This is a genomic window from Loktanella sp. Alg231-35 (genome assembly GCF_900143545.1).
GTDB lineage: Bacteria > Pseudomonadota > Alphaproteobacteria > Rhodobacterales > Rhodobacteraceae > Yoonia.
This window is the reverse complement of the sequence record NZ_FREV01000005.1, coordinates 170498-227102: the sequence shown is the minus strand read 5'-3', so window position 1 is coordinate 227102 and position 56605 is coordinate 170498. Positions and strand designations below refer to the sequence as shown.

Sequence of the window (56605 nt, the reverse complement as noted above, 5' to 3'; positions counted from 1 at the left end):
TCCAGCAGCCCAGCCTTTGCCAAACATGGCAGGGCTAAACCACAGCATTCCCAAGGCAAAGGCGCCAACTGTTCCAAGGGTCACAGCCGCCCAATTCATCAATGCCATATCCATCTTATGCGGCCTCCGAGGCGGCAAGACGTGCATCAAGTGCGGCCAGAATATTGCCCCACCCACCTGCGTGATTGTCACGCGATTCCACGTCGGGAAAACGCACATGGGTTAAGGTCAAATGGGTGCCGCCAGACACTGGTTTAAAGTCCAGCGTGACGGTGCTGCCATCGGTCGAAAACGGGCTTTCCCAGCCAAACACAATGCAGTTGTGCGGGTCGATCTTGTGATAGGTGCCAGCATGGGGGATCTCTTGATCGCCCGCCTGCATGACCAGCTCAAACCGTCCACCCTCGCGCGGATCGTTCGAGGCTTTGGGAACGGTCATGCCCTCGCCCGGCAACATGAATTGCTGCAACATTTCGGGGCGCAACCAGGCGTCAAACACCTTTTCGGGCGCGGCTTTGATGGTGCGTTCTACGGTCAGCGTCAGGTCAGTCATTGTCTGTGTCTCCCTCTGAGATCAAATCATCCAGCGCTTCCAATCTGAGATCCCAGATCGAGCGCAGGTCAGCAAACCAACGATCAATTTCGCGCAGCGGGCCCATTTGGACCTCAATCAGATGCTCGCGCCATTCAGTACGCCGTGCCACCAGCCCTGCCCGCTCCAGCATTTTGATGTGCTTGGAGATAGAGTTCAGGCTCATGTCAAACTGCGCATGAATATCAGTGACACGCATCGGGCCATTCTGGGCAAGATACGTCAAAATCTTGCGGCGGGTTGGGTCACTCGCCGCTTTGAGAATGTCACTCAATTGATCTGTTTCGATTCGTTCAACCATATGGGTGAATAACAACTTCTCTCCGATCAATCAACCCCATGGGTGAATGATGCATTGCGATGCCCCACGTCAGCACCCTAAACGAAAAAGGGCACCCAAACGGGTGCCCTTTCACATCGTGATTTGACGATGCTTTATTCTTCTTCCAGCTTTTCAACAGCCTTTTGCAGATCGTCTTTGGACACTGCTTTGTCCTTCATCGCGGCGCTTTCAAAGATGTGGTCAACGACTTTGTCTTCGAACATTGGCGCCTGCAACTGCTGGCGGAACTGCGCGTTCTGCTGCACGAACTCAAAGAACTGACGTTCCTGACCGGGGTACTGGCGAGCCTGGTTCATGATCGCTTGGGTCATTTCCTGATCGGTGACCTGCACTTCGGCCTTCTGACCGATGTCAGCCAGCAACAGGCCCAGTTTCACACGACGCTCGGCCAGCTTGTTGTGCTCTTTGGTCGGCTTGACGTCAGGATGATCATGGCCTTCGACGTCAGGGTTTTCCTCATGCCACAGTTGGTGGGCAATCTGGCCTGCTTCGGCTTCAACCAATGACGCGGGCAGGTCAAATTTGACCTTCTTGTCCAGCGCATCCAAAAGCGCACGCTTGGCCACCGCGCGGGACGCGCCTGTGTATTCAGCTTCCAGACGCTCTGTGATCTGGGTCTTGAGACCATCAAGATCTTCGGCGCCAAATTTCTTGGCCAGCTCGTCATCCAGCTTCGGCTTCTTGGGGCCATTCACGGATTTGATAGTGCAAGAGAAGACAGCCTTCTTACCGGCAAGGTTCTCAGCCTGATAATCCTCAGGGAAGGTTACTTCGACGTCTTTTTCGTCGCCTTCTTTAACCTTCAGCAACCCGTCTTCAAAACCAGGGATGAAGGAGTTTGAACCCAGCACCAGCGGATAATCCTCTGCGGCACCGCCTTCGAATGCTTCGCCGTCAACTTTGCCGACGAAATCCAACACAACCTGGTCGTCTTTCTTGGCTTGGGTTTTCTTTGGCTCATAAGATACCGCCTGCGGGCTCTCGGCGAGGTTATCGAGGGCTTCCTTGATGGAATCCTCGTCGGCCTTCACGACCAACCGTTCCAGCTTGATCTTAGAGAAATCGACGTCTTCAATCTCTGGCAGCTTTTCGTAGGACACGTCGACGTTGACGTCGTCGCCCTCTTTCCAATCTTCATTGGTCATCTTCATTTCAGGCTGGGCCGCAGGGCGGTCGCCGGATGTTTCCAGATGTGATGTCAGCGCCCCGTCGATGGCTTCCTGCATGCTTTCGCCTATCAGGCGTTGGCCAAACTGCTTGCGCAGCAGCGCCATTGGCACCTTACCCTTGCGGAAACCCTTCATTTCGACCGTTGGCTGCGCTTCTTTCAGCTTTTCTTCAACCTTGGCGTCCAGTTCGGCGGCGGTCACGGTGATCGCATACCCGCGCTTAAGGCCTTCGTTCAGGGTCTCGGTGACCTGCATGTGCTGTCCTTCATCTACAAACTTTGGTGCGGGTGAAGGGACTTGAACCCCCACGCCTTGCGGCGCCAGAACCTAAATCTGGTGCGTCTACCAATTCCGCCACACCCGCATGATCAAAAGGGGCAGGTTTTGGGCCTGCCCCCGGTTGCGCGCTGTCTAGCAAAGGAATGCAAGGGATGCGAGAGGAAAAATCACCTATATTCCAAGGCTGCGAAAGACTTTTGGCAATTCCTCGGGCAAGTCCTCAGCAATCAGCCCCGGACCAAAGGACAACGCACATTCCGTATGCAGCCAAGCGCCCGTTTCAGCCGCCTGCATCGGGGCAAAACCACGGGCGAGCAGCCCCGTGATAAAGCCCGCCAAAACGTCACCGGACCCAGCGGTAGCAAGCCAAGGCGCGCTGCGCTCATAAACGGATGCATTGATACTGCACCGCCCGCTGGGGTCAGCAATCACCGTATCCGGCCCCTTAAACAGCACCACACACCCAGCCCGTTTCGCCGCCTCTCGCGTCGCGTCAACTTTGGAATAGGCAGGCCCCTTGGTCGCAGGTGCGGCCAATTTTTCTGCAATGTCGGGAAACACACGCGCGAATTCGCCCGCATGTGGGGTCAGAACACAGGCCTCGTGAAGCAGAGCAAAAAGCGCCTTATCCCGTGCCAGCATCGTGAGCGCATCCGCATCCAGCACCACGCCACGCCCCGGACCTGATCCGGGGCCTGCGTCTGATCCAGCATGAGGTCCCGGATCAAGTCCGGGACGGGTGCGTTCGAGCGCCGCAGCCAACAAATCAACCGCGCGTGTGTTTGTTCCCATCCCCGGCCCAAGACAAAGGGCATTAATGCGGGTGTCGGTCAAAGCCGTGATAAGATCGTCCGCAGTTTTGATTTTCTGCAACATAATTGCGTTCAACTGCGCGGCATTCTCAATCAGGGCGGCAGGTGGGCTGCCCAGCGTCACAGCACCAGCGCCGACCCGCAACGCACCGCGCGCCGCGAGGCGGGCGGCACCGCCCTTGCCAACACTGCCGGAGAGAATGAGAGCATGACCGTGGGAGTATTTGTGCGCCTCCTGATCAAAATGGAATCCCCAATATCCTTTGTCCATAATAAACGGGTCAGTTACCGCACCCAACAACCGGCAATTGCCGTATGCTGTAAGCCATGCGTCTAGCCCAATACTCTTGATGACGACTTTCAAGCAGAACTTAGGTGCATAGCTAAGGAAGTGGCCCACAAATGCGGTCTCAAAAGTTACCGTGAGGTTTGCACGAATACACTCGTCGTCAGGCTTCTCAGTGCTTGGATATTTGTAACCCAAGAAGGTCCCGCAATCGGAATCCATTCCACTTGGCACATCAACACTTACAACCTTGGGCCAATTCGGGTCACTTGCCCCCACCGAGGCACAGGACTGTATTGCGGCGCGTAGTTCAGGTAGAACCAAGAGAGGCCGCGAAAGACCAGAACCGAAAAGTGCGTCGATAACGATATTTGGAAGGGGGTCGCCCAGAATTTCTGAAGGAATGATTGCGTGGGATATGAAAGTATCGTCACCAATCGCCCGCGTCTTTCCGTTTCCTTCAACCCACCGCTCACAATTCACCTTCGCATCTGGCGGCAGCTTCGCAGCATCCCCATACAGAAACACCTCCACTTCCCACCCGGCCTCTTTCAGCAGGCGTGCAACAACAAACCCATCACCGCCATTATTCCCAGGTCCGCACAGCACAACCGTCCGATGCGCGCCTTGCGCTAACTCTGGCCATTCCTCAAAAATCGCCTCGACCACCCCGCGCCCTGCCCGCTCCATCAGCTCCAGCCCGGTCACCTCGCCCGAGGCAATCGCGGCCTGCTCAATGGCGCGCATTTGGGCGGCGGTCAGCAGTTCAGTCATGGTTTCAGCACCCAGAGTTCTCATTTCGCACACAAAGCGGGCAGAATGCACAAAAATTAGGCAATGCCTGTTCTTTCACCTTGCCTGCTTGCCCGAAGGTTCTGCCACGAATTGTCCATATGCAAGAGAAATGGTCTGACCACAGGCGAAACACCAAAGGGGAGTCGCGGACCATGAAAAAGATCGAAGCGATCATCAAACCATTCAAGCTCGATGAAGTGAAAGAGGCCTTGCAAGAGGTCGGCGTGCAGGGTCTGTCCGTCATCGAGGTCAAAGGCTTTGGCCGTCAAAAGGGCCACACGGAGCTTTATCGTGGCGCTGAATACGTTGTCGACTTCCTCCCCAAGGTCAAAATCGAAGTGGTGCTGGCTGACGATCAGGTTGATGGCGCCATTGAGGCAATCATCGGAGCCGCCAAAACCGACAAAATCGGCGACGGCAAAATCTTTGTCTCGCCCATCGAACATGCCATTCGCATTCGTACCGGCGAAACCGGCGACGACGCACTCTAATTCAAATCTACGTTAAGAAAAAAAGGACATCATAGATGGACAACAAAGCTGTTCTGAAACTGATCAAGGATGAGGAAGCCGACTATGTCGACATCCGTTTCACTGATCCACGCGGCAAACTGCAGCACGTCACAGTTGTGGCTGATCTGGTTGATGAGGACTTTCTTGAAGAAGGCTTCATGTTTGATGGCTCCTCCATCGCCGGTTGGAAATCCATTGACCAGTCCGACATGAAACTGATGCCACAGGCCGAAAGCGCCTATGTTGATCCGTTCTATGCCGAGAAAACGATCTGCATTAACTGTAACATCGTTGAGCCTGACACGATGGAACCCTACAGCCGCGACCCACGCGGAACAGCCGTGAAGGCAGAGGAATACCTCAAATCTTCCGGCATCGGTGACACAGCCTATTTCGGCCCTGAAGCTGAATTCTTTGTTTTTGATGATGTGCGCTTTAGCGTGTCGATGAACAAAGTCGCGTTCGAGGTCGATGCCATCGACGGCGCATGGAACACCGACACCGAATACGAGATGGGCAACACCGGCCACCGTCCCGGCATCAAGGGCGGCTATTTCCCAGTGAACCCAATCGACGACGCGCAGGAAATGCGCTCTGAGATGCTGTCCACGATGAAGCGCATGGGCATGAAGGTCGACAAGCACCACCACGAAGTGGCGTCCTGCCAGCACGAGTTGGGCCTGATCTTTGGCACGTTGACCCATCAGGCCGATGAGCAGCAAAAATACAAATACGTCGTCCACAACGTCGCCCAAGCCTATGGCAAATCCGCGACATTCATGCCCAAGCCGATCGCTGGCGATAACGGCACAGGCATGCACGTGAACATGTCGATCTGGAAAGACGGCAAGCCACTTTTTGCTGGCGACAAATACGCTGACCTGTCACAGGAAGCGCTGTACTTCATCGGTGGTATCCTCAAGCACGCAAAAGCGCTGAACGCGATCACCAACCCATCCACAAACAGCTACAAACGCCTGATCCCCGGCTTTGAAGCGCCCGTTCTGCGCGCATACTCTGCCCGCAACCGGTCGGGTTGTGTGCGCATCCCATGGGCCGAAAGCCCCAAGGCGAAACGCGTCGAGGCCCGCTTCCCCGATCCCGCAGCCAACCCCTACCTGTGCTTTGCAGCCCTGCTGATGGCTGGCCTTGACGGCATCAAGAACAAGATCGATCCCGGCCCATCGTCCGACAAAGACCTTTACGATCTGCCACCAGAAGAGCTGGCCGCGATCCCAACTGTCTGTGGCTCCCTGCGTGAAGCGCTGGAAGCGTTGGAAGCGGATCACGAGTTCTTGCTGGCCGGCGACGTCTTCACCAAAGACCAGCTGGAAGGCTACATGGAGCTGAAGTGGGAAGAGGTTTACGCCTACGAGCACACACCGCACCCAATGGAATACAAGCTGTACTACAGCTGCTAATCTCCTGAAGTTAAAGAAAGCCCCGTCAGAGCAATCTGGCGGGGCTTTTTGATTTGCAGGGTCCGGTGCGAGGCCATATTGCTCTTTTTTGCAATTGCGGCGAATGTCGGCAGTGTCGGGTTGTGGAGATGAAATTGTCGATCCCAGAAAAAATGTACGGCGTTGTTCTGAATGGGCATGGTGGGCCTGAGATGCTTGAATGGCGTGATGACCTGCCCGTTCCCGCGCCGGGAGAGAAAGAGGTTATCGTTCGGGTTGGGGCGGCAGGCGTAAATAACACGGATATCAACACGCGAACCGCTTGGTATTCGAAAGGTGGAGCGCAGGCAGACGACGCGTCTTGGTCCGGCAGACCAATCACATTTCCACGAATTCAAGGTATCGATGTTTGCGGCGAGATTGTTGCAGTTGGTGCCGCGATAGACACGGCTCGGATTGGCGAACGCATCCTGATAGAACCATGTATTCTTGAATCCAACGGGACCGCACTTGAGTTGCCGTGGTTTTTTGGATCCGAATGTGATGGCGGTTTCGCGCAATACACAAAGGTTGCCGCACGTCATGCATACGCAATTGATTGCGATTTGACGGACATTGAGTTGGCTTCATTTCCTTGCTCATATTCAACTGCTGAAAACATGCTGACACGCGCGAATGTGGGCCCTGATGACACTGTGCTGATTACCGGCGCATCTGGCGGCGTCGGTTCGGCCTCAGTTCAATTGGCGCAAGCACGTGGGGCTAAAGTTATTGCAGTTACAAGCGCTACGAAGGCCGAAACGCTCTTAGAACTCGGTGCGATAAAGACACTTGATCGCGGTGATGATCTTGTTGCCGTGCTTGGGGCAAATAACGTTGACGTCGTTATTGATCTGGTGGCTGGTCCACAATGGCCGTCGTTACTTGATGTGTTGCGATCTGGTGGGCGCTATGCCGTTGCTGGTGCAATTGGCGGAGCGCTTGTGGAACTTGATGTCCGTACACTTTATCTCAAAGATCTTAGCTTCTTTGGCTGTACCGTCTTAGAGCCGCAAGTTTTTAGCAATCTCATAAGGCGGATCGAAAGCAAAGAAATTAGACCTTTGGTAGCCGAGGTATATCCATTGCGCGAAATCGCGGCGGCGCAACACGCCTTTGGCGAAAAGGGATATATTGGAAAAATCGTGCTTGATTTAGCTTAACGGAATTCGCCTGGACAAACGCGAATCCAGACATCCCCTTGAGAACCACAGTGGGCAACTTTGTCCTCCACCTAGACATCGCCAATGCAACAGACACCACTCACCCCTCCCTTGACATGATCGCGTATTGTACCACCCTCATTTGTGACCCCAACGGAGACCGCAAATGCTCAATCGCATCATAGCAATCACGATGATCGCGCTGGCCTCACCCGCGCTGGCCCAAACCACCAGCCATGGCTACGCCACCTTTGGTGATCTCAAATACGGCCCCGATTTTACGCATTTCGATTATGCGAACCCCGACGCGCCCCAAGGTGGCACCCTCACCCAGCGCCAGCTTTACGGCACCCCAACGTTTGACAGCCTCAACGCCTTTGTCATCAAGGGTGACGGCGCGCCAGAGGTGGCCGTGCATATCTACGACAGCCTCATGGTGCGCGCGCATGATGAACCTGATGCGCTTTATGGTCTGTTGGCGGAAACCATCACCTACCCCGATGATCTGTCCTATGTGATCTTTGATATGCGGCCAGAGGCACGGTTTCATGATGGAACGCCCGTCACCGCCAACGACGTGATTTTCACGATCAATGCGTTAAAAACCGAAGGGCACCCCTATTACGGCAACCTACTGTCCGACGTCACTGATGTCGTGGCTGAAACCGATCACCGGGTGCGGTTTGAACTGGCACCGGGCGCGGGCAGCGGCCTGTTGGGGGACATTGCCGAACTGCCGGTCTTGCCTGCACATTTCTATGACACAGTTGCCTTTGGCGAAAGCTGGATGACAAATCCGTTGGGTTCGGGCGCCTACGAACTCACGTTCGCAGATCCGCCCCGGACACTGGAATTCTGCAAAACCGAGGATTACTGGGCTGCGGATCTGCCGGTGAACGTGGGCCGCAATAACTTTGGCTGCTTCACCTACGAATACTTCGTCGACGACACCGTAGGGTTAGAGGCGTTTGCCGCCGGAGCATACCAGATGCGGGTTGAATATCGGTCGTCGTCTTGGGCGACAGGCTATGACTTCCCGGCGGCACAAAACGGCTGGGTTAAGCAAATGCTGATCCCCGATGCCCGCCCCGCCAATGCGCAAGGCATCTGGTTCAACATGCGCCGCCCGGCGTTGCAGGATATCCGCGTGCGGCAGGCCATAGCCTTGGCCTTCAACTTTGCCTGGACGAATGAAACGATCTTTTACGGCACCTACACACGTACCGACAGCTTCTTTGAAAATACCGACATGCAAGCGTCCGGCCTGCCCGACGGCGCCGAACTTGCGCTGCTGGACGCATACCGCGATCAGTTACCACCAGAGGTTTTCACCCAACCCGCGCCTGTCCCGCGCCCCGGCGCCACATCGCCGCGTGACCGCGCGGCACTGCGCGATGCCTCTGCCCTGCTGGAACAAGCTGGCTGGACAGTCGGCGACGATGGCCTGCGCCGCAACGCCGAAGGCACGGTGCTGACGCTTGATATGCCCGACAGCAGCCGTAGCCTGGAACGGGTGATGGTGCCCTTTGTGGAAAATCTCAAATCCCTTGGGATCGACGCCAATTTCGATGTGCTCGACCCCAGCTCATGGACCCAGCGCCGCCGCGCCTTTGATTTTGATCTGTCGGCAACCGCATGGCAGGTGCAAACAACGCCAGGGGCGGAGTTGCGGGCGTTTTACGGCTCTAACGCTGCCGCGACCGAAGGCAGCAACAACCTCACTGGCATCGCTGATCCGGTTGTTGATGCCCTCATCGCGCGGGCCGCTGTCGCCCAAAGCCGGGACGAGCTGACAACAGCCATCCGCGCGCTAGACCGTGTGCTGCGCAGCAAGCACATCTGGATCGGTGGTTGGAACCTTGGGGCGCACCGCGTTGCTGTCTGGGATATCTACGGCATGCCCGAAAAACCCGCGCCTTATGATTTTTTTCGTGGCGTGGATTTTTGGTGGTTTGATCAGGAAAAATACACGGCGCTTGTGGCCGAAGGAGTGCTTGCACCGGGGTTGGACTAGAACGCAGTTCAGCAACGACCAGAAATGATGTTGTCCGCGCCTCAGAATTGCCGCATCGTGCTGGCAACAAAGAGCTGAATTTTCCATCGGTCAAAGATTTCGAGATGAGCAAATACCACCCTATCGACGTGCGCTACAATGGCCCCTCAACGGCGTACCGCGGATCGGCCAAACGAATGCAGAACCAGCCGCTTAAAGCGCGCCACAAGGCAGTGCCTGTCACGCACCCGCCCCGGCAACAGCAACCGACACAACGGACGTCCCAGTCACCATGGGGCGCCAAATACCGTTCAGAAACACCGCAACCGCGGCCGCCCCGCCCCCAAAAATCCGCTGCGCCCGCTGTGGCGGCGAAGACGGCAATGCGCGGGATTGGCGGCGTGTTCAATGTGTTTTTTGCCGTCGTGAAAACGCTCAAATACATCTATTTTGCGTTCATAGCACTGGTCTTTATCATCGCTTTCCTGCTGTAGGCCTCGCTGAAGCAACAGCAAAATTTGCCCCGCGCTGACCTGAAAATGTCGAAAACGGACATGAGGCATGGGTCAATCGGCGCATACTTGGCTTAAACATGCCAAGGATAGCACGATGAATTCTCATTATCGCGACACCCGCAAAATTGACCCCACACGTGGCGCGACGCTGGCCGATGGCTCTCCGAATGATCAGGACCGGATGGAGATCGGACCAACGCAGCTGGCTTTCAACGAATGGGCAGCGGCGGGCCTGCAACTGCCAAATCTGTCAGCGATGCGCGCATGGCGGCACAAGCGGTTGACCGGCGCGGTCAATGCCCGCGACTATGGCGGCATCCTGATGTTTGACCCGCTCAACATCCGTTACGCCACCGACAGCACTAATATGCAGCTCTGGAACAGCCACAACCCGTTCCGCGCCTGCATGGTCTGTGCCGACGGCTATATGGTGATGTGGGACTATAAGAACGGGATGTTCCTCAGCACCTTTAATCCGCTTGTGAATGAACAGCGCACCGGGGCTGATCTGTTCTATTTTGACCGCGGCGACAAGCTGGAACCAGCGGCCGACAACTTCGCCAATGAGGTGCGTGATCTGATCCGCGAACATGGCGGCGGTAATATGGCCCTTGGCGTCGATAAGCCGATGTTGCACGGGCTGCGGGCGCTAGAGGCTGTGGGCTTTACCGTTCACCCCGGCGAAGAGCTGACCGAGAAGGCGCGCAGCATCAAGGGCCCTGACGAAATCCTCGCGATGCGCTGCGCCAGCCACGCCTGCGAGGCGGCCTGCTATGCGATGGAAGACGCTGCCCGCACAGGTGTGCCGCAAGGCAACATGTCAGAAGATGATATCTGGGCCGTCCTGCATGCCGAAAACATCCGCCGTGGCGGCGAATGGATTGAAACCCGCCTTTTGTCGTCGGGCCCGCGCACCAACCCGTGGTTTCAGGAATGCGGGGGGCGGATTGTGCAAAACAATGAAATCGTAGCCTTTGATACCGATTTGGTGGGTGCTTATGGCATCTGCGTTGATATCAGCCGCACATGGTGGATCGGCGATGAAAAGCCGCGCGCGGATATGATCGAGGCAATGAAGATGGGCGTGGAACATATTGAAACCAATATACAAATGCTAAGACCCGGCGTGAATATCGAAGACCTATCTCGCAGCACCCATGTGCTGCCCGAAAAGTATCAAAAGCAGAAATACGGCTGCCTGATGCATGGTGTCGGGCTGTGCGATGAATGGCCGCTTGTGGCTTACCCCGACAAGATGGTGCCCGGTGCTTTTGATTATGAACTGCAACCGGGCATGACCCTTTGTGTCGAGGCATTGATCAGTCCCGAGGGGGGTGATTTCTCGATCAAGCTGGAAGATCAGGTGCTGATCACCGAAGACGGTTTTGAGAACCTGACCAAATACCCACATGACCCGGCCTTGATGGGCCTTTAGCGGGTCAAGGATACATCCGCCAAAACCCCAAGGTGGTCAGAGCCCAACAGCGCGCGATAGGTCGCCCGCCCACCGCCGGGCGCATGCACGTGGTCCAACAACAATGGTACGCCCTGCAAATCATAGGTGGGGCGGATCGGCTGGGCCACTTGCAAGGCAGCGGCCCGTTGCATGCCCTGCACGCTACTGGCCCAAGGGAAAATGTTGAAATCCCCCGCCATCACAACCGGCCCGTCCAACCGGGCAAGAATATCTGCAGCGGCGGCACCAGTGCGCGCATTGCCATACGGAAATGGCCAGCTCAGGTGAACCGAAGCCACCCAAACCGGCCCCTGCGTACTTTCGATTCGTGCCGCAGCGACCGCCCGCCGGTCGGAACATTGCGTCTGCACGATCGGATCACGCGACAGCACGGCAATCCCGCTCCAGCCGGAAAAATCGCATATATGCTGGTACGGATAGGCATCCCGCAGCGCCGCCAGCATCGCCCGGTTCCCGCGCGAGACCTCTTGCAGCGCCACAACATCTGCACCGCTGGCGCGGATATCTGCGGCCAGCGCATCCAATGTGCGGTTCGCAAACCACATGTTCTTGGAATAGATTCGCAGGTCGTCCGCAGCCTTTGCCCCGAAAAACATCGGCACGGTCGTGCCTGCGCCCAACATTACACAGGCGGCCAGCATCAGGCGCAGGCGCGCGCCCAAGGGGAAGACCAAGAACAGCAGGCAAATGACGGCAAGTGGCACGCGCAGCAATGACAGGCTGTCAAAGGCCGGATGCAACGCGCCTGCAAAGCTAAATAGTACCGCCAGTAACAGACAGATCACCCCTGCCCGCATCATCCACATTAGAAACTTCATCTTGGTAACATCTCTCACCTTGCCGCGATTGCCATCAAATAAAGTTGTCGCATCCCTATCTGATCGTCATCACTCGTGCAGAAATTCAGCAGACCGTCACAGAAAGGCCGATCCGATGCCAACTGAGAAACTTTCCTTTACCGGCCACGCAGGCGATACGCTTGCAGCCCGGCTCGATATGCCCAACGGCCCGCATCTTGGCACGGCCCTTTTTGCGCATTGCTTTACCTGCTCTAAGGATATCACCGCCGCCCGCCGGATCGCGGCACGCCTGTCGTCCATGGGTATCGCTGTGCTGCGGTTTGATTTCACAGGTTTGGGGCATTCTGAGGGCGAGTTTGAGAACACCAGTTTTACTTCCAACGTCGAAGATCTGGTTGCGGCCTGTCAGGCGCTGGATGCGCGCGGCATGTCACCGTCGCTGATCATCGGGCATTCGTTGGGCGGTGCGGCTGTGTTGAAAGCCGCCCCCATGATGGAAAGCATCAAGGCGGTTGTGACCATCGGTGCCCCTTTTGATCCCGGTCATGTGACCCATAACTTTGCCCAGGCCATCCCCGAGATCGTGGACAAAGGCGTGGCCGAGGTTTCGCTGGGTGGTCGCCCCTTCCGCATCGGCAAGGGCTTCGTCGATGATGTGAGCGAGGCCGCGCTGACAGCCTCCATCGCCAAGCTGGGCACGGCATTGCTGGTCTTGCACGCCCCGCGCGATGCGACTGTTGGGGTCGAAAACGCCTCTGATATCTTCCTTGCCGCGAAGCACCCCAAGAGCTTTGTCACCCTCGACGATGCCGATCACCTGATCACGCGTCCCGCAGATGCCGAATATGCAGCCGACGTGATCGCGGCATGGTCCAAGCGATACCTGAAACTGGAAGAACCTGCGAAACCCGCACAAACCCCCGAAGGTGTGATGCGCGTGACCGAAGCGGACGCCAATGGTTTTCTGCAGGACGTGCAATCAGGCCCGCATCACGTGCTGGCGGATGAGCCAGCCAAATTCGGCGGCACCAACAAGGGGCTGACCCCTTATGGCTTTGTCTCGGCTGGTCTGGGGGCTTGCACCTCGATGACGATCCGCATGTATGCACGGCGCAAGGGCTGGCCGCTGACAGGTGTCAGCGTCGATGTTCTGCACGCTAAGGAACACGCTGTGGATGCCGAGAAACCCGGCGAAAAGGTCGATCACTTTGAGCGGATCATCCACCTCAGCGGTGATCTGGATGAAGAACAGCGCGCACGTTTGTTGGAAATTGCAGACAAATGCCCGGTGCATCGCACGCTGGAACGGGCTTCAACGGTGAAAACCGTTCTGGCATGAAAAAAGCCGCTGCGGATCGCAGCGCCTTCTTCAATTCGTTTCGCAGGGTTTAGGACCGCGCGCTGCCGATCAGCTTCCACAAACCGGGCACCAGCAGTGCCGCAAGACCCAGCTTGAGCGCATCACCGATCAGGAAGGGTTTCAGGCCCACGTCAACCGCCCAGGCCAGACCTTTGCCTTCATACAGCACAGTCAGCCAGGCCACACCGGGCACATAGATCAGCGCATTGGCGATCAACAGGGCCACGGCCATAAGTACAACCGAACGATCCCAACCTGCGCGCGCAGCAAAGCCAAGCGCCAATGTGGCAAGCACATAACCCACGAGATAGCCGCCAGTGCCGCCCATCATGTATGTCAGGCCTGCGTTTTCAGCCGAAGAGCTTGCAAAGACGTCAAAGCCCAGCGCGCCAATGATCATGTATCCAAGGATGGTCGCCAGCCCCAGACGTGGGCCATAAGCTGCCCCGATGGTCAGCACGGCGAATGTGCCCATGGTGACTGGCACAGGCCACATTGGAATTTTGACTTTTGCGAGGATGGACAAAGCCACGATCCCCAAAACAACCATAAGCACCTGCTTGACGCGCAGTGCGGTTCCTTCGGAGGGGCCAAAGGCCTCAGTCAAAACTTTGTCGTTAAGTGCGAGGGCCATGTGCCGCTCTCCCTTGTTGATTGCGTTGCGTGTTTATTGCCCATGCTGCGGCGCAGCGCAAGTCTGGTAGCGTTATCAGTCGCGGGTATAGCGTGTAACGGATCGATACCGCTTGCGCGGTCCTTCCACGGACCACGTCACCTGCCAATCAGGAAACCGCACGAATGAATATGTGCCCCGATACGTGTCAGCGCCACAAATGTGCAGGCATGCCTCTGGTCCACCTGTCAGCTCAAAGCTGTGAAACGGGGCGCCATCGGCATAGGCGACATCGACCGTGTTTTTGCCAAATGACCACAGATAGCTGCGTTCCGCCAATACCGGCGCACCACCGGCAAAGCAAAGCGCGCCCTGCTCGTGATAGTGCAAGCCGTCAGCATTGGCGGTGAACGTCGCTTCGCCCTCAAGCGTGCCGCTTCCCAGAATACGAAAGTCGGTGATCTCGCGGAATATCCGCCAGCGGCCCAGAAAATCCTCGGCACCTAACTTCACTGCGCATATACTCCGTCGGTCGTGCTGCCATCAGCGCCAACAAAGCGCAGCGCATCACCCATCACCGCCATATCATAGCAATCCCACAGCGCCCCCGGTGGCCATTGGCTGCAATACTGATCGCCGCGCACGGCCCAATAGCCCCAACTGTCCTGACCTGCATTGTAAAGCGTCCGCCCCGAGGCATAGAAATGCTGCGTCGCATTGGGATAGGTCAAACTGCGGTCCGTCAGCGCCGCTGCGATCTCAGCACCGCTAAGCGCGCGCCACTCTTGCGCTGTCACTGCCCCCGCACAGACGATAAAGACCGCGATCAGCCGCAACATGCCCATCTCTCCCTTGAGGCTTTGCGCCCACCCCCTTATGACGCGACAGGAATCGTCTGCCCACCCCATCAATAAGGTGCCTGCCCATGATCCCTCGCTATTCTCGTCCTGATATGACCGCTATTTGGGAGCCAGCAACCAAATTCCGCATCTGGTACGAGATCGAGGCACATGCCTGCGACGCCCAAGCCGCCATTGGCGTGATTCCCAAGGAAAACGCCGAGGCCGTCTGGAAAGCCAAGGACGTCACGTTTGACGTCGCCCGCATTGATGAGATCGAGGCCGTCACCAAACACGACGTGATCGCTTTCCTGACGCACCTTGCCGAACACATCGGCTCCGAGGATGCACGGTTTGTGCATCAGGGCATGACATCATCCGATGTTCTGGACACGACATTCAATGTGCAACTTGTCCGCGCGGCCGATCTGCTGATCGCCGATATGGACCGGGTGCTGGCCGCCCTCAAAGCACGCGCCTATGAACATAGGGAAACGGTACGGATCGGGCGCAGCCACGGTATTCACGCCGAACCCACAACAATGGGCCTGACCTTTGCACGCTTTTACGCCGAGATGGACCGAGGCCGCGCGCGCCTGCTCAATGCCCGTGAAGAGATCGCAACGGGTGCTATCTCTGGCGCTGTTGGCACCTTCGCCAATATCGACCCTTCGGTTGAGGAACATGTTTGCGCGCAATTGGGCCTCGCGCCAGAGCCGATCAGCACACAAGTCATTCCCCGCGACCGGCACGCCATGTTCTTTGCAACGCTTGGTGTGATCGCCTCGAGCATCGAAAACATCGCCACGGAAATCCGCCACATGCAGCGCACCGAGGTATTGGAAGCCGAGGAATTTTTCTCAAAAGGGCAAAAAGGCTCTTCTGCGATGCCGCACAAGCGCAACCCTGTGCTGACCGAGAACCTGACAGGTCTTGCACGCCTCGTGCGCATGTCCGTGGTTCCCGCAATGGAGAACGTGGCGCTGTGGCATGAACGCGATATCAGCCACTCATCTGTTGAGCGCGCCATAGGCCCGGACACAACTGTCACATTGGACTTTGCCCTGAACCGCCTTGCCGGTGTCATCGAAAAGTTGGTGATCTACCCCGACAACATGCTGGCCAATATGAACAAGTTCCGCGGGCTGGTCATGTCGCAGCGCGTGCTTTTGGCGCTGACGCAGGCAGGGGTTAGCCGCGAAGACGCTTATCGGCTTGTCCAGCGCAATGCGATGAAAGTCTGGGAACAAGGCGCCGACTTCCAGACCGAACTGCTGGGTGATGCTGATGTGTTGGCGGCACTGTCAAAGACCGAGATCGAAGAGAAATTCGATCTCGGTTATCACACCAAACACGTCGACACGATTTTCAACCGTGTCTTTGGGGGCTGACTGAGGGGTCAGTCAGTCTTGGGGGCAGCCGCATTGAACGCAACCAGATGGGTCCGACCTAGAGTTTGACCGGTGCGTGAACCAGACTGTGATTTGGACGATGTGTGGCTTTCGTCACCGGCATGTGATGCGGTTTCTCGGCGACCGCTTCAATCAGCGGCATGCTCATCGCAACATAGCGACGGCCATCGTCGGAATTGACATAAGGTTCGCCAATCGTGCGTGGGCTGTATCCGATCCTGCGCAAGGCCCGCAAAAGCGACGGGCGGCTCAGCGCCATAAGTTCTGTTCCGCTATGCTCGAGCGCTTGCTCGGCTAGCCCCTTGACGATCAATGCTAGGCATTCGGCGCTCTCGGACGGGTCTTTGATTTCTGAGGACACAACAACGCGGGTACATTCCCAGACGCTTGCTGTGACCTCGACCTCGTTGACGATGGTATCGGGGATACCGATAATTTTGCCCTCAACAGCATCACGCAACATATAGGTATGAGACCCCCATTGCGCTGTCGTCGCCATCGCGCGCCCACCGGCAACTACTTTGCCATCCTTTAGCACCAGCGAATAATAGGCTTTCGGGTTGTCGTATTGATCCATCTCCACATCGTCGTCATGTGGGATGTCCCAACCCAACTGATCCACGAAGAACTGCTTACGCAAGGCAAGGAATTCAAAAAACGCAGTTCCATGCTTGTGGAGCTCCGTCAGGTTAAAAGTAATCTTCTCCATTATCTTCCCCTCTGGTTGAGTCGCTTGCGGCGTCAGCCCCCACTGCGTCGCAAATCAATGATTAGAATTCATTGATCATTTAGGTCTAATTGTTCTCAAAGGGGAAAAAAAGCCTGAATTTCGCCTAGATTAAGCCAAATTGATTTGCCAGCGCTGCCGCTTGGGTGCCTGTTTTGGCCCCAAGCTTCAGTTTTGCGTTCTTCAAACGCTGCTTCACAGCACCCTCACTAACGCTCAACTCATAGGCGATTTCCTTTAATCGCTTGCCGTCCTTGACCATGCCGAGGGCTTCCAATTCGGCGCGCGTCAGATTGGTTGGGGGTGCTGTCTCATTATGGCGCCGCGTGACAAACGCCTGTAGCAATTTTATCTCAAGTTCGGTGTATTCGCGGTCAGATCGCGCAAAAGATGCAAAGGAACGCTGTGCGTTGGCACCCGAATCAAGCACAGCAACCGTCACGCCGTAGCGCAAACCAAAGGTCTGTGCCTGCGCAATAACCTTCTTGGGGTCGTCCACTTCAAGGGCGCTCCAGCGCGATGCGCCTACATTGGCGTAGGCCCACCTAATTACCGGATCAAAAAGCATAAATCGTTGTTTGGTATAATGCTCAACCCATTCAGCAGGCAAAGCATTAACCTCTTCCATAGGGAAGGCGAACCCAATCCTTAGGGCTATGTAATATCCAGACGGGGCTAACTGCCCGATCTCATCTGGACCCAATAATGCCGCCATTCAAATTCCCCGACGAGCCCCACCTGGAAGAATTGCCTTGTTGCTCCCACAACCTTACCTTTAGACTATCTTTCTATAAAGCCTGTAGTGGAATACTTTCAAATATATGAGCTTGGCAACCTGAAAGCGAGATTTGGAATGAGCGCCGCGAAGTTTGACCTCAGTAAGGTCCTTGGAGAATTCAAGGATCGCTCGGAATCGGGCTATGCTTTGGGCTTGCATATCAAATTTACAACACCTGCGTTCTTTTTTCAGAGCTATCCGCGCCCTTGGCTCGAACACTACTCGCAGGCAGGTCTTTTGGTGAATGATCCTACAGTATCGTGGTGCTTTGAAAACACCGGCACCTGCCGCTGGTCGGATTTGGAAGATCCGGCAAATATTCTGGGTCAAGCAGCTGAATATGGCATGAAATACGGGATGCTTTATGCCACCACCACCGGCGGCAGCCACAGCATGTCCGGGTTTGCCCGCCCCGATCGCGAATTCACCGATGCCGAGATGGGTGAAATTGTCGAACGGTTCGAGGCATTGCATGTCGCCACCAGCGATCAGCAAGCGCTCAAACCCGAAACGGTTGAGCAACTCAAAAAGATGTCCATCATGGTGACGCACCCCGGTTCCTAACCGTTCTTTTACGCAGTGCCCGTAACACTGCGGCATGGACATACCTACACTTCCAGATACCGCACCACCAACACGCCGCCGAAAGGCGGCGATGATCGTGCAGATGCTCATCGGTGATGGCACGCAACTATCGCTGTCGCAACTGCCCGAACATTTGCAACTTTTGCGGACGCAGGAACTGGGCGCCCTGCGGCTGGTGGACCGGAACACGGTCACCACCGTCGCAGAGGAATTCCTGGCCGAGCTTGAGGCGGTTGGCCTATCCGCCCCTGGCACGCATGACGGTGCTGTCATGGCTCTCGCCGACCACTTGAGCGGCCCATTGGCGGACAAGCTGCGCAAGCAAACCCATGAAGTGCGCAACGGTGATCACTGGCCCACTGTCGTCAATCTGGATATCACCCGGATCGTCGATATCATGTGCGCCGAAAGCACCGAGTTATGTGCGGTCACATTGTCCAAATTGCCCGTCGCTAAGGCAGCTGAGGTGCTGACAAAAACACCCGGTGATCGCGCGCGGCGCATCACCTATGCGATGTCGCAAACCGCCGATGTCTCGCCTGACGCCGTGCGCCGCATTGGTGCAGCCCTTGCGCAGGACTATAGTTCGGCTAACCCACTCGCCTTTGAAATGGCACCGGTGCAGCGGCTGGGTGCCATCCTGAACGCTACCCCCACGGAAACACGCGAAGATCTGCTCACCGGGTTGGGCACTACAGATCCCACGTTTGCCAACAGCGTCCGCAAAGCGATCTTTACCTTCAAGGATATCGCACCACGGGTCAAACCAACAGACATTCCCAATTGCATCCGCGCTGTGGATGGCCAGATCATGACCGCCGCGATCGCTGCTGGGCTGGCGGGCGATGAACAGCTGGTGGCCTCGGCGGAATTCATCCTTGAAAGCATCTCTCAACGAATGGCCTCGCAAATCCGCGAAGATGCCTCTGAACTCGGCCCGATCAAAAAGGCAGAGGCAGAAGCTGCGATGGCCGAAATCACCAAGGCCATCCGCGAACTGGTCGATTCTGGGACGATCACGCTGATCGACCCTGATGAAAACGCAGAAGAGGAAGAGGCAGCTTAGGCCCCGCCACGCGGAATGTGATTCACCCCGCCGACGGAATGCGCTAACCTTTGGCCATGACAAAGGATTCACAGACATTCGATGGCCGCCGTTGGCATGATATGGGCGGCGATGCCGCAGGCCGGATCCGTACCGATCAGCATGATTTCTCGCTTTGGGAAAAACGTGTCGATGCGCTGATGATCCTCGCCTCGGCCAAGGGGCATTTTACGGTGGACGGGCTTCGCCGCGTCCTCGAGGACATGGGGCCAGAGGCCTTTGAAACCATGACCTATTACGAACGCTGGATCGCTTCGGTGAACCAGAACTTGATCGAATCAGGCGTCTATTCAACCGCCGAACTGGCCCAACGCATGTCAGAGGTCGCCGCGCGTGGCGCAACATATGGCGAGGCCAACAAATGAACGTGCGGCAATTCATGCGCGTTCGCGCTGACATGCCGCCCGGACATGTGCGCACGCCCGCCTACTTGCGTGGCAAGGTCGGCTGGGTCGAACGCCAGCTTGGCCCCTCCCCCAACCCCGAAGCATTGGCCTATGGCAGGCAAGGTGACGCACTGCCACTGATGCGCCTGCGCTTTACAATGGCAGAGGTCTGGGGCGCCGACGCGCTTCACCCCGATGATACCATTGACGCAGAAATTTACGCCCATTGGCTTGAACCGGCAGAGGCCCCCCATGCCCCATGATCACCACGACCACCTGTCGCCGTCTGGCCATCCCTACCGGCCCGATGACGACCACCCGCTGACCTATTGGCAGCAGATGGAAATCGCCGTGCGCGAATTGCTGATCGAAAAGGGCGTGACTTCGGCGGCTGAGATCAACGCCCAGATTGATGCGATGGATGCGCGCAGCCCTTCCAACGGGGCGTCAGTTGTGGCCAAGGCCTGGACTGACCCGGCATTCCGCGATGCTTTGCTTGCTGATGCCAGCGCCGCGACCCGCGACATGGGTTTTGATATCGGCCCGATGAAACTGATCGCGTTGGAAAACACGTCTGATGTTCATAACGTCGTCGTCTGCACCTTATGTTCTTGCTACCCGCGCAACCTGCTGGGCCTGCCGCCCGATTGGTACAAATCCCGCGCTTATCGGTCCCGGACGGTCAAGGAACCGCGCAAGGTTCTGGCCGAATTTGGCGTTGATCTGCCCGCGACAACACAGGTCCGCGTCCACGATAGCACCGCCGACATGCGCTATGTCGTGATCCCCGCCCGGCCCTCAGGCACCGACGGTTGGGATGCGGGCAAGCTCGCTACACTGGTAACGCGTGACAGCATGATTGGCACAGGTCTGGCAAAAGCCCCGGACATCACGTGACAAAAACGGCACCTGAAGGCACAACAGCCGATTGGCTGGCTGATCGGGCGTTGCGCGGGTTGATCAGCACGGTCATGCGCCTGCCCTACGACACGCGCGTGCCGATGATGGGCAGCGCCTTGCGGCGGGCCATTGGGCCGCTGGCGGGATATCGCAAACGGGCCGAGGATAACCTCGCTCTGGTTTACCCCGATATGACAGCGACCAAGCGCAGACAGTTGGCCTCTGCCTGTTGCGACAACTTTGGGCGCACGATCATCGAGAACTACTCTTGGCGCGAGTTCGGCGAAAAGCTCTGCACGACAAAGCCCAGCGGTGACGGGCTCGATGCACTAGAGGATGCGACCAAGGCCAAACGCCCTGTGATCTTTGTCACCGGCCATTTCGGCAATCATGAAGCGCCCCGTCAGGTGCTCACGGCGATGGGACACGCCATCGGCGGTCTTTATCGCCCGATGCAGAACGCCTATTTCAATGACCACTACGCCAAAACCATGACCAGCTGGGGCGGGCCAGTATTTGCGCAGGGCAACCGTGGCACCATGGGCTTTGTCAGGCATCTGCGGGGCGGTGGCCTGGGCACGTTGCTGTTTGATGTCGCAGCCCCCGGCGCGCTGATCCCCTTCATGGGACACCCGGCGCGCACATCGCTTTCTGCCGCGCAGATCGCACTCAAGCTAGACGCGGTGATGATCCCCTATTTCGGGATCAGGCAGGCCGATGGGCTGTCGTTCGCGGTAGAGGTCGAAGCGCCCATTCCCCACAGCACAGCTGAACAGATGCTGCCAGAAATGAACGCCCGGCTCGCGGCACAGATAGCGCGAAACCCAGAACAATGGTTCTGGGTTCACAAGCGATGGAAAAGAAAAAAACGGCCTCAGAGCGCTTCGAATTAAGCCAGAAACACAGCACTGCACTCATTGCGTTTGCACCGGGGGCGAAAGGCGGCGATGGGTGATGCAGGTATAGTTCGAATTGCCTTAACGCAGCTCGGCGGCACCCAAGATCGGGCCGTAGCCCCGCTGCTGGATGATCACAACAATCGGCGCATCGCCCGGCGCTGCGGCATCAAGCGCCAGCGGTGACCGCCCATCCCAGCGGCTGATATAGTCCCAAGACGTTACAATATTGGCATAGCTGAGGGTTTTGCCCGCATTCTCGCCGCGGCGCACATCGACCGTCTGCTCGGGGGTGTAGCGCACCAGTTGCACAACATAATCGCCACGGCTATCCGCCTCGGCATTGATAATCACGCGCTCACCCCGGCGGGCCAATGTCACATCAACAGAATTGCCGCGGCTTTGGTGCGCCTGCAACATATCCATCACCTGCATGGTCCGAGAGCCGACAACATCGTCCTGTCCATTAAAAATCATCTGCGGGGTATAAACCGTCGTCGCACGAAAGCTGCGGGCATAGGCATGTTGGCGCTCGGTATTCTCCGGGCGGCCAAACTCGTCCTTCCAGCCCAGATAATCCCAATAGTCCACATGCAGCGCCAGCGCGATCACATCATCGCGCTCTGCCAGATCATGCAACACCGCATCCGCTGGCGGGCAGGATGAACAGCCTTGCGAAGTATAAAGTTCAATCACCACCGGTCCATTTTGCGCAACAGCTTGGGAGGCTTGGAAGAGACCCAAGAACGATAGAACAGCAATGAGGAGGCGCATGGTTAATCCCGATATTTAGATTGTCTGTCTGGTGTAATCAGCTTTGTCTGTAATGACCAATCAACGAATTGCGAGGGCGCCGTTAGGATTGTTTCAACCATGAAAAGCGGAAACACGCCAAATTGTGTGCAATGGTATACAAAAACGTGCGTCCCCCCTTGATTGCCCTTGCTGCATGGGGCAAAAGCCACCTCAAGAACCTTGCTCAGCTGCAGCCACGAAAGGGAAAGCCATGACAATCACAGTCGGCAAAGATACAGCCAATACCCGCAAAACACTCACAGTTGGTGACCAGTCGGTCGCTTATTACTCCATTCCGGCAGCAGAAGCTGCGGGCTTGGGCGACTTTTCCAAGCTGCCAGCGGCGCTGAAGGTCGTCCTCGAAAACCTGCTGCGCTTTGAGGATGGCGGATTTTCAGTATCTGTTAATGACATCAAGGCATTCTCTGCATGGGCTGACAAAGGCGGCAAAAACCCCCGCGAAATCGCCTATCGCCCTGCCCGCGTGCTGATGCAGGACTTCACCGGTGTGCCTGCGGTGGTTGACCTTGCTGCCATGCGCGACGGCATCGTGGCTTTGGGTGGCGATGCCCAGCAGATTAACCCGCTGAACCCCGTTGATCTGGTTATCGACCACTCGGTCATGATCGACGAATTCGGCAACCCACGTGCGTTCCAGATGAACGTGGACCGCGAATATGAACGGAACATGGAACGCTACCAGTTCCTCAAATGGGGCCAAGGCGCGTTCAACAACTTCCGCGTTGTGCCGCCGGGCACAGGCATCTGTCACCAGGTGAACCTTGAATACCTTGCCCAGACGGTCTGGACTGACAAGGATCAGAACGGCGAAGACGTGGCCTACCCCGATACACTCGTCGGCACTGATTCACACACCACGATGGTAAACGGCCTTGCTGTGCTTGGCTGGGGTGTTGGCGGGATCGAGGCGGAAGCCGCGATGCTGGGCCAACCTGTGTCCATGCTGATCCCCGAAGTTGTGGGCTTTGAGCTGACAGGCGAAATGATGGAAGGCACAACAGGTACCGACCTTGTGCTGAAAGTCGTTGAAATGCTCCGCGAGCTTGGCGTTGTCGGCAAGTTTGTCGAATTCTACGGCGCCGGTCTGGACGTTCTGCCACTGGCCGACCGGGCAACAATCGCCAACATGGCGCCTGAGTATGGTGCCACTTGCGGCTTCTTCCCTATCGACGGTGAAACCTTGCGCTACCTGCGCAACACAGGCCGGGATGAGGACCGCATCGCATTGGTCGAAGCCTACGCCAAGGAAAACGGTTTCTGGCGCGGCGCGGATTACGCACCTGTCTACACCGACACCCTGCACCTCGACATGGGCACGATTGTGCCTGCGATTTCCGGCCCCAAGCGCCCGCAGGATTACGTGGCACTGACCAACGCCAAATCTGCCTTCGCGGGTGAGATGGAAAAGACCTTCAAACGCCCGATGGGCAAAGAAGTCGCCGTTGCTGGCGAAGATTACACCATGGAAAGCGGCAAGGTCGTGATCGCCTCGATCACATCCTGCACCAACACATCCAACCCCTACGTCATGATCGGCGCGGGTCTGGTGGCGCGCAAAGCGGCCGCCTTGGGTCTGGATCGCAAACCTTGGGTCAAAACATCACTGGCCCCCGGTTCTCAGGTGGTGAGCGAATATCTAGAGGCCGCAGGCCTGCAAGAGGACCTCGACAAGATCGGGTTCAACCTTGTTGGCTATGGCTGCACGACCTGCATCGGCAACTCTGGTCCGATCCAGAAAGAACTGTCAGACGCGATTGCCGAAGGTGATCTGGTGGCAACGTCCGTGTTGTCGGGCAACCGCAACTTCGAAGGGCGCATCTCACCTGATGTCCGCGCGAACTACCTCGCCTCGCCGCCGCTTGTCGTGGCCTATGCGCTGGCCGGTACGATGGACATCGACCTGTCCAGCGAACCGTTGGGACAGGACAAAGACGGCAATGATGTCTTCCTCAAAGACATCTGGCCAACCTCTGCCGAAATCAACGCATTGGTCGAGAAAACCGTGACCCGCGAGGCGTTCATCAGCAAATATGCTGACGTCTTTAAAGGCGACGAAAAATGGCAAGCGGTCGAAACATCGACAGGCGAAACCTACGACTGGCCTGCCGCATCAACCTACGTCCAGAACCCGCCCTATTTCCAGGGCATGTCCAAAGAGCCGGGCACAATCAAGAACGTGGTTGACGCCAAAGTCCTCGCCGTTCTGGGTGACATGGTCACAACCGACCACATCAGCCCTGCCGGTTCGTTCAAAGACACCACCCCCGCCGGTCAGTACCTGATCGAACGGCAGGTGCCCGTGCGCGAATTCAATTCCTACGGCTCGCGCCGCGGCAACCACGAGGTCATGATGCGCGGCACATTCGCCAACATCCGCATCAAGAACGAAATGCTGGATGGGGTCGAAGGCGGCTACACCAAAGGGCCAAGCGGCGATCAGACATCGATCTTTGATGCAGCCATGGCGCATCAGGCCGAAGGCACCCCACTGGTCGTATTCGCAGGCGAACAATACGGTGCTGGATCGTCCCGCGACTGGGCAGCCAAGGGCACGTCCCTGCTGGGCGTCAAAGCCGTGATCGCAGAGAGCTTTGAGCGTATTCACCGCTCCAACCTCGTCGGCATGGGCGTCGTTCCGTTCGAATTCACCGGCGGCGACAGCCGCAATTCACTGGGCCTGACCGGTGAGGAAACGGTAACAATCGAAGGTCTGGACGCCGTGAAACCGCTGCAAGAGATGGCAGCGACGATCACCATGGCCGACGGTACGGTGAAAGATATCACCGTGAAGTGCCGGATCGATACCGCCGTTGAGATCGACTACATCAAAAGCGGTGGTGTGCTGCATTATGTGCTGCAGAACTTGGCCAAGGTTGCTTAAGTTCCGTTAGCTGAATTGCAAAAGCCCGGTCATCGCGACCGGGCTTTTTTGTGCATCGATGCGTGGGTTTCACCCACGCACACAATTTACTCTGCTGCCTTCATCAACTCCGGCAAAAACCGCTGCTCATAATCCGACCCGACCAACGGCCCGACGAACCGATACAAAACCGTCCCGTCGCCATCCACAATGAACGTCTCTGGCGGCGCGGTCACGCCCCAGTCGATTGCCACCCTGCCCCGCAGATCAAACCCGGTTGCAAAAAACGGGTCTTCGTATTCCACCAGATAAGGCGCGGCTTGATCCTGCTGATCGCGGAAATTGATACCTGCAACGCGGTAGCCCTGCGCCGCCAGATCCAGCAAATTCGGATGCTCGGCACGACATGGCGGGCACCAGCTGGCCCAGAAGTTCACGATTGTCACGTCTCCGGACCGCAGGTCATCGTTGGTTAGCTGCACCGTGCCCTGCACCGCCTCTGTCGGAACCGGCGGGGCCTGATTACCAACAAAGGTCGACGGCATCTCATCAGGATTATCTCGTAGCATTCCCGCAAGCGCCAGCCCCGCGAAAGCGGCAAAGATCACCGGCGGTAGGATCATCAGTGGCGAAATTTTAGCCATTCTTTTCAACCGCTTCCAAGGCCGCGCGCACGCGTACATAGCGGCGCCAGCTGATCGCGATGATCGCCGATAACAACAGGATGCTCACACCATAGGCGGCCAGCACTTCAACGGCATATTGACCCAGATCAGGCACGGCGCGCCCTCGCTTCCAGCGCGCGGATACGGCGCGCACGAATTTCGGTGCGGGTGCGCATGAGCACCAATGCGATAAAAAGCAGCACAAATCCCACGATACAAACCAAGAGCGGAAACCAAAAAACATCCGCGACGTTTTCTTCTTTGTCCAGCGACAGGGATGCGCCCTGGTGCAGCCCCTGATTCCAGAACAGCACCGCGTAGCGCGACAGAATGGCAAAGACTGACCCAACCATGCACAGCACGCTGGTCAGGTCCGCGGCTGTGTCGGGGTCTTCAATCGCTTCCCACAGGGCGATGTAGCCCAGATAGAACAAAAACAGGATCAGAAAGGACGTCAGGCGCGGGTCCCATGCCCAATAAGTCCCCCACATCGGCTGGCCCCATATGCCGCCGGTGAAAAGGGCAATTAGCGTGAACACGACGCCCACCGGGGCTGCGGCACGGGCTGCCAAGGCTGTCACGTGATGCCTGCGCACGACCCAGATCAAGGACGCCACCAACATCATGATCCACGCGTTGATCGCCATCAGGGCGGCAGGCACATGCAGGTAGATGATCTTAACCGTTGACCCTTGCCGGAAATCGTCTGGCGTAAAGAAAAACCCCCAGATCAACCCAACCGCAAGGCACAGCCCCGCAAGGCCAAAGGTCCACGGCAGCACAGGCCGGGTCCAGCCCATAAACCGTTTCGGATTAGCGTATTCCCACATCGACATTTTGCCTATCTATCCCGCCTCATTGGCACTCTCAATCCCCGATCACCGCAGATTGACGCGCAACACTGCTGAAGTGGCAAAAGGCAACAAGGCAAAGCATCCCGCTGTGATCCCGCCCATCAGCATCAACGCACCACTTGGGTCGAGCCCGTCTGCGCCGCGCCGCACGGCCTCTGCCCCAAAAATAAGCGTAGGCACGTAAAGCGGCAGCACCAGCAATGACAACAACAGCCCGCCCCGGCGCAACCCTACTGTCAGCGCCGCACCAAAGGTGCCGATCATTGATAGGGCTGGTGTGCCGATCAGCAGCGACAGCAGCAGGTAAGCATAGGCCTCTGGTGCGAGGCTCAGCAGGAACCCCAGCGCAGGTGCGGCCAGTGTCAGGGGCAATCCAGTGGTGATCCAGTGCGCCAACGCCTTCATCATCGCAGCCCCTTCCAAAGGCAGCGGCGACGTGGCGAGCAGTGCGAGCGATCCATCCTCGTAATCCAGCGCGAATATCCGGTCTAGCGACAGCAGTGCGGCCAACAAAGAAGCCACCCATAAATTCCCCGGCGCGATGCGCGAAAGCACTGCCGTATCGGGCCCGACACCAAAAGGCACCAGCACCACAACGATCAGGAAAAACGCAAGCCCAAGGCCAAAGCCGCCCCCGGCCCGCACGGCCAACCGTAGGTCACGCAGAAGCAGCGCAATCACAAGAACGCCTCATCCGTGCCGCCGCCTGCGTCCACGTCCGATTTGAACGGGGTCAGGTCCAACTCTGGGGCCGCAAGTCCCAGATCGATATGTGTGGCGATCACAGCCACACCGCCGCGCGCCAAATGCGTATCTTGCAGCCACTTAGCAAAGAGCTTGACCGAGAATCCATCGAGCGACACCGTCGGCTCGTCCAGAAACAACACCTTGCGCCCGATCACACCCAGACGCGCCAACCCTAGGCGGCGCTTCTGCCCTGCGGACAAGGTGCCACCCAAACGCTCCGCCAGATCTGCCAGATCGAATGTTTCAAGAATATCGCGGGGCAAATCAGCGCCATAGACGTCAGCCCAGAACCGTAGGTTCTCGGTCACGCTGAGTGCGGTCTTGATCCCGTCTGCGTGGCTGGCATAGGCGCTTTCATCTTCTGGATAGGTCACGTGACCTGCCACCGCAGGCTGCAACCCCGCCAAAGTGCGCAGCAGCGTCGTCTTACCAATGCCATTGGGCCCGCGCAGGATTAGCGCCTGCCCTGCGGCCACATCAAAACTGACGCCGGTCAAAACCGGCAGCCCACCACGTTCGCAGGTCAGATCAGTGACAGTCAGCATTCAGACAGGCAACAGGGCCACCGCGACGCGGCGCCCTTCTGAAAGCAAAACATTATAGGTGCGGCAGGCGGCAGGCGATGCCATCGCCTCGACCCCGATCCCGGCCTCTTCCAATCTGGTGCGGAATGCTTTGTCAGGATGCGCAATCTCGGCCCCTGTTCCGACAAACAGCACATCAATCTGATCGCTGAGCGCCAGCGCATTGACGGTGTCATCGTAACCACCCCATGCCACAACACCTGTTGGCGATACCAGCACAGCGCCTTCGTATTTTTTGCCACCGACACGAAAGAACCCCGGCCCATAGGCGTCTATGGGCATTGCGTCGTTATAGTCGATTTCATTCAATTGCATGGCTCACCCCATTTCAGGTGTCGATATGCCCGTATTTCGTGCCGGCACTTGGGTCTTTCTTGGACCAGTCCCGCTTGACCCCCAGCACCAGCAGAATCGCCGAAGCCACAAAGATCGACGAATAGGTCCCGATGATCACACCCCAGATCATCGCAAAGACAAAGCCCCGGATCACATCACCACCCAAAACAAACAGAGCGATCAACGCAAGCAGCGTGGTCACAGAGGTCATCAAGGTCCGGCTAAGCGTTTCATTGATCGAGATGTTCAGAACCTCCTTGAGGTCCTTTCTCTTGTACTTACGCAGGTTTTCACGCACGCGGTCAAAGACGATCACCGTATCGTTGATCGAATAACCAACGATGGTCAGCAAGGCCGCGATGATAGCCAGATCAAACTTGATCTGCAGTTCAGAGAAAATGCCGATGGTCAGGATCACGTCATGCGACAGCGCGAGCACCGCACCGATGGCAAACTGCCATTCGAACCGCAGCCAGATATAAAGCAGAATGGCGACCACAGCGAGCGCCACAGCGATAACGGCGGTCTGGATCAGCTCACCTGACACTTTGGGGCCAACGGATTCGACCGATGGAAAGCTCATATTGGGATCAATGGACTGCAACGCCGCTTGCACGGCCTGAATGGTCTCTGATGCGATCCGCTCATCACCTTCTTGCGCCTGAATGCGCACCAAGGCCACATGCTGATCTTCTTCAAACGATGGATCAAAGACCTCTGCAATCGAGATATCACCAAGTGCGAGCGGATCCAGTGCGGCCCGGTATACAGCCACATCAACGGGCTGTTCGGATTGCGTCCGAATGCTTGTACCGCCTTGAAAGTCGATCCCGTAGTTCAACCCTTGGAGCATGAACGACGCACAGGCGATGACCATAGCCACCATTGAAATGCCCAGCCAGATACGGGCCCGGCTGAAGAAATCGATGGACGTGTTTTCGCGAACCAGTTTTAAGCGCATATCAAACCTCGATTGTCTTGGGGCGGGCGCGCGCGAACCAGATCGAAATCAGGGATCGGGTGACGAAAATCGCAGTGAAAACGGATGTGATGATGCCAAAGCCCAATGTCACAGCAAAGCCGCTGACCGGACCAGAGCCCATGGTGAACAGGATCACCGCCGTGATGAAGGTTGTGATGTTGGCGTCGATGATCGACGACAGCGCCTTTTCATAGCCCAGTTCGATCGCACGTGCCGGGCCTTTGGCGGTTTTCAATTCTTCGCGGATACGCTCAAAGACAATAACGTTGGCGTCCACCGCCATACCAATGGTCAGGACGATACCGGCGATACCGGGCAGCGTCAGCGTGGCACCCACAATGCTTAGCAGACCAAAGATCAGACCCACATTGATGATCAGCGCGATATTGGCAAAAAGGCCAAACAGACCATAGCTCAGCACCATATAAACAAGGATCGCAATCGCCGCGACGATGCAGGCAATCTGCCCCGCATCAATGCTGTCCTGCCCCAGTTCAGGACCAATCGTGCGTTCCTCTAGGAAGATCAGTTCAGCAGGCAACGCACCGGCACGCAGTAGAACGGCCAGATTGGTGGCCTCTTCAACGGAAAAGTTGCCGGTAATAATGCCTGAGCCGCCGGGAATATGGCTTTGAATTGTTGGTGCAGAAATCACCTCATCATCCAGCACAATCGCAAAGGGGCTGCCGATGTTTTCCAGCGTGAAGTCACCAAATTTGCGCGCCGCAGAGGTGTTAAAGCGGAAAGATACAGCGGGCCGGCCGTTCTGGTCGAAATCCAGCTGTGCATTCTCGAGGTCTTCGCCAGTTACAACAGGGCGGCGTTCCAAGATATAGAACACGCCTTCCTGTTCTTGCGATGGGACCAGCATATTACCTGTGCCGGGCGATGCGTCCGGGTCACTGGTCCGCCCTTGTACGGGGTTAAAGGTCAGCTGTGCGGTCGTGCCCAGAAGGTCGATAATATCGTTGGCCGATCCCACGCCGGGAACCTGCACCAAAATACGCTCGGCCCCTTGCCGCTGAATGGTGGGTTCGCGGGTGCCTACCTCATCAATCCGGCGACGGATGATTTCCAGCGTTTGCAGGATCGTGCGCTCGTTCATCGCGGCCATCTCGGCCTCGCTCAGGGTGACCGTCAGGACATTGCCGTCAATGCGCACATCAATGTTCGAAGCAGCAGCGCCCGTAAACGACGTCACCGGGCGCCCCAGACCGCGAACCAGTTCAAACGCGCGTGTCGCACCAGCGGCTTGCGAAATGCTGACCTTCAGCTCGGTTGCTGCACTGTCAAGCCGTTCGACAAATCCAACCGTGTCACGCTCTGTCAAAAGCACATCGCGGACTTCTGGCCAGAATCCTTCGAGGAAAGACGCATGCACATCTTCGACCTGCACTTCGACCAGCAGATGCGCACCGCCGCGCAGATCAAGGCCCAGATTGACAAGGTTAGAGGGCAGGAAATTAGGCCAGAGCGCTGCATCGGCCTCAAGCTCAGCGTTCGTTTGCCCGGTTTCAATGATGTTCAACGCATCATTGTGGGTCTCAACCCGTCCATAGAAGGCGTTGGGCATCGCAAAGGTCAGGCCGATAACAACCGTCAGCCAGATCATCACAAGCTTGGGAAACGAAATATTGAGCATCAAGAGCGCCTTTTTCGGCAGGTTTTAAGTTTTTGCCGGTTCGGTCTTGTTCATCACTGTGGTGATGGTGGACTTGATGACGCGGACGTTGACGCCTTTGGCAATCTCGACCTCGATCTCATTCTTGTCGTCATGCACTTTGACGACTTTGCCGACAACGCCACCTTGGGTGACGATCTGATCGCCCCGGCGCAGCGCCTCTAGCATCGCTGTATGCTGTTTGAGTTTTTTCTGCTGCGGACGGATCAGCAGGAAATACATGATCGCGAAGATCAGAAGGAGCATAATCAGGTCTTCAGGTCTCATATCCCATCCCTTTTTGTTGTGCGGTTTTGGCACCTTGGTAAAGTCGCGGCACAGTATGTCCGCGCCCCTGGATTGGCAACCGCGATTGGCCTGAACGTTGCAGGCTTTTGTGCCATATGGGGCGCGAGCTGGGGGAAAGCAATCATTCGATGGAAAATTGCGACACCGCGGCCGTTCCTGCGGGCAATTCCCGCACCGATGTAGACCAACAACAAAGGGCCCGCACGGCTGTGCAGGCCCTCTTTTTTCGCATGAACTGATCCCTAGAAAAATCCGAACCCGGCACCAATGCCAATATCAACGAAGAGCGACCCAATCCCCTTGCTGCGATCTTCGCGCAGGGCATCGTTCACCTTGCGATCAAGGCGCATCCGTTCGCCAACCTCATAGGTGACGCCAAGTTGGACGAACTGGGCGCTTGAGCTTTCAAACTCAAGCTGACCGATGGAGCCGTCAACAGAAAACCCCTCGGAAATCATGTAATCTGCACCAATCGAATAGGCGGTCAGATCACCAAAGAAATCCTCACTGCCGCGTTCAAGGCTTGCGATCACATCGACCGTGTCGGTCACGCCGTAAGCACCGCGCACGCCAAACAAACCACCGTCAACATCGGTGATCGCGTTGTAATAGGCGCGTGCGAAAATCGGCCCGTCGTCATACTCTGCGGTCAGCGCGTAATACTTGTTGTCCACATCGTTGAACGATTCAATCACCGCCCCAAGCGTCACGGTTGTTGCAATCTGACCTTCGATATAGCCCGTCGTCAGGGTGAAATCATCATCGTCGCTGTCAGGATTGTTATAGTTGACGGCCACCCCAAACTGAGGCGTCGTATACTGGGCGAAAACCTCGTATCCGTTGACGTCAGAACCGTCCAAATCGATCCCATTCAGACCCGCGCCAATCATGAACTCTGGCACTACACGATAAGCGCCAAAGGCGTTGTAGTTCGTGATCGTGGCATCGCTGCCGCCCAATTCAAGGCTCTGGTTCTTGACCTCGGCGCCAAAAAGAAACTGATTGGCGCTGAATTCAACATCGCTTTCCAGAACCTTCGACGTGATCTCGTCCCCATCCGCATCAAGGCGGCTTATCTCAAATTCAACGTTCCCATAGGTCAGCTGCTGGGCCGCCGCCGGAACAGTGATTGCTGCAATAACAGCCGTAGTCGTCAATAAACGTAGCATATACAAACCTCTCAAAAATATGTTTGAGCAACTGCTCTTAATGGCGCAATTCTCGCATAGTTTTCTGCCAAAGGCCTCGTCAGGAAATCCTTACCCTGCGCTGCACCCTTTTCGCGGCTTCACTTGCCCACCACAATCAGGCATATGACCGGCACTGAAACTTCATCCAAGGACCGATGCTATGCATGATATCCGCACCATCCGTGACAACCCCGCCGCTTTTGATGCGGCTTTGTCTCGTCGTGGGATTGCACCGGCGTCCTCGGATATTCTGGCCATGGATGAGGCGCGGCGCGCCAAAATTCTTGCTGCCGAAACCGCACAAGCCGATGCCAATAAGGCCGCCAAAGAAGTTGGTGCCGCCAAGGGCCGCGGTGATGAGGCAGAATTTGAACGCCTCCGCGCGCTTGTGGCCGAGAAGAAATCGGAAATTGCCAAGCTGAATGAAGAAGCAAAGGCGCAAGATACCGCCCTGACCGATCTGCTTTTGGGCATCCCCAACCTGCCCGACGACAGCATCCCCGATGGCAACGACGAAGACGACAATGTCGAAATCCACCGCCACGGCACCCCCCGCAACTTTGCCTTTCAGCCCGTTGAGCATTTCGAGATTTCCGCCATCCGCCCCGGCATGGATTTTGAAACCGCCGCCAAACTCTCTGGCAGCCGCTTTGTGTTGCTCTCTGGTGCTGTTGCCCGCCTGCACCGTGCTTTGGCCCAGTTCATGCTGGACGTGCATGTCGAAGAACACGGGCTGACCGAAACCATCACGCCCGTGCTTGTGCGCGAGGAAATGATGTATGGCACGGGCCAACTGCCCAAATTCGGCGAAGACAGCTATCAGACGACCAATGGCTGGTGGCTGATCCCCACAGCAGAGGTGACGCTGACCAACATCGTCAACGGCGTGACGATCGAAGAAAGTTATCTGCCCCGCCGCTATGTCGCCCACACACAGTGCTTCCGCTCCGAAGCCGGCAGCGCAGGACGCGACACATCCGGCATGTTGCGCCAGCACCAGTTTGAAAAGGTAGAGATGGTCAGCGTGACCCGGCCAGAGGACAGTGCCGCCGAACATGACCGCATGACTGCGCAGGCGCAGGCCATCCTTGAAAAGCTGGACCTGCCCTACCGCACCGTTGTGCTTTGCACCGGTGATCTGGGCGCTGGCATGCGCAAGACCCACGATATCGAGGTCTGGCTGCCCGGTCAGAACACCTACCGCGAGATCAGCTCTGTTTCGGTCGCGGGCGATTATCAGGCGCGGCGTATGAACGCCCGCTACAAGCCTGCCGAAGGTGGCAAACCGCAGTTCGTGCATACGCTCAACGGTTCTGGGCTGGCCGTGGGCCGCGCGCTGATCGCTGTCGTGGAAAACGGCCAGCAAGAAGACGGATCGGTTGATCTGCCTGCCGCACTGCACCCCTATCTGCGCGGCAAGACGCGGATCGATGCTGACGGGCAGATGGTCTAAACAGGCGGCAAGAGATCATCTTTGGTGATGGTTTCTTGCAGCTTTGGCAGCACATTCTCTAACGTTTTGGGCAAATACGTCGGATCGCATGCCACACGGTCGCGCGTTGTCTGACTGACATCAACCACGCGGGTTGGGCCTTTGCGGTCCTTGGCGATCCATCGCATCAGCTTGGTCATAAAACCGACGCTGGACTTGTTGGTCAGCGCCTCCCGGATGTTGCGCCCTTTCTGTACCTGCTCTAACGCCGCAGCATCCATACTTAGGTCAGCGCGCCGGGCCCCTTCCGCGACCCAGTCAAAGCTGAAGGACGACAGGCCCTGCCTGTCGCCGCCCCCGCCAACTGACCCGTGATCCCCCGGAAACCATTCCTGCCGATAGGCCCAGTCTTTGCGGGTGTCAGGGTGCAGCGTTGTGTCCTCATCCAACCCCATCGCGCGGCGGTTCATATCATCGAGCTTGTCTGACCAAAGTGCCGCTGGAAAGGTCTTGCGGCGTTCATCAATGGCCACTGCATGACGTGCCGACAAGACGGTGCGCGACAGATCGGCGTCATGAAACTGGTGCCTTTTGTTAAACAAAGGGGCCGCCGCCCAATAGCCGGGGACCCCCAGCGCACCCACCGTGTCCCAGACGCCCAGATATTTGATGGTCAGGTTCACACACAGACCGGGGCGGGTCTTTTGGCGCCAATTCCATTCTGCCTCACTTGTTGCTGTGAAAGGCGCAAAATCGCGCCGCCATTCAAAGCTCTTGGGATCATCCGGCTTGGTATCCCGCGACCGCGACCGGTAGCGTTTGATCGCCTCGCCAATGCGCCCCACGTTTTCGCGCGGCGGGATCCCGCACGAGCGCAGCAACCCCGCAAGGGATCGGGCAGTGTAAGCGCCCCGCGAAAACCCAAAGATGAAAATCTCGTCGCCCGGCTCATAACAAAACACCAAGGCGCGATAGGCGTCCTCAATATTCTCGATCAACCCCCACCCCATGGCCCCGCCTGCAAAGCGATCCAACGTGCGTGCAACCGCGTTTGATCCGCGCCCAGCCCCTACGCCCAAGACATAAAACACCTGCTGCTTGCGCGCATCATCGGCTGTGTGTTTGACCGCTTGGGCAAGCCGCACAACATTCGTGGGATTGACCGCGTCATGCCGGTTCCAGGTGCCGTCACAGAAAATCGCAATACGCTTCATTCTAAGTATCCCCGTTTGAATAACGGCGATGCTGACGTAGCGTCATCCATGGCGCAAGTCGGCATTTCCTCACCCTTGGGGTGGCAGCATAGTGGACCGGTTCGGTTGTGCCCGCACTTGGCATCGTCATCCTGCCGGGCCTACTGGCCCGCCAGAGGCTTAGCGCGCGCTAGGTCCCTTTTTGAGGTGCTTTGACAGGCGCGACGGCTGCGAGGACTTCTTGTCCTTATAGGGGTTCTTGTCCCCCTGATCGCGCAGGTACAGCCGGATCGGCGTGCCGGGCATATCAAAGTCAACACGCAGCCCATTGATCAGATAGCGTTTATAGCTTTCAGGCATTTGATCGGGGTGCGATGTCATCACCACAAACGCAGGTGGGCGTGTCTTCACTTGGGTCATATACCGCATCTTGATGCGCTTGCCGCCCGGTGCCGGTGGCGGGTGCTGTTCAAGCATACCGATCAGCCAGCGGTTTAGGTTCGCCGTGCTCACCCGGCGGTTCCAAACCTCATGGGCGCGCATGATCGCTTGCTGCAAACGGTCCAACCCTTTGCCTGTTTTGGCAGAAACCGTGACCAAAGGCGCGCCGCGCAACTGTGGCAAAAGCCGCTCAAAGCTCTCGCGCAGCTCTTTGAGTTTGCTTTGCTTTTCGCCTTCAACATCCCATTTGTTCACGGCAACGACAACAGCACGGCCTTCACGTTCAGCCAGATCGGCGATGCGCAAATCTTGCTGTTCAAAGGGAATTTCTACGTCCAGAAGAACAACCACAACCTCGGCAAATTTTACCGCACGCAGGCCGTCGGAAACCGATAGCTTCTCTAACTTTTCCTGCACTTTGGCCTTCTTGCGCATCCCAGCGGTGTCAAAAATCCGCATTGGCACGCCGCCCCAGTCCTGTTGGACGGAAATGGCATCGCGCGTGATCCCGGCTTCGGGGCCGGTCAGCAGTCGTTCCTCGCCGATAATTTGATTGATCAGGGTGGATTTGCCCGCATTGGGGCGCCCCACAACGGCGATCTGCAACGGTTTGGCGCGGGTCGGAATGCGCGGAGCATCCTCATCATCATCACCCACATCGACGTCAACCTCGGGCGCATCAGCGGCGGCCTGTTCGGCACGGGCATCAGCGATAGGGCGCAATTCATCCAGCAATTCGCCCAGACCTTCGCCGTGTTCCGCAGACATGCGGATCGGCTCTCCCAAACCCAGCGAATAGGCCTCTAGTATCGTGGCATCCGCCGCTTTGCCTTCGCCTTTGTTGGCTGCAAGGATCACATTGGCGTTTTTCTTGCGCAGGATATCGGCAAAGACCTCGTCCGCAGGCAGCACCCCTGCCCGCGCGTCGATCATGAACAGGCAGACATCAGCCATCTCAACCGCACGTTCGGTCAGGCGGCGCATGCGCCCTTGCAGGCTGTCGTCGGTGGCTTCTTCCAGACCGGCACTGTCAATCACGGTAAAGCGTAGGTCGGCCAAACGCGCCTCACCTTCGCGCAGGTCGCGTGTCACCCCCGGCTGGTCATCGACCAAGGCCAATTTCTTGCCAACCAAACGGTTGAACAGCGTGGATTTGCCCACATTGGGACGGCCCACGATTGCGAGGGTAAAGCTCATCTTTTCGGCTCCTGACGGGTCTGGACCCGCGCGTTACACCAGTTCAGGCCTAACGGAAAGCGTGTAGTTGGCCTGATTTGCTTACGACGTAAAGTGTTTGGCCTGCCACAACCGGGCCAGAGGCCGCGCCTCCGGGCAGATCGATCTGACCAAGCGATGCGCCAGAGGTCGGATCAAACTGGCGGATAAGCCCATCTGACGAGGTCACAATTAGACGCCCACCAGCAAGAACCGGGCCGTAATGCGCGAAAACACGTTTCTGGCGGCGGGTGTTACGGTCTTCCTCGAATGCAGGCAGTGCCACACGCCAGACCGGGTCGCCGGTTGCGCGATCCAGCCGCACCAGTTCATTGATATCATTGATCAGGAAAACGGCGTCGCCGACGGGCCAGACCGGGCTGACCGTGCCTTCGGCGGCTGTCCACAGACGGTCACCAGTGGACAGTTCAATCGCAACGGTGCGTCCGCCAAAGTTGCCCAGATACACGCGATCACCCAAAATAACCGGATCGCCCGCAATATCGTTGATATTGGCCGAAGCACTGCCGACACGGTCGCCAGAAACAACGGTGGACCAGCGTGCAATGCCGCCCAATGGGTAAGTGGTCAGAACCTCACCCGATGGGAAAGGGAACACAACAAATTCGCCTGATACCGCAGACGCTGCCCCACCACCGAAGTTCGCCGTCGAGGGCGAACCGGACTGCTGCCAGCGGATGCGTCCGTTTGCGGCGTCCAGCGCCCAAGCAGTGCTGTCGCGTGCCACGACATAGACTAAATCACCCCGCACGGTGGCCGAGGCATTTGCAGGCGCATCAAGATCCTGCACCCAAACAGTACGCCCGGTGGCTGCATCAAGGGCTGTAACCTCGCCAAAGCCGGTGGTCACATAGACCTGCCCGCCCGCAACAGAGATGCCACCGCCCGATGCATCGCTCGGATTGTCGGTGCGCGGTGTCAGGTCGCGCGACCAGAGTGCAGCACCTGATGCACTTGTCGCCGTAACAGTGGCCCGCGCATCAACGGTGTAAATCACACCACCGGACACCACAGGGTGCGAGGTAATGCGCGCCCTCTTGCTGTCACCTTCGCCGATATCGGCCACGAAAACCGGGCTGAGCGTGGTGCCAAGTGCGGGATGGTCCACATTATGAGCGGCAGAGCCGTTGTGGTGCGTCCACTCCGCATTCACACGCGCGGCAGGCAGGCCGCTGATCGGCAAGGCTTGGTTCACCTCAACCGATTGGGCGCGAATATCAAAGCGTTCACCGGGCAGAATGATATCTTCTTCGCCACAGGCTGCCAGAAGGGTCATGCTCAGGGCGGCGGCAATGCTTATTCTCGACATCACGGGGTACATCCAATCTGCGCTTTATTGGGCCACTGGCTCGGGCAAAGGTTCACCCAGCGCCACCATGAGGGTCTGCACCCGCTCGCGCAAGCCGCGGGTGACGGCGGCATCTTCCTCGACCTGACGCATGATCGCGATGGCGGCGTCGACGTCACCACCCTCCAGTGTCAGATATGCCTTTTGTTCAAGGGCCAGCAGGCGAAACGGTTGGCCGGGCAGTGACAAAGCATCAAGGGCGGCCATCCGGGCCTCGGTATCATCTGTGGGCAGGATGGCTGCTTTGAGGGCGGCCAGATCGCGGTACATCTCGGGCGCATCGGGATCAACGGCAAGCGCGTTCAGCGTCTCAGCTGCGCCCGCTGCATCGCCTGCTTCTTGCTGGGTGGCCGCACGCAAAAGCAGCGTGACCGCCGCCGACGCGCCCTCTGCCGAGACATCGGCAAGCGCTGCAGCACGGGCCTCTGGCGCGTCTTCGTTCAGTGCATCAACCAAAGCATCGCCCAGCGCTTGCGCTGTATTGCGCGCCTGTGCATTGCGGTATTCGTTCCAAGCTGCCCCGCCCACCAGAAGCAGAACACAGGCCACAGCAATCCAGCCGTACCGACGCAAGTAGCCGTAAAGCTTCTCGCGCCGCACCTCTTCGGTGACTTCCTCGATAAAACTGTCGTTGTTGCTCACCTTGGGCCTCACTCTTGGCAGGTTATTATACGTCTTTTGGCGTTCATATCGTGAAGCTGGCGCAATGAACAAGGGTAGAGGCAAAAATGGCATCACGTTTCCTTGCGCAAAGCCGAAAAACGATCCTTGCCGTGGCGGAAACTTCGCTATAAAGTGAACTGAATGGTTTAGTATGTATTTATGATCCGTGCCATAAGCGTTTACGTAAGAATGACACGACCAAACACAGGGCCACGCAGGACGTTGTGGCATCCAAAGGAACAACGACGATGAAGATCATTCCGATCATTACCGCAATCTTGGTGCTCGTGGGCCTATATTTTGTTGTGTTTGAGCGTGACCGCCTGCGCGATTTCGCCCAAGGCGCGCCTGCGCAAGAACAGACGCTCACGACAACACAAGCGCCTACAGACGATGTTGCGGCGCCAACTGACGAATCTATTATTGGGGTTGTTGCCCTACACTCGGTTGCCCAAACCATCGACAGCGCCGTGATCCTGCGCGGCCAAACAGAGGCCGCACGCCAGGTTACAGTGGCCTCAGAAACATCCGGTCTTGTTATCTCCGAACCACTGCGCAAAGGCGCGTCCGTCAATGAAGGCGATGAAATGTGCCGCCTTGATCCAGGCACCCGTCAGGCGTCACTGGCCGAAGCACGTGCCCGATTGGCCGAGGCGCAAGGCCGCGTCCCCGAAGCCGAAGCTGGTGTGCTCGAAGCCAACGCCCGCGTCCGCGAGGCCGAAATCAACCTTAACGCCGCTCGTAGCCTGTCCGAAGACGGCTTTGCCTCTGAAACGCGCGTTGTCAGCGCACAGGCCGCGATGGAAGCTGCAACCGCCGGTGTGCAGCGCGCCAGTTCGGCTGTTGCCTCGGCACAGGCTGGAATTGAATCCGCGCAGGCGGCCGTCGCATCCGCCACCCGCGAGATTGAAAAACTGACCATCCGCGCGCCCTTCTCGGGCCTGTTGGAAACTGACACAGCCGAATTAGGCGCGTTGATGCAGCCCGGCACGCCTTGTGCGACGATCATTCAGCTCAATGAAATCAAACTGGTGGGTTTTGCACCAGAAACAGACGTGTCCAAAGTAACAGTTGGCGCACTGGCCGGCGCCCGGCTATCGGACGGTCAACAAGTACAGGGCCGCGTCACCTTTCGTTCGCGCAGCGCTGATGAGCTAACCCGCACGTTCCGCGTCGAAGTCACCGTGAACAACCCGGATCTGGCAATCAGCGACGGTCAAACCGCCGAAATCCTGATTGCGTCCGATGGGCGCGCGGCACATCTGATCGCCCAGTCGTCGCTGACGCTGGATGATGACGGTGTCCTTGGCGTGCGCACCGTCAGCGAGGGCAACATCGCCAAATTCATGCCTGTCACTCTGCTGCGCGACACCGCCGACGGCGTTTGGGTCACTGACCTGCCCGAGACGGTTGATATCATCACCGTCGGGCAGGAATTTGTTATTGATGGCGTCAAAGTTGCGCCGACATTTTCAGAGGCCAAAGGATGACCGGTTTAGTTGACTGGGCCGCCTCGCGCGCCCGCATGGTGCTTGCCTTTATTGGTCTTTCGCTTTTGGCGGGGGGGATGGCCTATGTCGGCCTGCCAAAGGAAGGCGAGCCTGACATTGAAATCCCGGCTGTCTTTGTCTCGGTTCCGTTTCCGGGCATTTCCGCTGCCGACGCAGAATCACTGCTGGTCAAACCCATGGAAGCCGAACTGGGTGATCTGGACGGGCTTGATACGATGTCAGCCACAGCGGCCGAGAATTACGCCATTGTAGTGCTGGAATTCGACTTTGGCTGGGACAAGACACAGGTGCTGGCCGATGTGCGCGCCGCGATGACCCGCGCCGAGGCAGAGTTTCCTAACGGTGCCGACAGCTATACCATCGACGAATTCAACTTCTCTGAATTCCCCATCGTTATCGTCAACCTGACGGGACAAGTGCCCGAACGCACGCTGTTACGTGTGGCCAAAGACCTACAAGACAGTATCGAGGCGCTGGATGCGGTGCTAGAGGCCGGGCTTGCCGGACAGCGCGATGAGATGCTTGAGGTTGTCATCGACCCTCTTAAGCTGGAGGCCTACAACGTCACCGCGGGTGAATTGATCGGCGTCGTCAGCAACAACAACCTGCTGATTGCCGCAGGCGAGGTTGAAACCGCCCAAGGCTCTTTCTCGGTCAAAATCCCCTCTTCGTTTGATGAACCGCAGGATGTCTACAACCTGCCCGTTAAGACCAATGGCGACCGTGTGATCACCCTTGGCGATCTGGCCACGATCCGGCTGACCTTTGAAGACCGCGCAGGCACGGCTCGTTTCAACGGGGTCAACACGGTGGCCTTGCAAGTGGTCAAACGCAAAGGGTTCAACCTGATCGACACGGCCGCCCTTGTGCGCGAAGTGGTCGAGGAAGAACGCGCAGGCTGGTCGCCCGAGCTGCAAGCCGCCATTGAGGTAGGCACATCGAACGACCAATCCCGCAACGTGGCTTCCATGGTCAGCCAGTTGGAGGGTTCGGTCCTGACCGCCATCGCCTTGGTCATGATCGTAGTGCTTGCCGCTTTGGGCACGCGGCCTGCCCTATTGGTGGGTTTTGCAATCCCGACATCGTTCCTGTTGTGCTTTGCCCTGCTGGCCGTGATGGAGATCACAATCTCGAACATTGTGATGTTCGGTCTGATCCTTGCTGTGGGTATGCTGGTCGATGGGGCCATCGTGGTGGTCGAATACGCCGACAAACGCATCCGCGAAGGCTCGGGCCCAATGCACGCCTATGTGGAGGCGGCCAAGCGTATGTTCTGGCCTATTATCTCTTCCACCGCGACGACATTATGTGCCTTCTTGCCGATGCTGTTCTGGCCCGGTGTACCGGGGCAATTCATGGGAATGCTGCCCGTCACACTGATCTTTGTTCTGTCGGCGTCACTTGTCGTCGCCCTGATCTATCTGCCTGTCATGGGTGGTGTCACTGGCCGGATGAGCCGGATGTTCGGCAATACCTCGGACGCGCTGCGCGCGCGCCTGCCATGGTTTGTGCGGGCATTGCTAGTGTTCCCTGCGATCATGGTCGTCTTTACCGGTGCCATGCTAACGCTGAACCCCGGATATCTGTCCGGTGAAGCGGTGCAAACAGCGGGGCTCAGCGATAGCTTGCCCGGCATGATGCTGTTCCTTCTGGGTGCGTTCCTTTTGTCCATCACCATTGGCGCGGCCAAAATCGAGCGTCAGGCCAAGACGATCAAAGCAGGTTACCGCCGGTCGCCCTTTGGTCATTTCATGAACTTCATCGCGGGCAACCCGGTGATGCCTCTTGTGACCGTTGGCGCGGTTGTCTTCACTGTGATTTCGATCTTTGGCTACTACGGGGCCAACAACAATGGGGTTGAATTCTTCGTTGAATCCGAGCCCGAACAGGCCATCGTCTATGTGCGTGCGCGCGGCAACCTGTCGCTTGCGGAAAAGGATGATCTGGTGCGGCAAGCCGAAGAGGTCGTATTGGCCCACCCCGGCGTGATCACCGCCTTTTCTTTTGCCGGTGACGGCGGCCTGAATACCGACGCCAGCGGCGCAAGCACACCGGGCGATTCCATTGGTCAGGTCCAGCTTGAAACGATCCCGTGGGAAGAACGCGCAGGCATTGCAGAGCTTGACGGTGATGTGGTGCTAGAGGAACTTCAGGCACAGCTCAACACCATCCCCGGCATCGAGACAGAGATCCTCGCCCAGGCACGCGGTCCGGCATCGGGCAAGCCAGTGCATCTGCGGCTGAGGGGTGACAACTTCGAAGAACTGCGCGCTGCCACCACCTTGGTGCGGGCGCAGTTCGAACAAACCCCCGGTTTGATCACGATCGAGGATTCATTGCCCCTGCCCGGCATCGACTGGCAGATTGATGTGGATGTCGAAAAAGCAGGCCGCTACGGCGCGGACGTCGCGACAGTGGGCGCCATGGTGCAAATGGTCACACGGGGCATCCTGCTCGATACGATGCGCGTCGAAACCTCTGATGAAGAAATCGAAATCCGCGTCCGCCTGCCCGAGCAGGACCGCGTCCTTTCGACCCTTGATAGCCTGAAAGTGCGGACCACGCAGGGCCTGATCCCGCTGTCGAATTTCATTACCCGCACGCCAGTCCAAAAGCTGGCCCAGATCGACCGGATTGATCAAAAACGGTTCTTTGATGTGAAGGCAGGCGTCGAAGCCGGCCTGACCAACCTGACCGCTGATGGTGAAACCATCGCCATTGTGCGGATTGTCAACGATGAGGCCGTTGGCATGGACCGTTACGAGGTTGTGACCCTGCTGGGCGACACGACCTCTGCCGGACTGACCGAACTGGTAAATGGCGACACGACATCCGAGGTGCCGCTGAATGCCAACGAGCGGATTGCAGTGCTAACAGAATGGCTCGACGCCAATCCCCTGCCCGCATCCCTTGATCGGGAATGGACCGGGGATCAGGAAGAACAGGCCGAGTCAGGCGCCTTCCTGCAAACTGCCTTTGCTGGTGCCTTGGGCCTGATGTTCATCATCCTGCTGGCCCAGTTCAACAGCATCTACAACTCAATCCTCGTGCTGATGGCTGTGGTCATGTCTACCGCCGGATCCTTGGTGGGGATGTTGGTGATGGACCAGCCGTTCTCGATCATCATGACGGGCACGGGCATCGTGGCCTTGGCCGGGATCGTGGTGAACAACAACATCATCCTGATCGACACCTATCAGGAATATAGCAAATACATGCCCCGCGCCGAGGCGATCACCCGCACGGCAGAGGCGCGCATCCGCCCTGTGCTGCTGACCACTATCACCACAATGGCGGGCCTTGCGCCGATGATGTTCGGCCTCAGCCTTGATTTCATGAACGGCGGCTATTCCATCGACAGCCCGACGGCACTCTGGTGGAAGCAACTGGCGACTGCCGTTGTCTTTGGTCTGGGGATCGCCACTGGCCTGACACTGGTGTTCACACCCTCCATGCTGGCGGTGCGGGTCTGGTTTGTGACTTATGTGCAGTGGTTTGCGCAACTGCTGGCCAAGCTGTCCATGGGCCGCAGCAGCAATGCCGCGCGCGACTGGGCCCTGCGGCGGCAGGCCCAGCGGATCAAAGCGCCAGAGATCATCTGGACGGATGATGCGCCGGACAAGCAACCACCGCTGGAGCTTAAGCAGACCATGCAAGCCGCAGAATAAGACAAAGGCCCGCAACGCTGCGGGCCTTTGTTTTGGCAGCATCGGTTGCGCCGTTATTTTACCACTTGATTAATTAACTATTTGGTTTATTACATGACGCCATGGACAGCTCTGCCAAACTCGACGCCACATTCTCGGCACTTGCCCACCCTGCCCGGCGCGCCATCCTTGCGCGCCTGATCCAGGGCGAGGCGACGGTCAACACATTGGCCGAACCGTTTGAAATGAGCTTGCCTGCAATCTCAAAGCACATCCGTGTTCTGGAAAAGGCCGGGCTGATCACGCGGGGGCGCGACGCGCAATTCCGCCCTTGCACGCTAAATGCAGAACCGCTTGAGGCCATTGCCCATTGGACGGATCAATACCGCCACATCTGGGATGTGCGGTTTGATGCGATGGATCGCATACTTAATGAAATGAAGGACGCCAAACATGACTGATCAACCCAATTGGGTGCGCCTGCAGCGCACATTTGACGCACCGATCGACATGGTCTGGAAGATGTGGACCGACCCTGACCTATTCAAACAGTGGTACGGCCCCATGGGGATGAGCGTTCCAACTGCCCAGATGGATGTCACTGTGGGTGGCACACGCAAGATCAACATGGTGATGAAGACACCCGAACGCGAGATGAGCATGTGGTTCATTGGCGTCTACAAAGAGCTGAACGCGCCGCACCGCTTGGTTTACACCGAAAGCATGTGCCAACCCGATGGCACGCTCATCCCACCGCAGAGCATGGGAATGCCTGAAGGCAGCCCTGACATCACCGAGGTGATTGTCACGTTAAGTACTGAAGGCGGCAAGACCCAGATGACCATGGTGCATGTGGGCGTGCCCGCTGGGACGGCTGGCGAAGGTGGCTGGAATCAAGCACTCGATAAATTGGTCGAGGTGCTTTCCGCGTAGGGTGGGTAAAACCCACATGACGCCAAACTCTGGGGCCGCGCGTGGGTTTCACCCACCCTACGCGGCCTCTTCTTCGGATTGGCGGTTCCACAGATGGGCATAGCGCCCGTCGCTGGCCAGCAGATCATCGTGGCGGCCTTCTTCCACGATCACACCGTCTTCAAGCACCACAATGCGATCCGCATCTGCAATCGTCGACAGACGGTGCGCAATTGTGATCACCGTGCGGCCCTCGCCCATGGCTTTCAGTTCGGCCTGAATTTCCATCTCGGTTTCGGTATCAAGCGCGCTTGTCGCCTCATCCAGCAGCAGGATCGGCGGGTTCTTGAGCAGCGTGCGGGCGATGCCCACCCGTTGCTTTTCACCACCCGACAGCTTTAGCCCGCGTTCGCCAACTGTTGTGTCATACCCGTCCGGCAGGCTTTGGATAAAGTCATGTATCTTGGCGGCTTTGGCCGCGGCGATGATCTCATCCTCGCTGGCTCCGGGACGGCCGTAAGCGATGTTGTAATGCACCGTGTCGTTGAACAGGACTGTGTCCTGTGGAACGACACCAATCTGCGCATGCAGGCTGGTTTGGGTCACGTCACGCACATCCTGCCCGTCAATCAGCAGCGCCCCGTCGCCCACATCATAGAACCGGAACAACAACCGCCCGATCGTCGATTTCCCGGACCCCGAAGAGCCAACGATGGCCACTGTCTGCCCCGGCTCTACCTCTAGGCTGACACCTTTGAGGATCGGGCGCGCGGCATCATAGCCGAAGGTCACACCCTGCAAGGCCACGCGGCCACCGTTCACCTGTAAATCTGCCGCGTCAGGCTTGTCCTGCACCTCGGCCGGCTGTTCGAGCAGGTCAAACATATCGCCCATATCGATCAGCGACTGCCGGATTTCACGGTAAACCGTGCCAAGAAAATTCAGTGGCATGGTGATCTGGATCATATAGGCGTTGACCATCACGAAATCGCCCACCGTCAGATCGCCACGCTGCACGCCCATTGCGGCCATCACCATGACGGCAACCAAACCACCGGTGATCAAGACCGATTGGCCGAAATTCAGGAAAGCCAGCGAATAGTTCGTGCGGATCGCCGCGTTTTCATAATTGGCCATCGCCACGTCATAGCGGTCGGCCTCCCAGCGCTCGGCGCCAAAATATTTGACAGTCTCGAAATTCAGCAGGCTGTCGATGGCCTTTTGGTTGGCATCGGTGTCCTGATCGTTCATCTCTTTGCGGATTTTCACGCGCCATTCGGTCACCTTGAAGGTGAACCAGACATAAAGCGCAATCGTCAGAACAACGACCGCCAAGTACCAGACATCAAACAAGAAAAAGAGCACAACCGAGATCATCAGAAGCTCAAGAACAAGCGGCCCCATCGAGAACAGCAAGAAGCGCAGCAGGAAATCGACGCCCTTCACCCCCCGCTCAATGATCCGCGACAGTCCACCTGTTTTGCGGGTGATGTGATAGCGCATCGACAGGCGGTGGATATGGGTGAAAGTTTCAAGCGCCAGTTGACGCAATGCGCGTTGGCCGACCCGTGTAAACACCACGTCGCGCAGCTGCTGAAAGCCCACCGTCATCAATCGCGCAATGCCATAGGCCAGCGTCAAACCAACCGCGCCAAGGCCCAGCACCGTGGCGGCATCTGCCCCATCGGGTGCCAGCGCATCAACGGCTTGTTTATAAAGCACCGGCGTGCCCACGGCGATCACCTTGGATAGCAGCAAGACCGCCAAAGCCAGCACGACGCGGCGCTTGACCCATCCCTGCCCTTCGGGCCAAAGATAGGGCACAACGCGCTGGATCACGCTCCAGCCTTGGATCTGTGCGTCGTTCAAGTTGGCTTCGGTTTTGGCTAGACTACGCATGAAAACTCCCCGCTGCGGCCTACGTATCTAAGACGCCGCAGCTAGGATTGCCAGAGCAGGCATGCCCTTATTGTGAAATCTCGGGCATGCGGAAAATCTGGCCGGGGTAAATCAGGTCAGGGTCGCGGATCAGATCAGAGTTTGCTTCAAAAACCTCGACATAGAAGATGCCGCTGCCAAGGTTCTCTTCTGCAATGGCCCAGAGCGTCGCACCGGGTTGCACAGTCTTCACCGCAACCTCAAATCCTTCGACAGAGGTTTCCTCGGCCAGAACGGCGGCCACGTCCTCTGCCTCTTCGCGTTTGAAGGGCGTTTCAAGACGCGACACGACAACGCCTTTTTCGTCCACCTCATCAATCCGCAGGGTGTAGACACCGGTATCAATGGACGGCAGGTCAATCTGCCAATCGCCGCCTTCGGTCACGGATGACGTCGTCACGGGTTCATTGTCGATATAGACTTGCACGGCGCCGTCACCTGTTGCACGGCCCGACAGCCGCACCTCGCCCTCGGGGTCATAGGTGATCGCGTCAAGGGCGACATTGGGGTCCACCTGTGGCGCATTCAGCGCGGGGCCACCCTGCACAACACGCACGCCCGCCTCATCGGCTTGCAAGACGGTTGGCGGCGGTGCTGGGGCCGCAATCGCCAAATCTACCTCTGGCAGTTCGGGAGCGGCGGGCACCTCGGCTTGGGTTTCTGCGACTTCTGCTGCATCGCTCGCAGGTGCTGTGTCTTCCTCAGCAGGAGCCGCAGCGACAACTGCGGGGCCAACAATTGGGGCCACGATATAGCTGGTGGTGGATTCAAGTGCTGCACCATCGGGATCACCCACCAACGACAGGCGGCGTGGCGTATCGGACGGGCCTGCCAGCAGCAGGGCCACGAAATTGCCTGAACCATCAGCCTGGACGCGCTCAATGGCTTCGCCACCCAGCATGATGTCCACAAACTGCCCCGGTTCCGCCCGGCCTGCGATGACCATGCTGCCGTCAGGCTCTACCCGGAATGTATCAAACTCAGGACCCACAGGGGCCAAAACAATCGCAGGTTCCTCCGGGGCTTCGGCCTGAACCTCAGGCGCAGGTGCCTCTGGTGCCTCTGCTATCTCTGGTGCTTCTGCAACACCGGTCTCTGGTGCAGGCGCAACCGCCGCAACCTCCTCGATCTGCGGCTTTGGCAGGAAGGCGATCACAACAATAGCCACGCCCACGGCCACGATGCCCCCAAGCACCGCCACCCATCTGGTCGATTTGACGTCCTCTGACACGATATTCTTTCCCTCTCAGCCCCGATAACCGGTGCCCCCACCGCATTTGGTTGAGCCACCTTAACAACGCCGCTATGACCGGTCAAAGCGAAGCTGCGTGAGGTGCTACGAATGTCTGAAATGATGAAATCTGTTTGCGTCTATTGCGGATCACGCGATGGGGTTGATCCGGCCTATGCCGAGGCCGCACTGGCAACCGGGCAAATGCTTGTCGCCAATGGCTGGCGGCTTGTCTACGGGGCCGGAGATGTGGGGCTGATGGGCCGGGTTGCGCGGTCCGTGCAGGATGCAGGCGGGCAAACCTTTGGCGTGATCCCGACCCACCTGATGGATTGGGAAGTCGGCAAACGCGATCTGGACAGCTTCGTGATCACCGAGACGATGCACGAGCGCAAGAAGGTCATGTTCATGAACGCCGACGCTGTGGTCGTTTTGCCCGGTGGAGCCGGATCTCTGGATGAGTTCTTTGAGGCGCTCACCTGGCGGCAACTGAAGCTGCATGGCAAACCAATTATCCTGCTCAATGTGGATGGGTTCTGGGACCCGCTTTTGAAGCTGCTAGAGCATGTGGTAGATCAGGGTTTTGCTGGTGATGACATCCTGTCATTCGTCGACGTGGCCAAAGACGTGCCCGCCCTGAAATCAATCCTTAAGGACGCGCTATAGGCTCGCCATCAAGGCGGCGTAACGCTCTAGCGAGATGTTCGACCCACAGGCGATAATCCCGACATTGCGGCCCGACAAGTCATGGTTGAGCACTCCAAGTGTCGCTGCCAATGATGCTGCACAGGCCGGTTCTGCCGTGATGCGCAGGACGTTTTGATAGATATCCATCGCCGCCAACATCTCGCGGTCGTCAATCTTCACAATCCGGTCCACATGGGCCCGCGCCACGCCATAGGTCATCGGCATCGCCAAGGGCGCTCCTAGGCTGTCGGCGATGGTGGCGACTTTTTCAAGCCGGACTGGTTCGCCGGCAGCAAAACTTTGTGACATGCTATCAGCGCCATAGGGTTCCACACCAATCACCTGTGTGTCCGGGTTCATCTGCTTGATGGCACAGGCCATCCCGCTGATCATCCCGCCCCCGCCAATAGGAATGACATAAGTGTCGATCTGTGGGGCCTGCCGGGCATATTCCATCCCACAGATCGCAGCGCCAAGGATCATATGCTCTGCTTCATACGGATGCATCAGCGTGCGCCCGGCCTCTGCCGCTGCATTCATCGCGGCAAACGCTGCCGCCATATCATCATGCAATGTCACCGTAGCGCCCAATGCCTCGCATCCTGCAATGCGCGCAGGGTCCGTCGCCTTGGGCATGGTGATCAACGCATCTACCCCGGCCGCTTTGGCAGCCCATGAAACGCCCAGCGCATGATTGCCGCCACTTGCTGCCACAACCCCGGCGGCACGTTGGGCCGGTGACAGGCGGCGAATGCCCAACAAGGCACCGCGCGCCTTGAAAGACCCTGCCTGCTGAAACAGCTCGAGCTTGACAGTAACGCGGGCGCGTTCGGGCAAGACACCATCCAACCGCGCCGAACGCAGCGGCAGTATCGGTGTTTCAATCAGATCATCCTGCACCTCTGCCATGGCGGCAGAAATCTGGTCTCGCGTTGGTCCGATCATCGCATGCTCCTAAGAAAAAGGCCCGCAGGACGATGTCCCACGGGCCTTGGTGATTGTCCAGACGGACCGGATTTACATGCGCGAGGCGACGTTTTCCCAGTTCACCAGATTATCAAGGAAGTTAGTCAGGTAGACAGGGCGCTTGTTGCGGAAATCAATGTAGTAGGAATGCTCCCACACATCACAACCAAGCAGGGCTGTCTGACCAAAGCACAGCGGGTTCACACCGTTTTCGGTCTTGGTCACAGCCAAGGAACCGTCCGCGTTCTTCACCAACCAGCACCAGCCAGAACCGAACTGGCCTGCACCCGCAGCACTGAACTGCGATTTAAATTCATCAACGGAACCAAAGCTCTCGACCAGCGCTTTTTCAAGCTCACCGGGCATCGCATTGCCATCTGGGCCCATCATTTCCCAAAATTGGTTGTGGTTCCAAAGCTGGCTGATGTTGTTGAAGATACCGTTCTGGGCAACGGCGCTTTTGTCGTATGTGCCCACGATGATCTCTTCAAGGGATTTGCCCTCCCACTCCGTGCCTTCAATGGCCTTGTTGCCGTTGGTGACATAGGCGTTGTGGTGCAGGTCGTGGTGGAATTCGAGGGTCTCAGCGGACATGCCTTTGCTGGCAAGCGCGTCATGTGCGTAAGGAAGGTCGGGAAGCGAAAATGCCATATCGAGTCTCTTTCTGCGTTGAGGACAGGGATGCGTTGATAGATGTCACATGGGCCGGGAAGGTCAAGAGCGTGGCGCGTCAGTCCGAGGTTTTCTGGCGCTGCACCGGTTGATTGTGCGGATCTGCTGCGGCGGTAGGGTTTTGTTATCTCTTTCACGCTAACGATTGGGGACCAGCAACGCAATTGAGTGCCGCATGTACCGTGTGATTGAATGCCTTACTCTAGATCACACATACGGGCTTGTCGCTTTGGCAGGTTTTGTATGTGTGTTCGGATCATGTCTTTCCGTGCTTTTGAACCGGCGGCTGATGCGCACGACGGGCCGCAGGCGGCGGGTTCAACTGGTGCTGACCAGCATCATTGCAGGCACCACCATCTGGTCTACCCATTTCATTGCCATGCTGGCCTATGATCCGGGGGTTGAACACGACTATGAGCCTGTTCAGACCGTTGCTTCTTTGGGTTTGGCGGTTGTTGGGATGTTCGTGTCCACCACTGTCTTGGCGCAAAGGAACGGGCGCTTCACCTTCGTGATCAGCGGCACCGTCTTTGGCATCACCATTGCATCAGTGCATTTTCTTGGGATGTCCGCCTTTCTGCTACCCGGTCATCTGTCCTGGGACGGGAAAATGATCACAGTTTCGGTCATACTTGGCATCGTCTTGGGGGTGGGTGCGTCGCACCGCATCGCACAACCTGCGACGCGACATTCTTGGCCTGGCGCGGCGGTCATGATGGGTCTGGCGATTTGCACGATGCATTTCACCGGCATGGCTGCGTTTGACATCGTGCTTGATGGTACGGCGAACGTGCCCGAACAAGTGATCTCTGACACCACACTTGCCGTTTTGATCATTGCCGTGACCTCTGTCATTTTATTGATTGGCTTTGCCTCTTTCAGTATCGAAACGGATGTGCAGCAACAGGCCAATTCACAGCTTGAACATGCTGCCTTGCCTGACCCGATGACGGGCCTGCCCAACCGCTTGTCGCTCGACCAGACATTGAAAGCGTATCAGTCCGAACACGAGGGTGACCCAGACGTGCGGGTGGCGCTGCTCTCAATCGACGTGAACAATTTCAAAGAGGTGAACGATCTCTATGGCCATGTGACAGGCGATGAAGTGCTCAAGATCATTGCGACACGGCTGTCCGACGGCCTGCAAGACAACGGCTTTGTCGCACGTGTGGATGGCGATCAGTTTGTGGTTGCAGGAAATCGTATCTGCAACCCGGCGGAGGTTTTGACGCTTGCAGAACTAGCCCTTGGGCTGCTTGTGCAACCGGTTGAAACAATGCCTGCCACGATCAAGCTGGGCGCGTCGATTGGTACAGCATATAGTGCTACGGACGGGCCGGACCTGCGGGCCTTGTTGCAAAAATCCGACCTTGCGCTGCAACGCGCCAAGAAAGAACCTGCAACAACCATTTGCGCCTTTGACACAGAGATGGACGCGCAGAACCGGGACCGAAAGCTGCTGGCCCGTGATATGCGCAGCGCCATCGCGAACGGTGAATTTGATCTGGCCTATCAGTTTCAGAACAGCATCCCGTCGCGGGCCATCGTCGGGTTCGAGGCGCTGTTGCGCTGGAAGCACCCCACGCGCGGGCCGATTTCACCCGCAGAATTCATCCCGATTGCCGAAGAAACCGGCCAAATCCGCGAAATCGGCCTCTGGGTTCTGCGCACCGCCTGCCAGGAGGCTGCAACTTGGCACAAACCCTATAGCATCGCTGTCAACGTGGCCCCGCAACAATTGGTTCAGGCCGGTTTTGTCGATAAAGTCTCCGAGATTCTGAAAGCAACCAATCTGCCCCCTTCCCGGCTTGAACTGGAGATCACAGAAGCCAGCATCATCAATGACAAAACCCACACGATCGAAGCGATGCACCGCCTGCGCGAAATGGGCATTCGCATCGCCATGGACGACTTTGGCACCGGGTATTCGTCACTGGCGACGCTGCAGGCGTTCCCCTTTGACAAGATCAAGATCGACAAAAACTTTGTGCAGGACCTGCACAAAGACAAGAAACACGCGGCCATCGTCAAGGCCACGCTGCTTCTGGCCGAAGCATTTGACGTGCCGGTTCTGGCCGAAGGTGTCGAGTTAGAAGAGGAACTGGCGTTCCTGCACAAGATCAACTGCGGCACAGCGCAAGGGTTCTATTTTGGCAAACCGATGCATTTGCCCGAACTCCATGCCGCGCTAGCAGATGCAGCCAACGCGGACAGAACTGCCTACGCTTCTTAGCCGCTTTCAGGAAAGGCCCCAACGCGCCCGGCCTTGGCAGAAGCCGCGAGCAACGCAAATGCGTATTCGGCCACCGACCGAAAGCAAATCACCTCAAACGTATCGGCGTCCCGCATCCAGAATGCAGCGGCCACCTGCCCCAAACGTGTCCGCCGGAAATCACCGGGCTGAAACGTGTCAGGATGCAGATCGACTGGCGCGAGTTTTGCAATCACCTCGCGGCAGAATGTGCCTTCGACAAAGATCACCGCACGGGCGTCGGAAACATTTTCAGCCAGATAATGCGTGCCAGCAAGGGCTGCATCGATGGCCACAACCGCCTGCGCGGCCTCTGCATAGGGGACCAAAACCAGCAATTCATCCGGTGACATCCAGCAAAGGCCCTTGTCGCCCGCGCAATTGGCCTGTCCCTGCTGGGGTGGTTTCATGCCGGTCAGTTCAGTACAGACCGCGCGCAGTTTTTTGTTACTCAGGTCACCGCGCAGAATGATCATCCCGCGCAAACCCGCCTCGCGCACAGTGACTTCACCGGCGGCCGTTTTGCCGTTCAGGGCGCTGATTGCTTCAGACATTCTGCTTCTCCCCTTCCTTGTCATAGAATATCGGATCGACGATCTTCGCCTTCACCGTCGAGCCATCAACCTTGTTGAACTCAATGACTTCGCCCATGCGGTCCGGCCCGTTGTGGACAAGCCCCATGGCGATACCTTTCTCCAACGTCGGCGAATAATAGGTCGAGGTCACACGACCTTGCGTGTTTCCTTGCCCATTATCATTTGTGCCTGACGCAATCGCATAGGCACCATCGGGCAAGACCGATCCATCTTCAGTCATTAGCCCCACCAGCTTCCACCGGTTCGGGTCCGCCATATGGCTGCGGCCATGGGCACGTTTGCCTAGATAGTCCTCTTTCTTTTTGGACAACGCCCATTGCAGGTTAAGGTCCTGCGGGATCACTGTGCCGTCGGTCTCGTCGCCGATCATGATAAAGCCTTTTTCGGCCCGCATGATATGCAGCGCCTCGGTGCCGTAAGGCATCGCGCCAAACTCTGCACCCGCCTCCAGCAGCGCATCCCAGAATACCGCACCTTGCCCCGCAGGCACGGCGATTTCGTAGGATAGTTCGCCCGAGAATGAGATGCGGAAAACCCGCGCGTCAAAGTCACCGATCTTGCCGTCACGCCACTGCATGAAGGGCAGCGCCTCGGCGCTTACATCCATGCCACCCAGCTTGCGCAGCACCTTACGCGCATTCGGGCCAACGACGGCGATTTGGGCATATTGCTCGGTCACATTGGCAACATAGACGTTCCAATCCCACCATTCGCACTGAAGCCAGTCTTCCATATGGCCGTGGATACGCTCGGCCCCGCCTGTCGTGGTGTGGCAAAGCCACGTATCCTCGGACATGCGGGCGACAACGCCGTCGTCCATCAGAAAACCGTTTTCGGTACACATCAGACCATAACGGCATTTACCCACAGGCAGCGTCGACATCATGTTGGTATACATCATGTCAAGAAAGCGGCCCGCGTCCGGCCCTTTGACGATCAATTTACCAAGGGTCGAGGCATCCAGCAGGCCAAGATTCTCGCGGGCATTCTTGACCTCGCGGTTGACGGCGGCATGCACATCTTCGCCAGCGCGGACATAGGCATAAGGTCTGCGCCACTGGCCGACAGGTTCATTGTCGGCCCCATTGGCATTCGCCCAATCCGAAACGGGCGTCTTGCGGATTGGCTGAAACAGCTCATCCTTGGCAACACCGGCAATCGAAGCCATGGAAATCGGCGTGTAAGGTGGGCGGAACGTCGTCGTGCCCACATTTGGGATATCCGCGTTCAGCGACTGCGACAGGATCGCCAAACCGTTGATATTGCTCAACTTCCCCTGATCCGTAGCCATACCTAGGGTCGTATAGCGCTTGGCATGTTCGACGCTTTCAAAGCCTTCTTGTGCAGCCAGTTGCACATCGCTGACCTTCACATCGTTCTGGAAATCCAGCCATGCTTTGGAACGCAGCGCATGGCTGGCGCCCTGCGGCATCAGCCAGACCGGTGAAATCGGACCTTCGACCGCGTCCTGCCCCATCGGGGCTTGACCGCCACGCTTGGCATGACCCGCGGCCTTGGCCGCAGCGCGACCAGCGGCCCAGCCATCACTGACGGCTTCGGCTGTGAACAAATGCCCGTTGGCCGTGCCTGCGGTAATGACAAATGCCTCACCGTCGCCACCTGTTGGCGCACGTTCCGGATCAGGGCGGAACATCACCTGATCGGCGTCCCAGTTCAGCTTGCCACCGCAATGTGACCACAGGTGGACCACCGGGGACCAGCCGCCAGACATCGCCACGCAATCGCAGTCGATCTCTTCCAGCACAGCGCCTTCACCGGCCTGCGCACAAAGTGCTATACCCGTGACACGCTTGCCGCCTTTGACCTTGGCGATACCTTTGCCCAGCTCAACCCGGATACCTAATGCACGGGCCTCATCGATCAAATCGCCTTCAACCTCTGTCCGTGCATCCACAATGACCGGCACATCAAGACCAGCATTCTGGAGCGTGATCGCTGTACGATAGGCGTCGTCATTATTGGTCACGACAACCGTGCGGTCGCCCACGGACACGCCAAAATTCACCGCATAATCGCGCACCGCAGAGGCCAGCAAGACGCCGGGCAGGTCATTGGCCGCAAAGGACAACGGACGCTCAATCGCACCGGTGGCGGTGACAATCTGCTTGGCACGCACCCGCCACAGACGGTGGCGCGGGCCATCGGCATCTGGCTGGTGATCGGTCAGACGTTCATAGGCCAGCGTATAGCCGTGATCATAAACCCCTGCCCCCATACAACGCAGGCGCAATTCGACATTTCCCATGTCTTCAAGCGCTTGCACGGTGGAATTCACCCAATCTTGCGCCGACATTCCGTCAATCTCTGGCCTGTCAACTGCAGCACGGCCACCCCAATGGGCGGTCTGTTCGATCAGCAAAACACGTGCGCCGCGCTCGCCTGCGGCTTGGGCGGCAGCAAGACCCGCGATGCCGCCACCAACGATCAGAACGTCAACATGGGCATGGAAATGTTCATAGGTATCCTGATCGCGATCCTTGGGCGCTTTGCCCAGACCGGCGGACTTGCGGATGATCGGTTCGTAGACGTGCTTCCAGAACGACCGGGGGTACATGAACATCTTGTAGTAAAAGCCCGCTGGCAGGAACCGCGACAGATGCGTGTTGATGGCACCCACGTCAAATTCCAGCGAAGGCCAGTGGTTCTGCGATGTGGCAGTCAGCCCCTCGAACACTTCAGTCGTGGTGACCCTCTGGTTCGGCTCAAACGCGGCGCCCTGGCCAAGATTGACCAGACCATTGGGCTCTTCCGCACCGGATGCCACAACGCCGCGCGGGCGGTGGTATTTGAACGACCGGCCAACCAGCATCTGGTCATTCGCCAGCAGGGCAGAGGCGAGCGTGTCGCCCTCATACCCACGCAAGTGCTTGCCGTTAAATGTAAAAGACACGGCCTTGTCTGTGTTGATCAGACGACCTCGTTGCGCCAGACGGGTGCTCATTTGAAATTCCCCCAAGACCATCCGGGACGTGCGCCCGATATTGTGTCTTTGATCTCTTGTGGTGGTTCCAGCGTTTGCGCGGAATATGTGCCGAAGACCTGCAATGTGTTGGTGCAGCGGGCGGCGTGAAAATACTTGCC

General features: G+C 57.6%; 55 protein-coding genes and 1 tRNA gene (2 of these 56 cut by a window edge). 22 read left to right on the top strand and 34 right to left on the bottom strand.

Annotated elements, in window-relative coordinates; translation table 11 throughout:
* The 6 genes from DHN10_RS13855 to DHN10_RS13830 form a co-directional block, all read right to left on the bottom strand.
* Window positions 1-114: the 5' end (the start) of a DUF1761 domain-containing protein gene (locus DHN10_RS13855; RefSeq protein ID WP_159087003.1), read on the bottom strand. Its footprint begins 264 nt before the window's first position; 114 of the gene's 378 nt are visible here — the first part of the coding sequence; it begins with the start codon at window positions 112-114; its stop codon lies off the left edge, out of view.
* Window position 115: 1 nt separating this feature from the next.
* On the bottom strand, window positions 116-553 hold the full coding sequence (locus tag DHN10_RS13850; RefSeq protein ID WP_108815933.1) for an SRPBCC family protein: 438 nt from the start codon (window positions 551-553) through the stop codon (window positions 116-118).
* Window positions 546-893: an ArsR/SmtB family transcription factor gene (locus tag DHN10_RS13845; RefSeq protein WP_199910683.1), complete on the bottom strand. Its 348-nt coding sequence runs from the start codon at window positions 891-893 to the stop codon at window positions 546-548. The genes DHN10_RS13850 and DHN10_RS13845 overlap by 8 nt, the downstream gene beginning before the upstream one ends.
* Window positions 894-1027: 134 nt before the next feature.
* Window positions 1028-2359 carry a trigger factor gene (gene tig, locus DHN10_RS13840; RefSeq protein WP_108815932.1) on the bottom strand — a complete coding sequence of 444 codons (1332 nt, stop codon included), beginning with the start codon at window positions 2357-2359 and terminating at the stop codon, window positions 1028-1030.
* 24 nt (window positions 2360-2383) lie between these two features.
* Window positions 2384-2468 (bottom strand) — tRNA-Leu (locus DHN10_RS13835).
* An 86-nt stretch (window positions 2469-2554) separates the two neighbouring features.
* The gene (locus tag DHN10_RS13830) at window positions 2555-4255 is read right to left on the bottom strand and encodes an NAD(P)H-hydrate dehydratase (protein WP_108815931.1); all 1701 of its coding nucleotides are present in this window, start codon (window positions 4253-4255) and stop codon (window positions 2555-2557) included.
* 173 nt (window positions 4256-4428) lie between these two features.
* Between DHN10_RS13830 and DHN10_RS13825 the strand changes: the two genes are divergently transcribed.
* The 6 genes from DHN10_RS13825 (at window position 4429) to dddP (ending at window position 11333) form a co-directional block, all read left to right on the top strand.
* On the top strand, window positions 4429-4767 hold the full coding sequence (locus DHN10_RS13825; RefSeq protein ID WP_108815930.1) for a P-II family nitrogen regulator: 339 nt from the start codon (window positions 4429-4431) through the stop codon (window positions 4765-4767).
* A gap of 35 nt (window positions 4768-4802) precedes the next feature.
* Entirely contained in the window at window positions 4803-6209 is a 1407-nt protein-coding gene (gene glnA / locus DHN10_RS13820; RefSeq protein WP_108815929.1) for a type I glutamate--ammonia ligase, read from the top strand.
* Window positions 6210-6337: 128 nt separating this feature from the next.
* Window positions 6338-7390, top strand: a complete 1053-nt coding sequence (locus DHN10_RS13815) for an alcohol dehydrogenase family protein (RefSeq protein WP_108815928.1) — start codon at window positions 6338-6340, stop codon at window positions 7388-7390.
* Between the two features lie 166 nt (window positions 7391-7556).
* A complete protein-coding gene (locus tag DHN10_RS13810) occupies window positions 7557-9404 on the top strand; it encodes an extracellular solute-binding protein (protein ID WP_108815927.1) in 1848 nt (615 codons plus the stop codon).
* Between the two features lie 104 nt (window positions 9405-9508).
* Complete coding sequence (locus tag DHN10_RS13805) at window positions 9509-9877, top strand: hypothetical protein (protein WP_159087002.1); 369 nt, start codon at window positions 9509-9511, stop codon at window positions 9875-9877.
* A gap of 115 nt (window positions 9878-9992) precedes the next feature.
* The gene (gene dddP / locus DHN10_RS13800) at window positions 9993-11333 is read left to right on the top strand and encodes a dimethylsulfonioproprionate lyase DddP (protein ID WP_108816076.1); all 1341 of its coding nucleotides are present in this window, start codon (window positions 9993-9995) and stop codon (window positions 11331-11333) included.
* Here the strand turns inward: dddP and DHN10_RS13795 are convergent.
* Window positions 11330-12193, bottom strand: coding sequence for an endonuclease/exonuclease/phosphatase family protein (locus DHN10_RS13795; RefSeq protein WP_108815925.1), 864 nt, complete (start codon window positions 12191-12193; stop codon window positions 11330-11332). The two genes, dddP and DHN10_RS13795, sit on opposite strands and share 4 nt — an antisense overlap.
* A 115-nt stretch (window positions 12194-12308) precedes the next feature.
* On the opposite strand from DHN10_RS13795, the gene DHN10_RS13790 reads away from it, so the two are divergent.
* Window positions 12309-13514: a bifunctional alpha/beta hydrolase/OsmC family protein gene (locus tag DHN10_RS13790; RefSeq protein WP_108815924.1), complete on the top strand. Its 1206-nt coding sequence runs from the start codon at window positions 12309-12311 to the stop codon at window positions 13512-13514.
* Window positions 13515-13563: 49 nt separating this feature from the next.
* Here DHN10_RS13790 and DHN10_RS13785 read toward each other — a convergent pair whose 3' ends face one another.
* From DHN10_RS13785 to DHN10_RS13775, 3 genes are all read right to left on the bottom strand, one after another.
* Complete coding sequence (locus tag DHN10_RS13785; protein ID WP_108815923.1) at window positions 13564-14169, bottom strand: biotin transporter BioY; 606 nt, start codon at window positions 14167-14169, stop codon at window positions 13564-13566.
* A gap of 75 nt (window positions 14170-14244) precedes the next feature.
* A complete protein-coding gene (locus DHN10_RS13780) occupies window positions 14245-14661 on the bottom strand; it encodes a DUF6314 family protein (protein WP_108815922.1) in 417 nt (138 codons plus the stop codon).
* Window positions 14658-14987: a hypothetical protein gene (locus tag DHN10_RS13775; RefSeq protein ID WP_234417136.1), complete on the bottom strand. Its 330-nt coding sequence runs from the start codon at window positions 14985-14987 to the stop codon at window positions 14658-14660. Before DHN10_RS13775 ends, DHN10_RS13780 begins: the two co-directional genes overlap by 4 nt.
* An 86-nt stretch (window positions 14988-15073) precedes the next feature.
* On the opposite strand from DHN10_RS13775, the gene purB reads away from it, so the two are divergent.
* Window positions 15074-16378: an adenylosuccinate lyase gene (purB, locus tag DHN10_RS13770; protein WP_108815920.1), complete on the top strand. Its 1305-nt coding sequence runs from the start codon at window positions 15074-15076 to the stop codon at window positions 16376-16378.
* Between the two features lie 58 nt (window positions 16379-16436).
* Here purB and DHN10_RS13765 read toward each other — a convergent pair whose 3' ends face one another.
* Together DHN10_RS13765 and DHN10_RS13760 are read right to left on the bottom strand one after the other, a co-directional pair.
* Window positions 16437-17108, bottom strand: a complete 672-nt coding sequence (locus DHN10_RS13765; protein WP_108815919.1) for an acyl-homoserine-lactone synthase — start codon at window positions 17106-17108, stop codon at window positions 16437-16439.
* Between the two features lie 124 nt (window positions 17109-17232).
* Entirely contained in the window at window positions 17233-17841 is a 609-nt protein-coding gene (locus tag DHN10_RS13760; RefSeq protein WP_108815918.1) for an autoinducer binding domain-containing protein, read from the bottom strand.
* Window positions 17842-17979: 138 nt separating this feature from the next.
* Between DHN10_RS13760 and DHN10_RS13755 the strand changes: the two genes are divergently transcribed.
* From DHN10_RS13755 to DHN10_RS13730, 6 genes are read left to right on the top strand one after another with little or no spacing between them, the layout of a single operon-like run.
* Window positions 17980-18468, top strand: coding sequence for an autoinducer binding domain-containing protein (locus tag DHN10_RS13755; RefSeq protein WP_108815917.1), 489 nt, complete (start codon window positions 17980-17982; stop codon window positions 18466-18468).
* A 34-nt stretch (window positions 18469-18502) separates the two neighbouring features.
* Window positions 18503-19555: a FliG C-terminal domain-containing protein gene (locus DHN10_RS13750; protein WP_108815916.1), complete on the top strand. Its 1053-nt coding sequence runs from the start codon at window positions 18503-18505 to the stop codon at window positions 19553-19555.
* A 56-nt stretch (window positions 19556-19611) separates the two neighbouring features.
* Complete coding sequence (locus DHN10_RS20195) at window positions 19612-19959, top strand: ScnB-like protein (RefSeq protein ID WP_373456715.1); 348 nt, start codon at window positions 19612-19614, stop codon at window positions 19957-19959.
* Window positions 19956-20243, top strand: a complete 288-nt coding sequence (locus DHN10_RS20190; protein WP_108815915.1) for an SH3-like domain-containing protein — start codon at window positions 19956-19958, stop codon at window positions 20241-20243. The genes DHN10_RS20195 and DHN10_RS20190 overlap by 4 nt, the downstream gene beginning before the upstream one ends.
* A complete protein-coding gene (gene nthA, locus DHN10_RS13735) occupies window positions 20233-20877 on the top strand; it encodes a nitrile hydratase subunit alpha (RefSeq protein ID WP_108815914.1) in 645 nt (214 codons plus the stop codon). The genes DHN10_RS20190 and nthA overlap by 11 nt, the downstream gene beginning before the upstream one ends.
* The gene (locus DHN10_RS13730) at window positions 20874-21773 is read left to right on the top strand and encodes a lysophospholipid acyltransferase family protein (protein WP_234417135.1); all 900 of its coding nucleotides are present in this window, start codon (window positions 20874-20876) and stop codon (window positions 21771-21773) included. Before nthA ends, DHN10_RS13730 begins: the two co-directional genes overlap by 4 nt.
* An 84-nt stretch (window positions 21774-21857) precedes the next feature.
* Here DHN10_RS13730 and DHN10_RS13725 read toward each other — a convergent pair whose 3' ends face one another.
* Entirely contained in the window at window positions 21858-22550 is a 693-nt protein-coding gene (locus tag DHN10_RS13725; RefSeq protein WP_108815913.1) for a DUF1223 domain-containing protein, read from the bottom strand.
* 232 nt (window positions 22551-22782) lie between these two features.
* On the opposite strand from DHN10_RS13725, the gene acnA reads away from it, so the two are divergent.
* Window positions 22783-25473 carry an aconitate hydratase AcnA gene (acnA, locus tag DHN10_RS13715; protein WP_108815911.1) on the top strand — a complete coding sequence of 897 codons (2691 nt, stop codon included), beginning with the start codon at window positions 22783-22785 and terminating at the stop codon, window positions 25471-25473.
* Between the two features lie 86 nt (window positions 25474-25559).
* Here the strand turns inward: acnA and DHN10_RS13710 are convergent, their stop codons facing one another.
* The 10 genes from DHN10_RS13710 to DHN10_RS13665 form a co-directional block, all read right to left on the bottom strand.
* Window positions 25560-26075, bottom strand: a complete 516-nt coding sequence (locus tag DHN10_RS13710; RefSeq protein WP_234417134.1) for a DsbE family thiol:disulfide interchange protein — start codon at window positions 26073-26075, stop codon at window positions 25560-25562.
* A gap of 13 nt (window positions 26076-26088) precedes the next feature.
* A complete protein-coding gene (gene ccmD / locus DHN10_RS13705; RefSeq protein ID WP_108815909.1) occupies window positions 26089-26232 on the bottom strand; it encodes a heme exporter protein CcmD in 144 nt (47 codons plus the stop codon).
* Window positions 26225-26953 carry a heme ABC transporter permease gene (locus DHN10_RS13700; RefSeq protein WP_199910682.1) on the bottom strand — a complete coding sequence of 243 codons (729 nt, stop codon included), beginning with the start codon at window positions 26951-26953 and terminating at the stop codon, window positions 26225-26227. The genes ccmD and DHN10_RS13700 overlap by 8 nt, the downstream gene beginning before the upstream one ends.
* A 42-nt stretch (window positions 26954-26995) precedes the next feature.
* A complete protein-coding gene (gene ccmB, locus DHN10_RS13695; protein ID WP_108815907.1) occupies window positions 26996-27652 on the bottom strand; it encodes a heme exporter protein CcmB in 657 nt (218 codons plus the stop codon).
* Window positions 27649-28263: a heme ABC exporter ATP-binding protein CcmA gene (gene ccmA, locus DHN10_RS13690; protein WP_108815906.1), complete on the bottom strand. Its 615-nt coding sequence runs from the start codon at window positions 28261-28263 to the stop codon at window positions 27649-27651. The genes ccmB and ccmA overlap by 4 nt, the downstream gene beginning before the upstream one ends.
* The gene (locus DHN10_RS13685; RefSeq protein ID WP_108815905.1) at window positions 28264-28617 is read right to left on the bottom strand and encodes an Mth938-like domain-containing protein; all 354 of its coding nucleotides are present in this window, start codon (window positions 28615-28617) and stop codon (window positions 28264-28266) included. It abuts the gene before it with no gap.
* 13 nt (window positions 28618-28630) lie between these two features.
* The gene (gene secF / locus DHN10_RS13680) at window positions 28631-29599 is read right to left on the bottom strand and encodes a protein translocase subunit SecF (protein WP_108815904.1); all 969 of its coding nucleotides are present in this window, start codon (window positions 29597-29599) and stop codon (window positions 28631-28633) included.
* 1 nt (window position 29600) lies between these two features.
* Window positions 29601-31262, bottom strand: a complete 1662-nt coding sequence (gene secD / locus DHN10_RS13675) for a protein translocase subunit SecD (RefSeq protein WP_108815903.1) — start codon at window positions 31260-31262, stop codon at window positions 29601-29603.
* 24 nt (window positions 31263-31286) lie between these two features.
* On the bottom strand, window positions 31287-31568 hold the full coding sequence (gene yajC / locus DHN10_RS13670; RefSeq protein ID WP_108815902.1) for a preprotein translocase subunit YajC: 282 nt from the start codon (window positions 31566-31568) through the stop codon (window positions 31287-31289).
* Window positions 31569-31831: 263 nt separating this feature from the next.
* A complete protein-coding gene (locus tag DHN10_RS13665; RefSeq protein WP_108815901.1) occupies window positions 31832-32758 on the bottom strand; it encodes a hypothetical protein in 927 nt (308 codons plus the stop codon).
* A 181-nt stretch (window positions 32759-32939) separates the two neighbouring features.
* Between DHN10_RS13665 and serS the strand changes: the two genes are divergently transcribed.
* Complete coding sequence (gene serS / locus DHN10_RS13660; protein WP_108815900.1) at window positions 32940-34232, top strand: serine--tRNA ligase; 1293 nt, start codon at window positions 32940-32942, stop codon at window positions 34230-34232.
* On the opposite strand, the gene DHN10_RS13655 is transcribed toward serS, so the two are convergent.
* The 4 genes from DHN10_RS13655 to DHN10_RS13640 form a co-directional block, all read right to left on the bottom strand.
* Entirely contained in the window at window positions 34229-35425 is a 1197-nt protein-coding gene (locus tag DHN10_RS13655; RefSeq protein ID WP_108815899.1) for a DUF2235 domain-containing protein, read from the bottom strand. The two genes, serS and DHN10_RS13655, sit on opposite strands and share 4 nt — an antisense overlap.
* Before the next feature lie 159 nt (window positions 35426-35584).
* A complete protein-coding gene (gene der, locus DHN10_RS13650) occupies window positions 35585-37042 on the bottom strand; it encodes a ribosome biogenesis GTPase Der (protein WP_108815898.1) in 1458 nt (485 codons plus the stop codon).
* Between the two features lie 49 nt (window positions 37043-37091).
* On the bottom strand, window positions 37092-38390 hold the full coding sequence (locus DHN10_RS13645) for a PQQ-like beta-propeller repeat protein (protein WP_234417133.1): 1299 nt from the start codon (window positions 38388-38390) through the stop codon (window positions 37092-37094).
* A gap of 24 nt (window positions 38391-38414) precedes the next feature.
* Window positions 38415-39071, bottom strand: coding sequence for a tetratricopeptide repeat protein (locus DHN10_RS13640; RefSeq protein WP_108815896.1), 657 nt, complete (start codon window positions 39069-39071; stop codon window positions 38415-38417).
* A gap of 269 nt (window positions 39072-39340) precedes the next feature.
* Between DHN10_RS13640 and DHN10_RS13635 the strand changes: the two genes are divergently transcribed.
* From DHN10_RS13635 to DHN10_RS13620, 4 genes are all read left to right on the top strand, one after another.
* Window positions 39341-40582, top strand: a complete 1242-nt coding sequence (locus DHN10_RS13635) for an efflux RND transporter periplasmic adaptor subunit (RefSeq protein ID WP_108815895.1) — start codon at window positions 39341-39343, stop codon at window positions 40580-40582.
* Window positions 40579-44271, top strand: a complete 3693-nt coding sequence (locus tag DHN10_RS13630) for an efflux RND transporter permease subunit (protein WP_108815894.1) — start codon at window positions 40579-40581, stop codon at window positions 44269-44271. Before DHN10_RS13635 ends, DHN10_RS13630 begins: the two co-directional genes overlap by 4 nt.
* Before the next feature lie 101 nt (window positions 44272-44372).
* Window positions 44373-44711, top strand: coding sequence for an ArsR/SmtB family transcription factor (locus DHN10_RS13625; RefSeq protein ID WP_108815893.1), 339 nt, complete (start codon window positions 44373-44375; stop codon window positions 44709-44711).
* Entirely contained in the window at window positions 44704-45183 is a 480-nt protein-coding gene (locus DHN10_RS13620) for an SRPBCC family protein (protein WP_108815892.1), read from the top strand. The genes DHN10_RS13625 and DHN10_RS13620 overlap by 8 nt, the downstream gene beginning before the upstream one ends.
* 57 nt (window positions 45184-45240) lie before the next feature.
* Here the strand turns inward: DHN10_RS13620 and DHN10_RS13615 are convergent, their stop codons facing one another.
* Together DHN10_RS13615 and DHN10_RS13610 are read right to left on the bottom strand one after the other, a co-directional pair.
* Entirely contained in the window at window positions 45241-47061 is a 1821-nt protein-coding gene (locus tag DHN10_RS13615) for an ABCB family ABC transporter ATP-binding protein/permease (RefSeq protein WP_108815891.1), read from the bottom strand.
* Window positions 47062-47128: 67 nt separating this feature from the next.
* A complete protein-coding gene (locus DHN10_RS13610) occupies window positions 47129-48331 on the bottom strand; it encodes a LysM peptidoglycan-binding domain-containing protein (RefSeq protein WP_108815890.1) in 1203 nt (400 codons plus the stop codon).
* A gap of 111 nt (window positions 48332-48442) precedes the next feature.
* Between DHN10_RS13610 and DHN10_RS13605 the strand changes: the two genes are divergently transcribed.
* Complete coding sequence (locus tag DHN10_RS13605) at window positions 48443-48997, top strand: TIGR00730 family Rossman fold protein (protein ID WP_373456714.1); 555 nt, start codon at window positions 48443-48445, stop codon at window positions 48995-48997.
* Here DHN10_RS13605 and DHN10_RS13600 read toward each other — a convergent pair.
* Together DHN10_RS13600 and DHN10_RS13595 are read right to left on the bottom strand one after the other, a co-directional pair.
* Window positions 48992-49963, bottom strand: coding sequence for a pyridoxal-phosphate dependent enzyme (locus tag DHN10_RS13600; RefSeq protein WP_108815889.1), 972 nt, complete (start codon window positions 49961-49963; stop codon window positions 48992-48994). The genes DHN10_RS13605 and DHN10_RS13600 overlap by 6 nt on opposite strands.
* A 72-nt stretch (window positions 49964-50035) precedes the next feature.
* Window positions 50036-50635, bottom strand: a complete 600-nt coding sequence (locus DHN10_RS13595) for a superoxide dismutase (RefSeq protein ID WP_108815888.1) — start codon at window positions 50633-50635, stop codon at window positions 50036-50038.
* 310 nt (window positions 50636-50945) lie between these two features.
* Here DHN10_RS13595 and DHN10_RS13590 point away from each other — a divergent pair, with 310 nt between their 5' ends.
* Entirely contained in the window at window positions 50946-52889 is a 1944-nt protein-coding gene (locus DHN10_RS13590) for a putative bifunctional diguanylate cyclase/phosphodiesterase (protein WP_234417132.1), read from the top strand.
* On the opposite strand, the gene DHN10_RS13585 is transcribed toward DHN10_RS13590, so the two are convergent.
* The 3 genes in view from DHN10_RS13585 to DHN10_RS13575 are tightly spaced (each overlapping or abutting the next) and all read right to left on the bottom strand, a layout consistent with a single transcriptional unit that may run on beyond the window.
* Window positions 52886-53461 carry a sarcosine oxidase subunit gamma gene (locus tag DHN10_RS13585; protein WP_108815886.1) on the bottom strand — a complete coding sequence of 192 codons (576 nt, stop codon included), beginning with the start codon at window positions 53459-53461 and terminating at the stop codon, window positions 52886-52888. The two genes, DHN10_RS13590 and DHN10_RS13585, sit on opposite strands and share 4 nt — an antisense overlap.
* A complete protein-coding gene (locus DHN10_RS13580) occupies window positions 53454-56465 on the bottom strand; it encodes a sarcosine oxidase subunit alpha family protein (RefSeq protein WP_108816072.1) in 3012 nt (1003 codons plus the stop codon). The genes DHN10_RS13585 and DHN10_RS13580 overlap by 8 nt, the downstream gene beginning before the upstream one ends.
* Window positions 56462-56605, bottom strand: partial view of a sarcosine oxidase subunit delta gene (locus tag DHN10_RS13575; RefSeq protein WP_108815885.1) — the end only. Its footprint extends 186 nt past the window's final position; the window shows 144 of its 330 coding nt (coding positions 187-330); its start codon lies beyond the right edge, outside the window — the gene reads right to left on this strand; it ends in the stop codon at window positions 56462-56464. Before DHN10_RS13575 ends, DHN10_RS13580 begins: the two co-directional genes overlap by 4 nt.

Excerpts from the sequence above, each read along its gene's own strand:
- DHN10_RS13850 (WP_108815933.1), bottom strand. The coding sequence starts at position 553 with ATGACTGACCTGACGCTGACCGTAGAACGCACCATCAAAGCCGCGCCC.
- DHN10_RS13845 (WP_199910683.1), bottom strand. The coding sequence starts at position 893 with ATGGTTGAACGAATCGAAACAGATCAATTGAGTGACATTCTCAAAGCG.
- tig (WP_108815932.1), bottom strand. The coding sequence starts at position 2,359 with ATGCAGGTCACCGAGACCCTGAACGAAGGCCTTAAGCGCGGGTATGCG.
- DHN10_RS13830 (WP_108815931.1), bottom strand. The coding sequence starts at position 4,255 with ATGACTGAACTGCTGACCGCCGCCCAAATGCGCGCCATTGAGCAGGCC.
- DHN10_RS13825 (WP_108815930.1), top strand. The coding sequence starts at position 4,429 with ATGAAAAAGATCGAAGCGATCATCAAACCATTCAAGCTCGATGAAGTG.
- glnA (WP_108815929.1), top strand. The coding sequence starts at position 4,803 with ATGGACAACAAAGCTGTTCTGAAACTGATCAAGGATGAGGAAGCCGAC.
- DHN10_RS13815 (WP_108815928.1), top strand. The coding sequence starts at position 6,338 with ATGAAATTGTCGATCCCAGAAAAAATGTACGGCGTTGTTCTGAATGGG.
- DHN10_RS13810 (WP_108815927.1), top strand. The coding sequence starts at position 7,557 with ATGCTCAATCGCATCATAGCAATCACGATGATCGCGCTGGCCTCACCC.
- DHN10_RS13805 (WP_159087002.1), top strand. The coding sequence starts at position 9,509 with ATGAGCAAATACCACCCTATCGACGTGCGCTACAATGGCCCCTCAACG.
- dddP (WP_108816076.1), top strand. The coding sequence starts at position 9,993 with ATGAATTCTCATTATCGCGACACCCGCAAAATTGACCCCACACGTGGC.
- DHN10_RS13795 (WP_108815925.1), bottom strand. The coding sequence starts at position 12,193 with ATGAAGTTTCTAATGTGGATGATGCGGGCAGGGGTGATCTGTCTGTTA.
- DHN10_RS13790 (WP_108815924.1), top strand. The coding sequence starts at position 12,309 with ATGCCAACTGAGAAACTTTCCTTTACCGGCCACGCAGGCGATACGCTT.
- DHN10_RS13785 (WP_108815923.1), bottom strand. The coding sequence starts at position 14,169 with ATGGCCCTCGCACTTAACGACAAAGTTTTGACTGAGGCCTTTGGCCCC.
- DHN10_RS13775 (WP_234417136.1), bottom strand. The coding sequence starts at position 14,987 with ATGTTGCGGCTGATCGCGGTCTTTATCGTCTGTGCGGGGGCAGTGACA.
- purB (WP_108815920.1), top strand. The coding sequence starts at position 15,074 with ATGATCCCTCGCTATTCTCGTCCTGATATGACCGCTATTTGGGAGCCA.
- DHN10_RS13765 (WP_108815919.1), bottom strand. The coding sequence starts at position 17,108 with ATGGAGAAGATTACTTTTAACCTGACGGAGCTCCACAAGCATGGAACT.
- DHN10_RS13760 (WP_108815918.1), bottom strand. The coding sequence starts at position 17,841 with ATGGCGGCATTATTGGGTCCAGATGAGATCGGGCAGTTAGCCCCGTCT.
- DHN10_RS13755 (WP_108815917.1), top strand. The coding sequence starts at position 17,980 with ATGAGCGCCGCGAAGTTTGACCTCAGTAAGGTCCTTGGAGAATTCAAG.
- DHN10_RS13750 (WP_108815916.1), top strand. The coding sequence starts at position 18,503 with ATGGACATACCTACACTTCCAGATACCGCACCACCAACACGCCGCCGA.
- DHN10_RS20195 (WP_373456715.1), top strand. The coding sequence starts at position 19,612 with ATGACAAAGGATTCACAGACATTCGATGGCCGCCGTTGGCATGATATG.
- DHN10_RS20190 (WP_108815915.1), top strand. The coding sequence starts at position 19,956 with ATGAACGTGCGGCAATTCATGCGCGTTCGCGCTGACATGCCGCCCGGA.
- nthA (WP_108815914.1), top strand. The coding sequence starts at position 20,233 with ATGCCCCATGATCACCACGACCACCTGTCGCCGTCTGGCCATCCCTAC.
- DHN10_RS13725 (WP_108815913.1), bottom strand. The coding sequence starts at position 22,550 with ATGCGCCTCCTCATTGCTGTTCTATCGTTCTTGGGTCTCTTCCAAGCC.
- acnA (WP_108815911.1), top strand. The coding sequence starts at position 22,783 with ATGACAATCACAGTCGGCAAAGATACAGCCAATACCCGCAAAACACTC.
- DHN10_RS13710 (WP_234417134.1), bottom strand. The coding sequence starts at position 26,075 with ATGATCCTACCGCCGGTGATCTTTGCCGCTTTCGCGGGGCTGGCGCTT.
- DHN10_RS13700 (WP_199910682.1), bottom strand. The coding sequence starts at position 26,953 with ATGTCGATGTGGGAATACGCTAATCCGAAACGGTTTATGGGCTGGACC.
- ccmA (WP_108815906.1), bottom strand. The coding sequence starts at position 28,263 with ATGCTGACTGTCACTGATCTGACCTGCGAACGTGGTGGGCTGCCGGTT.
- DHN10_RS13685 (WP_108815905.1), bottom strand. The coding sequence starts at position 28,617 with ATGCAATTGAATGAAATCGACTATAACGACGCAATGCCCATAGACGCC.
- secF (WP_108815904.1), bottom strand. The coding sequence starts at position 29,599 with ATGCGCTTAAAACTGGTTCGCGAAAACACGTCCATCGATTTCTTCAGC.
- secD (WP_108815903.1), bottom strand. The coding sequence starts at position 31,262 with ATGCTCAATATTTCGTTTCCCAAGCTTGTGATGATCTGGCTGACGGTT.
- yajC (WP_108815902.1), bottom strand. The coding sequence starts at position 31,568 with ATGAGACCTGAAGACCTGATTATGCTCCTTCTGATCTTCGCGATCATG.
- DHN10_RS13665 (WP_108815901.1), bottom strand. The coding sequence starts at position 32,758 with ATGCTACGTTTATTGACGACTACGGCTGTTATTGCAGCAATCACTGTT.
- serS (WP_108815900.1), top strand. The coding sequence starts at position 32,940 with ATGCATGATATCCGCACCATCCGTGACAACCCCGCCGCTTTTGATGCG.
- DHN10_RS13655 (WP_108815899.1), bottom strand. The coding sequence starts at position 35,425 with ATGAAGCGTATTGCGATTTTCTGTGACGGCACCTGGAACCGGCATGAC.
- der (WP_108815898.1), bottom strand. The coding sequence starts at position 37,042 with ATGAGCTTTACCCTCGCAATCGTGGGCCGTCCCAATGTGGGCAAATCC.
- DHN10_RS13645 (WP_234417133.1), bottom strand. The coding sequence starts at position 38,390 with ATGTCGAGAATAAGCATTGCCGCCGCCCTGAGCATGACCCTTCTGGCA.
- DHN10_RS13635 (WP_108815895.1), top strand. The coding sequence starts at position 39,341 with ATGAAGATCATTCCGATCATTACCGCAATCTTGGTGCTCGTGGGCCTA.
- DHN10_RS13630 (WP_108815894.1), top strand. The coding sequence starts at position 40,579 with ATGACCGGTTTAGTTGACTGGGCCGCCTCGCGCGCCCGCATGGTGCTT.
- DHN10_RS13625 (WP_108815893.1), top strand. The coding sequence starts at position 44,373 with ATGGACAGCTCTGCCAAACTCGACGCCACATTCTCGGCACTTGCCCAC.
- DHN10_RS13620 (WP_108815892.1), top strand. The coding sequence starts at position 44,704 with ATGACTGATCAACCCAATTGGGTGCGCCTGCAGCGCACATTTGACGCA.
- DHN10_RS13615 (WP_108815891.1), bottom strand. The coding sequence starts at position 47,061 with ATGCGTAGTCTAGCCAAAACCGAAGCCAACTTGAACGACGCACAGATC.
- DHN10_RS13605 (WP_373456714.1), top strand. The coding sequence starts at position 48,443 with ATGTCTGAAATGATGAAATCTGTTTGCGTCTATTGCGGATCACGCGAT.
- DHN10_RS13600 (WP_108815889.1), bottom strand. The coding sequence starts at position 49,963 with ATGATCGGACCAACGCGAGACCAGATTTCTGCCGCCATGGCAGAGGTG.
- DHN10_RS13595 (WP_108815888.1), bottom strand. The coding sequence starts at position 50,635 with ATGGCATTTTCGCTTCCCGACCTTCCTTACGCACATGACGCGCTTGCC.
- DHN10_RS13590 (WP_234417132.1), top strand. The coding sequence starts at position 50,946 with ATGCGCACGACGGGCCGCAGGCGGCGGGTTCAACTGGTGCTGACCAGC.
- DHN10_RS13585 (WP_108815886.1), bottom strand. The coding sequence starts at position 53,461 with ATGTCTGAAGCAATCAGCGCCCTGAACGGCAAAACGGCCGCCGGTGAA.
- DHN10_RS13580 (WP_108816072.1), bottom strand. The coding sequence starts at position 56,465 with ATGAGCACCCGTCTGGCGCAACGAGGTCGTCTGATCAACACAGACAAG.